The sequence below is a fragment of the Corallococcus sp. AB032C genome, assembly GCF_003668935.1.
Lineage (GTDB): Bacteria > Myxococcota > Myxococcia > Myxococcales > Myxococcaceae > Corallococcus > Corallococcus exiguus.
Genome location: NZ_RAWP01000011.1, coordinates 57672 through 114406, shown reverse-complemented (window position 1 = coordinate 114406; position 56735 = coordinate 57672). Strand labels below are relative to the sequence as shown.

Below are 56735 nucleotides of genomic sequence, written 5' to 3'. Positions count from 1 at the left end.
GGGTATACCCCCAGTCGTTCTCGATGATCACCCAGAGTCCGAGGACCCGGGCGTGCAGGAGGTGGAACGCGAGGTCCCGCCCCGCTGGGGGAACGGCCTTCAACAGATCCTGCTCCTTGGGCATAACCGGGCCGTAACCTTCCTGCCTCGCCCTCTCCGCTCGGGACACCTGGGTCCGGATCCGTTCCATGTAGGCGCAGCGGCTGGTGGGGTCCCGGGCCAATATCGCGTCGGTGGTCTCGACCGTTTCGTTGAACAGATGGCCCTGGAAGTGATCCTTGCGACGCGGATGCTCCGCCAGGGCATTGAGCATTCGTGCCCGCTCACAGGGCGGTGCGGGGGCGGCGGGGTCCAGCCGGGACGCGATGTCCAGGGCGCCGAGCGCACTGCCCGCGGGCCCCAGACCCGCTTCGTAGGTCAACGGCACGGTGCCGGGCGGGTCGGTCCGGATGACGGCGATGACGGCGGCCTCGAAGCGCGCCTGCGCCAGGTATGCCTGCATCTGGCTCTCCGCCGTGGTCCTGGCCGCGGCGAGGGCCTCGCGGCCGTGCTCCAGCCGCGCCCGGGCCGCGCCCTCCTGTCCTTCCGCCCACAGCTGGGCGGCGCGGAGCAGCAGCACATCCGCGCGCAGCAGTGGCGCCTCGACGAACCAGGGATGCGAGGCGGCCATGGGCTCCAGCAGGGCGGCCGCCGCGTCCAGCCTGCCCTCATGAAAGGCGATGAGCGCCGCGAGGAGATCCGCCGACGGGGCCTCCTTCTCGCGGGCCTGACGGAGCAGGGCGAGCACCGGCTCGCGGTGCTGACGTTCCGTGTCCTGCTCGCGCACCCTCCGCTCCTCCGGATCCAGCACCGTCAACGCCGTGATGCGCTGCTCGCGGTAGCGCTGGCTGAGCGCCAGGGCCCGGGCCCACACCACCGAGGGCTCACGAAAGCCCGCGCCCCATGCGGCCTCCAGGTGCTCGATGGCCGCGTTCAGGTCGCCCAGGGCCAGCGCCCCCCGCCCGAGCGCGGCATGTCCAGGCCCCTGGGCCTCGGCGCCTCCGAGCGCCATCTCCTTGGACAACGTCGCCATCCAGCCGCGCGGCTCCGCCTGCTCCGCGCGCACATCGTGCAGCCGGGACAGGCCCACCGCGCGGGCCCGGGCCTCGATGCGCTCGGCCGCTTCGGTGAAGTGCGACGCCCAGGAGGTGTTCCGCTGGGTGAGCTTGTTCGAAGCGCACGCCGAGGCCAGGACGAGCACCAGGAGGGGCAACGCCCGCACGGTGTTCCGGGGCCAGCCAGGGGGCGCGGCGTTCGAGGCGTCTTTCAAGCAGACAGCTCCAGGTGTGCGTTCCGGAAGGAACCGATTTCAGGATACGCAGCTTCGCGGCGACACGGGTTGTTCACTGGGCCAATTCCGACGGCGCTGCCTCGCGGTCTAGAGTGCGGACCCATGCGTTGGAGCTGGCTGTTCCTGTCCCTGCTGCTTGGATTCACCGGATGTGCCCATTCGGGCGTCCCGACCCTGCCCGCGAGTCATGGCCATCTGATGTTCGCGATGGAGGCCTTCCAGTCGAAGAAGGGTCTCCCGGCGTCGGGGATGTGGGACGTCGCGATTGGGGGCGAGGAAGCGCCGCGGCCGCCGCTCGAACTGGAGCCAGCGCAGGCACCTCTCGTCTTCGAGGAGGCGGTCAGGACGCTGCGTGGCACCCCCGGCGAGGATGCAGCCCTCAGCGCATTCCGGAACATCGTGGCCGCGTGTGACGCAGGTCTCGCCGAAGCTTGCGGGTTCGCGTCCAAGGCGTTCACCCGTCCGGAGCCGGTCTCGCCAGCGGCCCTCACATATCCCGAGGCGTTGCTCAGGGAAGGTGCGTTCGCCTTCATGGTCTTCCAATGCCGCATCGGCGCGGATGGCCAGGTGCGTGACTGCAAGGTCGTGGAAGGGGCGCGGCTTCCCGGCGTCGAGCAGAACCTCGCGGCGATTCAGGCGGCTCGCTACCGTCCCGTGACCCTCTCGGGGCACCCCGTGAGTGTCGACTACACCTTCAACGTGCGCTTCGTTCCGCAGGGGATCACGTTGAACAGGCATCAAGAACTGGAATGGGCCCGGCTGCGGGTCCGCCAGAATCCCGAGAGCCGTTCGGCATGGCTCAACCTCGCTCTGGAGCTCGCGAAGCATGCTCCAGAGGATCCGCTCTATCTCCAGGCCGTCGCCCGCACCCACTTTCTGTCGCCCAGGAGCGGGTGGGCCGCCAGCGAGGCCGCGTGGCAGCTCGTGCAGTCAGGCCAGTATGCGCCGGCCCTCGGCGCGGTGCGTCCCTTCGTGCGACGCAGCCACAATCCCTATGTGCTGGAGACCGCCGCCGCCGCGCGGTTCGGGCTGAAGCAGTGCACCGCCGCACTGGCCGAACAACAGAAGGCCGTGGAGCTGCTGCCCGCGGAGTGGCCCGCGCCGGAACGGGAGCGCTTTCAGCGCAAGCTCCAGGACTACCAGTCCGCCTGCGCCCCGCCCAAGTCCGTCAGCGCAGCGACGGATCCTCGCTGATCCGCGCCACCGCGCCGTGCAGGATGCCCAGCTGCCGGGGCACGCGCTCCAGCAGCGCGCCCAGCACGGGGTCGTCACTGGTGCGTGGCAGCGCGAGGGCCGGCAGGGGCGGGGGCTCGCGCCGCTCCTGCAACGCGCTGGCGAGCAGCTCCAGGCTGTCGCTGGCCCGCTGCGCCAACTGCTGCGGCAGCACCGTGGAGGTCCTCCCATCGAAGCGCCCCGTGCCCAGCGCCGTCACCGCCAGCGCGAACCTGCGCGCGTAGGTGAGCAGCGCCATGCCCGGCTCCAGGTGCCCGGGCGGGCCCCGGTACTCCGTCATCAGCCGCTGGAAGGATGACTCCGCCTCCAGCAGCGCCTGGTCCAGGAGGCGGCGCTCCTCGTTCACCGCGGGCTCCGTGCCGCTGCGGTGGGTGACCAGTTGTTGCAGGTACTTCCCGTCCGCGCGCAGGGCGGAGGCCGCCGCGTCCGGGAAGCGGCGGCGCTCCGGGCTGGGCCACAGCGTCCAGGAGCCCACCAGCGCCAGCGCCCCCGCGATGAGCACGCCCAGCGAGCGCTGCGACGCCACCGTCCAGTCCCCGGAGCTGAGCGTGGCCATCAAGAGATAGTCCGGCGTGAGCAGGACCTGGAACGCGCCGAAGTTCAGCGGCAGCAGCGCCACGGAGATGGCCGTCAGCACGCTGATGACGCCAATCATCATCGGCGGCGTGTGCACCGTGGTCGCGATGAGCGCCGCCAGGCTCGCGCCCACCAGCGTCCCCAGCGTGCGCTGGAGTACGCGCTCCTCCGTGCTGCCCGCGTAGGGCTGGAGGATGGAGATGACCACGAGGCTCACCCAGTGCGCGTCGCCCACCTGCAATGCCCGCGTCAGCCCCAGCGCCGCCGTGGCCACCATCCCCGTGCGCAGCGCGTGCCGCAGCACCACCGAGTCCGCGTGCAGGTGGTCGCGAATCGGCCGCCACAGGGAGAACCCCGGCGCCTGTCTGGGACCGCCCACCGTGCCCCTGCCTCGCGCCGACACCGGGTCTCCGAAGAGCAGGCCCGACGCCGTCTCGTGCGCCACGCCCGCGTGCTCGCGCAGCCGGTCCAGCAGCGTGGCGACGTGCGTGGACAGCGGCCCCTCCGCGCTCCGCCGCACCGGTGGCACGGCCATCCTCGTGGGCTGCCGGCGACGGGGTCTCAGCGCCAGCCGGGGCGGCTCGCGCATGCCCTCGTTGCGCTCCTGTCGCAGCGCTCGCGATACCCATTGGTCCATCGCGCCGAAGGCCTCGCACAGCTTGATGACCCGTTCGCGCGTGGCGTGCATGTGCGGGTCGCGCCCCACCACTTGCATGGCTTCAGCCAGCGCGCTGAGCAGCGCCACCATGGGCTCCACCAGCTCCACCAGCACCAGCAGGTGTTCGCCGCGCCGGGACTCGTCCGGCCTCCCGCGCCGCGTGGCCGCGAGCACGTCGCGTGCCCGTTCGAGGTCTGGGCGGATCCGCGCGTGGCGCTTCAGCCCCGCGGCCCACGACTCGGCCGTGGCGCCCTCCCGCGTGGCCCTCCCCAGGTCCTCCGCCGCGATCGCGAGCCCCGCGTACACCTGCGCCACCGCCCGGCGCGCGGGGCGATAGGGCCTGAGCGGCCACAGCAGCAGTGACAGCGCCATCGCCCACAGCCCGCCCAGCAGCAGCGCCGCGCCTCGCAGCAATGCCTCTCGCGGCGATGCGGTGGGCGCGCCCAGCGACACGACGAAGATGACGGCGAGCTGCCCTCCCACGGAGCCCGCTGTCTCGCCGTAGCAGCGCGCGAAGTTCGCCGCCGTGACGCCCAGGAGCAGCAGCGTGGCGTCCATCCAGTACGTGTGGCCCGCGGGCGCGGCGAGCAGGCCGACCAGCGCCCCCAGCACCGTCACCACTCCCATGACGCGCGCCCGCACGCGGTAGGAACCGCCCTTGTCCGCGAGCGTGACGAGCAGCCCCGTGAGGCCCGCCCAGCCGGCCTGGGGCACGGTGGTCAGGAAGGACAGACACAGGGGCAGGGCGGTGGCGACGGCGGCCCGGATGCCCGCCCACAGGGCCGGTCTTCCGGGGTCCACCCGGAGGAGCGACTGGAGGTGTCTCCGCAGTCGGTGGCGCATGGGTTTCAGGGGAGCGGCGGGCCGTCACCCCAGAGGGTGGCCACGGCCGTCCCCATCCACAGGCGGGGGAAGGTCCTCCCCCTCAAGGCCTGGGCGCCACCCGGGCAGTGCCTCGGGCCCCGTCCCATAAGCCCCTCCCTCCCCGAAGGCGGAGGCGGGTGGCCCGGCGTCAGCCCGTTCCCAGGGCCGGCGCATCCTCGTCGGGTGCGCCTTCCGCTTCGAGCGCGGTGCCGTCCCAGGGGATGTAGCGCACGCCCGGCATCTGCTCCGGGCCGTGGAACTCCAGCGCGCCCACGGTGGAGGTCAGCTTCCCGGTGGGCTTCCACGCCGCGAAGGGGTGGGGCCGGGAGAAGAGCTGCACCTCGCAGCGGGCCACATCGCTCTGGGCCACCATCACGTCCCAGCCCGTGGGGTCGCGGTACGCGTAGCCCACCAGCGTGCGCGGGTCGCACCACGCACGGCCCTCCACGGCCACGGTGGCGGACGCGGCGCGGAAGGACAGCTCGCCGGACGCGGGCGAAGTCACGCGCGACAAGAGCACGTGGGGCATTTCATGGAACGTGTGCTCGGCGTCTCGCGTGCGCAGGTAGATGGGCGACAGCCGCGGGTGGCCCCGCTTGCGCTTCGCGCGCACCGCCATGATCTCCAGCCGCGCGTCCGGGTCCTCGGAGAAGCGCGGGCAATACAGCCACGTCAGCTCCTCCAACCGCCGGTGGCCCCACAGGTGCTTCTGCAGGCCGGGCGCGCCCTTCACGTCGATGCGCTCGCCGTCCACCGTCACCGTGCCTTCGAAGAGGACGTCGTCGTGCACGTGGGCCACCTGCGTGGGCAGGGGCAACAGCGCGGTGCCTCGCGGCTCGCGGCGCACGGGCTCGGGGTGTCCGCCCTGGAAGCGCAGGTCCCACGCGATGGAGTGCCCGCCGCTGGCCACCTGGCCGTGGACGTGGCCGGGCGTCAGCTCCGAGTCCGCGATGCGCACGCCGCCGTTCGGCAGCGCCGTGAACGCGGAGGCCGGATGGATGGCCTTGAGCGCCACCGCGGGCCGGTCCTGGGACGCGCAGTCGAACGCCGCCGCCCACAGGGTGGCGCGAGGCTCGCCGCCGCTTCCCGGCGCGGGCGTGAACAGCGTGTAGCGCAACCACCAGGCGCGGTCTCCGCCCGGGTCGAGCACCACCAGGAACCAGATTTCGAAGAACCCCTGCTGATGACCGTTCCAGCGCGGCAGGTTGGCGCGCTTGCGCGACGGCATTTGGATGAATCCCCCTCTTCGCGCGGCGTTCACGGCCCCGACGCCGCGCGCAGACCCTCACGCTGGCAGATGGGGCCCGGTGCGAGCAAGGGGCCCCGGGGTCGCGGATCCGCGAGCAGGGGGACGCTGGTGACTCAGGCTCCCGGAGCGCCCCAGGACACGCGGTACGTGACGCTGTCGTCGTCGAACTGGACCACGTCCACCTGCGTGGCCGGGCCGCTGGCGGCGCGCACCGTGGCCAGCATCACGCCTTGCTTGAAGTAGCGCAGCAGGCCGGGCTCGTTGAGCCACAGGTCCGCCTCGCGCTCGCCGCGCTCGGTGATGCGCACCTCGGTGTAGTTGTTGCCGGTGCGGAAGCTGTGCTGCGTGCGCAGGAGCATCCGCTTGGGCCCGATGAGCCGCAGCACGCCCAGCAGCGCCCGGCCCACCATCGTGTCGCGGTAGCCGTCGATCATCCGCTCGCCGAGCATCCGCCACGCCACCGGATCCGGCTGCTCCGGGTGCAGCGTCTTCGCCGTCAGCGCCACGCAGCGCGTCCACGTGTCCAGCGAGTACGCGGGCTGCAGGGGCCGGTCCAGGTCCAGGCCCTCCTTGCGCAGCTGCTCCTTGAGGGCAAAGGGCACCTTCCCGGAAAGTCCCCGGACGAAGAGTCCTTCGACGATGGTCGGGAATACGAGTTTCTCGGCGGTGGCCATGGGGGCCATTCCGCCCAGCACCGCGCGTTCTGGTCAAGACCTACCGCCCGGGCGACGTCCAACGCCCGAAAGCGCGGTCATCCTCCAGGGCCATTCCACCCGTTCCCGCACCCGTGAAACATCACGTGTATCCGCGAAATTCACGCAAGGTGCGTAAACACTCCCAGCCCTCGCGGGGAGCGTCCATCTGGTAGCGTCCGGGCGCCCTGGCTCCCCCTGGCTGACCTCCCGATGACGTCCCGTGTCCTGACGTGCCTGCTGCTGTCCGTGCTGTGCGCGCTCCCGGCCCTGGGCGCCCGGCCGGTGCCCGCGCCGGCCGCGGACGGCATGGCGATGCTCCAGCGGGTGGATACGGCGCGGGTCCAGGGCAGCCCCAGCACGCTGCGCACGGAGCTGGACGCGCAGCAGGCGAAGGCTCCCAAGGACCCCATGCCCCGGGTGTACCGGGCCTTCCTCGCGCTGCCCTCGGACGAGAGCTTCGCCGAGTTCAAGGCGCTGGCGGTGGTGTACCCGGAGAACCCGTGGCCGCACGTGGGGATGGGGCTCGTCTACGTGCGCTGGGGCATGTTGAAGGACGCTGCCGCGCCGCTGGAGACCGCGCGCAAGGCGGTGCCCGGCTTCGCGCCCGCGCTCTGGGCGGACGGACTGCGGCTCCAGGCGGAGGGCAAGCCCGCGGAGGCGGAAGCCCGGCTGCGTGAGGCGCTGACGAAGCTGGACATCCCGCGCTTCCGCACGGACCTGGCGCTGCTCCTGGCGGGCCGGCCGGGAGCCGCGGCGGAGGCGCGCGCGTTGCTGGTCCGCTCGGTGAAGGACTGGCCCGAGCAGCCGGAGGCGCTCCAGGTGTTGTCGCGACTGGCGCGCGAGGCCGGAGACGCGAAGGCGGGCGCGGAGGCCGGCGCGCTGCTCGTCGCGCTCCAGCCGCATGACCGCGAGGCGCACCGGCGGCAGGCGGAGGCGTGGCTCGCCGCGGGTGACAAGGCGCAGGCGGTGAAGATGCTGGAGCGCTACTCGACGCTCGGGGGCGCGGAGCCCGCGGTGCTCTCCACGTGGGTGAAGCTCGCCGTGGAGCTCGACCGCCCGGAGGACGAGGCGAAGGCCCTGGTGCGCCTGGCCGCGGCGACGCCCAAGGATCCCGAACCGCTCCTACGGCTGGCGACGCTGGCGGAAGCGAAACAGGACGTGGCCGCCACGGAAGCGCGGTTGGATCAGGCGGCGGCGCTGGCCCCGGAGCGCGCGGACATCCAGGTGCGGAGGGCGCGGCTGTTGCTCAAGCTGGAGCGCTACTTCGAAGCCATGGCGGCGTACCGCGCGGCGCTTGCCGCTCCGGAGCGGCCGGTGCCCGAGGCGGCGGAGGAGGCCGCGCAGCTGACCAAGAAGCTGCACCTGCCCGCTTCGCCCGCGAAGGGCACGGTGGAGCAGATCTACGACCGGGTGTCGCTGGGGCTGGTGGCGCTGTACCTGGAGCACCTGATGGAGAAGCCGGACCTCAAGGGCAACCTGAAGGTGCGCGTGGACCTGGACCCCACGGGGAAGGCCACGAACGTGGTGGTTCTCTACGACAGCCTCCAGGACGTGCTCATCACCCACAGCGCACACGTGGCCTTCATGGACGCCCAGTACCCGCCCGGCAGCGAGCCGCAGGTGTACCAGTACGTCTTCCGTCCTCCTCCGCGCTGAGGCGGACATCCGGAGCGTTCTCCCACCGGAAGCCGGTTGACGCTTGGGTCAGCGGACGGCACAGACTGGAAGGTCTCGCGCCAGGAGCCCGCCCGTGAACGCCACACCGCTGACGCCCGCCGCCCTGTGGCCCCGCACGCTGGATGTCACCCGCCACGCGTTGGAGACCGGGGCGCTCCAGCCCATCGCCACGGAAGCGCGCACGGTGCCGGCCGCGAGCACGGAGTTCCAGGTGCGCGTGCTGGGGCGGGTGGCGCTCAAGGAGCGCAAGCGTCCGGCGCCGTCTGGCTCGGAGCCGTTCAACCCGTTCGCGAACCCGGAGCCGGACCTGGTGCTGGGGGACGTGGCGCCCGCGCACGTGTGTCTGCTCAACAAGTTCAACGTCGTGGAGCACCACCTGCTGCTGGTGACGCGGGCCTTCGAGTCGCAGGACGCGCTGCTGACGCCCGCGGACTTCGACGCGCTCTCCACGTGCCTGGAGGGGCTGGACGGGCTGGCCTTCTACAACGCGGGGGAGACGGCCGGCGCCAGCCAGCGCCACAAGCACCTGCAGCTGGTGCCGCCGCTGGGGCCAGACCGCCTGCGCGCGCCCGTGGAGGCGCTGTTCCCCGTGCTGCCGGGGCCGGGCCGCGTGGTGGCCGCGGAGTCACTGCCGTTCGCGCACCTGCTGGCGGGCCTGGGGCCGTGGGGCGCGCCGGGGCAGGGCGCGCGGATGCTGGCGGCGTACCGGCTCCTGCGGGACGGGCTGGGCCTGGCGGAGCACGCGCCGTACAACCTGCTCGTCACCCGGGACTGGATGCTGCTCGTGCCTCGGAGCCGCGCGGAGCACCTGGGCGTCAACGTCAACGCGCTGGGCTTCGCGGGGTCGCTGCTGGTGCGCACGCCCGAGCAGTTCGACGCGGTCGCCGCGCTGGGGCCGCTGGAATTGCTGCGCCAGGTCGCGGGCGTCGCTCCGTAGGAAGTGTGCAACCGCGCGAGCGGACCGGCACAATGCCCGGGCAGCAGGCTCACCCGTCGACGAGGGCAGTCGCACGACGCGGGCGGGGGGCCCGAACCGGATGGAGCGATGACCATGGATGTGAACGAGCTGGCCCGCGTGCCGGGCGTGAATCCCCAGGTTCCCGACGCGGCACGCATCTACGACTACACGCTGGGCGGCACGCACAACTTCGACGCGGACCGGCAGGCGGCGGAGTACATGTTCTCGCTGTTGCCCTCCACGCGGAAGTGGGTGCGGATGCTGCGCGCGTGCCTCCAGGTCGCGGCGAAGCGGCTGTCCACGGAGGGCTTCACGCACTGGGTGGACTTCGCGTCCGGCCTGCCCACCAACGACCACGTGCACGGCGTGCTGCCGCCGGGCGTGAAGGTGCTGTACTCGGACATCAACCCGCTGACGATGGCGCAGGCTCGCGTGCTGTTGGGGAACGACCCGCGCGTGCGCTACCTGGAGTGCGACATCCGCCAGGCGAGGTCCTTCCTGGAGCGCCCGGACGTGCGCGACTTCCTGGGCGGCGAGCGCAAGGTGGCCCTGGGCGCCAACGGCATCACCGTGTTCCTCAAGGCGGAGGAGAACCGGAAGTTCTTCCGCGACCTCTACGACTGGGCCGCGCCGGGCTCCCGGCTCTTCACCACGTTCGAGACGAAGGACCCCGCGAAGACGACGCCCCAGTGGGAGCAGTTCGTGGGCATGTTCCAGAAGATGGGGGAGAGCTTCGAGCTGTTCTCCCTGCCGGAGTACCTGGAGCTCTGCAAGCCGTGGACGCCGGGCCCCGGTGGCGTGCAGACCGTGAGCCGGTTCCTGGGGCTGCCGGACGACTCCATCACCGAGGAGGACCGGCAGGGCGTGGGCATCGAGTTCTACGCCGTCATCCTGGAGAAGAAGTAGCCGCCGCCTTCGCGCGGTAGCGCAGTCCGATGAGCGCCGCGACGAAGCCCGCCGCGGCGCCCACGCCCAACGCCTGGCGGGGACCGAACGTGTCCGCGACCCACCCGACGATGGGCGCACCCAGCGGCGTGCCGCCCAGCGCGATGGCCAGGAGGATGGCGAGCACGCGCCCGCGCATGGACGGGTCGGTGGACAGCTGCACCAGGCTGTTCGCGGTGGTGGTGAAGGTCTGCGCGGACACGCCGATGACGACGAGCGTGACGGCGAAGAGGGCATAGACGGGCATCAGCGCCGCGAGCGTGAGCCCCGCTCCGAAGACCGCGGCCCCCGTCACCAGCAGGCCGATGCGAGGCTGCGCGCGCCGGGCGGAGAGCAGCGCGCCCGTCACCGAGCCGATGGCCATGATGGACGTGAGGAGCCCGTAACCGCTGGCGCCCTGGCCGAAGACGCGCACGGCCATGGTGGAGATGAAGATGGGGAAGTTGAGGCCGAAGGTGCCGATGAGGAAGAACATGGTCAGCACCGCCACCAGGTCGGGCCGCTTCCCGACGTAGACGAAGCCCTCCATCAGGCCCCCACGCGTGTGGAGCGCCCGGTCCCTCACGTGCAGTTCATGCACGCGAAGCATGCTCAGCGAGCAGAGCACGGCGCCGAACGAGGCCGCGTTGAGGACGAACATCCACCCGGAGCCCACGGCGGAGATGAGCAGCCCCGCGATGGCAGGACCGAGCATGCGCGCGGCGTGGAACGAGGTGGAGTTGAGCGCCACGGCGTTGGCGAGGTCCTCCTCGCCCACCAGCTCCGATACGAACGTCTGGCGCGCGGGGGCATCGAACGCGGTGACGCACCCCAGGAGGAACGCGAACACGTCCACGTGCCACAGCCGGATGTGTCCGGAGAGCGTGAGCAGCCCCAGTCCCAGCGCCAGGGCGCCCAGGGCCGCCTGCGTGGCGAACAGGAGCTTGCGCCGGTCAAAGTGATCCGCCGCGAAGCCCGTCAGGGGAAGGAACAACAGCGGCGGCGCGAACTGGAGCGCCATGACCACGCCCACGGCCGTGGCGTTGTTGTGGGTGAGCTGGGTGAGGACGAGCCAGTCCTGGGCGGTGCGCTGCATCCACGTGCCCACGTTGGACACGAGCGCTCCGGCCGCCCACGTCCGGTAGTTGTAGCCGCGCAGCGAATGGAAGGTGCCCTTCATCCCGCGGGAGACCTTATCCGCATGACTCCCCGTTGAGTGCGCAGCGGCCGGACGCGCAGGGCGTGAAGGAAGCGCTGGAGCAGCCCGTGGCCTCGCAGCGGCAGGTGGTGACCCGGCGGGTGGACGGGTCGCAGCACGGCTCGTAGTTCACCACCGGTGGGGTGCCCGCGTCGGTGCCGGCGTCCACGCCCGCGTCGGTGCTGGTGCCCGCGTCGGTGCTGGTGCCCGCGTCGGTGCTGACGCCGCCGTCTTCGATGATGACGCCGCCGTCTTCGATAATGACGCCGCCGTCCTCGATGATGACGCCGCCGTCGGTGCTGGTGCCCGCGTCGACGCCGGCGCCTCCGTCAACGCTCGTGCCGCCGTCCTGGCTGCCATGGAGGGTCTCGCAGCTGTCCCGGAGCGACGGCGTGCAGGTGCCGGCCGAGCACGCCTGGAAGCGGATCTCACAGCCGTTGGAGTCCTCGCAGAGACAGGTGTCCACCTGGTTGCGGACGCAGCAGACGGCCCAGGACTCTTCGCCTGGTTCGTCCGGGTCCTCGTAGAGCGGGTCGAAGCAGGCGCCCAGGAGCGCGACGAGGATGGCGATGGCGAGTCGTTTCACGGCGGTTGGGACACCCGGTGCGGCCGGCCTGGGACATGCCGCCGGGGTACGACTATTATCCCACAGCCCATCGCGGATGCGATGCGATGTCCCAGGCCGCCGGGGCCGGGTGTCTCAAGGACGAAAAGGAAGGTCGGACCCATCGGATGGCGAGCGGGCTCGGTGCGGAGGAGCTCAGGGAGCTCTACGAGCGCTTCGCGCCCGTGGTGCACCGTCGCGCGCTCGCGCTGCTGGGACGCGATGCCGATGCCTGGGACATCGTCCAGGAGGTCTTCGAGCGCATGTTGACGGCTGGCGCGCGGTTCCGACGGGAGGCCCGTCCCATGACGTACGTGTACCGCGTCACCACCAACCTGTGTCTCAACGCGCTGCGCTCGCGCCAGCTGCGGGAGCCGGTGCTCCTGGAGGCGCCGGAGGCCGCGGCGCTCACGCCCAGCCAGTGGGAGGCCGCGGACTTCATCCGCCACCTCGTGGGGCGGATGGGCGAGCGCGAGCTGGAAGTGGCCACGCTGCACTTCTTCGACGGGCTGACCCAGGAGGAGATCGCCGGGATGCTGGACGTGTCGCGAAAGACCATCGTCCGCGACCTGGACTCCATCCGGAAGAAGGCGGCGGAGCTGGGGCGGCTGCCGGACGCGTTGGAGGCGGAGCGTGGCTGAGCATCTGACACGGCTGGAGCTGGACGAGTGGCTGTCGGGGCTGGATGCCTCGGGTCGCGCGGAGCGGCACGTGGCCGCCTGCCCGGCCTGCGGGATGAGCGCCGAGCGGATGCGGCAGGCACGCGCGTCGAGCCTGGCACAGCCGCGCGCGAAGGCGGTGCTGGCGAGGTTGGAGGAGCAGCGCGCCCGGTCCGCGAGGCCCTGGTGGAGCTGGGGCGTGCCGCTGGTGACCGCGCTGGCGGTGGGGCTCGCGCTGGTCGTCTACGTGCCGCGAGGCGCGGAGGACGGCGTGCGGCTGAAGGGGACCGTGGCGCTGCGGCTGCTGTCCGTGCAGGGCACGCCGGTGCAGGACGCGAGGCCCGGCGAGCAGGTGACGCTGGCGGTGGGCACGGGGCCGTACCGGAACGTGCTGGTGCTCGCGGTGGATGAAGCGGGCGCGGTGGATCCGCTCTGGCCGAGGGAAGGCCAGACGAGCGGCACGGTGGAGCCGGGGGCGGAGGTCCGGTTGTTCCCCGCGTTGGAAGTGACGCCGGGGTCGGTGGCGTTGCATGCGTTCTTCTCGGATGCGCCGCTGGACGTGGCTCAGGCGCGCGAGGCGCTCACGGCGCGCGTCGCGGAGGCACGCGGGAAGGGGCAGGGCCCGCTGGAGGTGGCGACGCCGGATGCCATCGGGAAGGCGCAGGCGCGCACGCTGCTGAGGGTCGTGCCGTGAGCCGCGCGTTGGGCCTGGGCGTTCGGGTGTTCGCGGTATCGCTCCCGCTCCGGAGTGAGGCGGAGGCGCTGCGCCGCTGGGCTCTGGGCGTGTGTGGGCGGCTGCTCGCGGTGCTGTTGATGGTGCTGGGACCGCTTCCGGGCGTCGCCGCGGAGGAAGCGCCGCGCCGCTGGGCGCTGGTCGTGGGAGAGAACCAGGGCCTGGCCAACGAGGAGCGGCTGCGCTTCGCGGAGACGGACGCGCAGCGGATGCGCGAGGTGCTCCAGGAAGTGGGCACCGTGTCGCCAGAGCGCACGATGACGCTGCTGGGCACGGATGCCGCGAAGCTGCGCGAAGCCCTGGCGCGCTTCCGGGCGCGGCTGGCCGTGGAAGCCTCGCCGAGGGATTGGCTCCTGCTCTACGTGTCGTCGCACGCGGGAGATGGCAGCCTGCACCTGCGCGGCACCGAGCTGCCGATGCGCGAGCTGGTGGACTTCCTCAAGGGCGCGCCGGTGGGCGTGGGGTTGCTCATCCTGGACTCGTGCCGCTCCGGTGTCGCCACGCGATTGAAGGGCTTGAAGCCTGTGGCGGCGCCCATCACGATGGAGGCCTCGGACCTGGAGGGCCGGGTCGTCATCAGCGCGTCTGGCGCGGATGAGTACGCGCAGGAGTCGGATGCGTTGCAGGGCTCCTTCTTCACGCACCACCTGGCGGTGGGGTTGCGCGGAGCGGCCGATGCTTCGCGAGATGGTCGCGTCACGCTGGAAGAGGCCTACCGCTACGCCTACGCGAGGACGCTGGAGTCCACGCTCGTCTCACCGGGAGGCATGCAACGCCCTACGTTTCGCATGGACCTGAGCGGCCGCGGAGAGTTGATCCTCTCCGAGCCCCAGCGCGCACGAGGCCGCCTGACGCTCGACGTGAAGGCCCCGGGGCGCTGGCTTGTCATGGCGTCGGAGAGTGGCGCGCTGGTGGCGGAGCTGGAGAAGGGCGAGGGCCCCACGACGCTGGCCGTGGCGCCCGGCGCGTACCGGCTGCTGCTGCGAGCAGAGGACGGATACCTGGAGCGGTCGGTGAGGGTGCCGCTCGACGGAACCGTGTCGGTGGGTGGCGAGCCCCTGGAGCAGGCCGCGAGGATGAGGCTCGCGCGAAAGGGTGGCGCGGGGTCGGCGCTGCTGGTCGCGGTAGGGCCATCGCTGACGTCGGGCATCGTGTCGGGCCTGTCGTCGCTCGCGGGCCTGGACGTGCGCCTGGTGCGCGAAGGGCGGCTGCTCCCGGGCGTGGACACATCAGGCCTGGGGCTCGCGGTGCGGAGGGGGACGGGCAGCAGGGTGTCCTTTCAGCAGACGGAGCTGGAGTTGAGGCTGGGCGCGGGGCCGCACTGGAAGCTCGGAGCCTGGACGTTCAGCGGCGCGCTGGAGGCCGGGGCACTGGCCGTCTTCCAGTCGCGCATCCCGGACGAAGATGCGCGCTTCGGGCTGGAGCCTCTGGGGCTCGTCACCGGGGGCGTGCGGCTGGACGTGCGAAGCCGCCTGTCGATGCTGCTGAGCGCCTCCGCCGGAGGCGTCATGGCGAAGCGAGACTCCGGCACGGCACTGGTGCCCAGGGCCTCCGCGTCACTGATGGTCGGCTACGCGCTCTGAGCAGACGGTATGGCCGGAGCCATGTGTCGCCATGGCTCGCCGCTTGCGGGTAGAACGCTCCGTCTGTCTTTCACCGGAGCCACCGATGACCCTGCGCCGCCACTTTCTGCTCACCGTCACGCTGGGCCTCACCCTGGGCTGCGCGGGCGCAAAGCCCACCGTGCCCGCACCCGCTGAACCGGGCGCGCTGGAACGGGTGGCGCTGGTGCATGGTGGCGCGGGGCCGTGGGCGGTCGCGGGCTACCGGATGGGCGATTACGCGCTCCGGCAGCTGGGCCTGCCCCGGGGCAGCTTCAAGCTGGAGGTCGTCCATCACAGCCCGGCGAAGGTCCAATACACCTGCGTCGCGGACGGCGCGGCGGCGGCCACCGGCGCCAGCCTGGGCAAGCTCAACCTGTCGCTGGAGACCACACCCTCGCCGGAGGACGTCGCGACCACGTTCCGCAACCGCGACACCGGCCAGGCTCTCACTCTGCGCCCGTCCGCCAGCTTCGTGCAGCGCTTCCGGGACGTCCCGCGCGAGAAGCTGGGCGAAGCGGGCCGGACCGTCCTCACCCTTCCAGACGCCGACGTCTTCGAGACCGTCACGCCCTGAGCGCAACGCCCCTCAGAAGACGACGAGCGAGATGGCCAGCGCCGGAAGCCCGCCCTGGACGATGCTGGCCACGAGGAATTTCCGGTTGCTGCTCACCAGCACCACCGCCGCCGCCAGCATGCACCCGCAGCCGAACACCACCGCCGCCACGCCCGACGCCACCGCGCCCGAGTGCACCAGCGCCACGCCCACCAGCACGCCCACGGCGAGGAACAGGTTGTAGAAGCCCTGGTTGAGCGCCATCGGCTTCACCACGTCCGCGTCCGCCTGCGACTTCAGCCCGAAGCGCTTCCACACCTTCGGCTGCGAGAAGACGATGCTCTCCATCACGAAGAACAACACGTGGATGAGCGCGGCGATGACCGCGAAGACCTGTGCCAGTGGCGACATGATGACTCCCCCTCCGGGGTTGGGATATTCTGAACCAGTCAGTTCCGAATTCATATTGAAACGGTCAGTTCAGAATTGTCAAGGAGGGTGACGTGGCGCGGACGCGGGCGTTCGACGAGACAGAGGCGGTGCGGGCGGCGTTGGGAGTGTTCTGGTCGCGCGGCTACGAGGCGACGTCGCTGTCGGACCTGGAGGCCGCGACGGGGCTGAACCGCTCCAGCCTGTACCAGACGTTCGACAGCAAGCGCGGGCTGTTCGCGCGGACCATCTCGCTGTACCTCCAGGAGGTCATCGGGCCCCGCCTGGGTGTCTTCGCGAAGGACGCGCCGGGCCTGGCGCAGGTGACGGAGTACTTCGAGTCGCTCGCGGCGACCATGGCCACCGCGCCGCCAGCGCTGACCCGGCGGGGTTGCCTGCTGGTGAACACGGCGACGGAGCTGGGTCCGCATGACGCGGAGGCAAAGCAGGCGGTGGAGGACTACCGGGCGCTGCTGCGAGGCCACCTGGCGCGGGCCCTGGAGGGCGCGGCCCGGGCGGGCGTGCTGCCTCGCAAGACGGTGGCGCGCCGGGTGGAGCTGCTGCTGGGCGCGGTCATCGGGGTGCTCGTCACGGCGCGCGTGGACCCGGCGGCCGCGGCGAAGCTGGCCCAGGCGACGGCGAGCGAGGCGGCGGGCTGGGCGGGGTAGGGGGGCGCCGGGCTTGTCCGGCGTGGGAAGGCTGGTACAAGGGCGCGATCTCCCGAGGCGCCCCGTGCCTCCGTCCCCCGAGGCTCCGATGGAATTCTCCGCGCTCTCGCTGTCGCCCCCGCTGCTCCAGGTGCTGGAGGAGCTGGAGTTCAAGACCGCCACCCCCATCCAGGCACAGAGCATCCCGGTGCTGTTGCAGGGAAAGGACCTGGTAGGCCAGGCACGCACGGGCAGCGGGAAGACGGCGGCGTTCGCGCTGCCCATCCTTCAGAAGGTGAAGCTCACGCAGGACCGCCGGCTCCAGGCGTTGGTGCTCTGCCCCACTCGCGAGCTGTGCGCTCAGGTGGCGGGAGAGATTCGCCGGCTGGCTCGGCGGATGCCGGGCGTGCAGGTGCTGGCGCTCGCGGGAGGGCAGCCCATCCGGCCGCAGGTGGAGGCGCTGGAGAAGGGCGTGCACATCGGCGTGGGGACGCCCGGGCGCATCATTGACCTGCTGGACCGCGAGGTGCTGGACACGCGGCACCTGGCCACGGTGGTTCTGGATGAAGCCGACCGGATGCTGGACATGGGCTTCCGGGAGGACATGGAGCGGGTGCTTGGGGCAACGCCCTCGAAGCGGCAGACGGTGCTCTTCTCCGCGACGTTCCCGGACGACATCGAGAAGCTGAGCCGCGCGTTCCAGAAGGACCCCGTCCGGGTGTCGCTGGCGCAGGAGGAGGCCGCGCCGGACATCCAGCAGGTGGGGTACGCGTGCACGCCGGAGGAGAAGCAGGTGTTGCTGTTGCGGCTCCTTCGCCAGCACCAGCCGGCCTCCGCCATCGTGTTCTGCAACTTCAAGGCGGTGGTGGTGGAGCTGACGCGCGCGCTGGTGCAGGCGGGCGTGAGCGCGGACGGGTTGCAGGGCGACCTGGAGCAGTTCGACCGGGACCGGGTGATGGCGAAGTTCCGCAATCACAGCACGCGCGTGCTGGTGGCCACGGACGTGGCGGGCCGGGGCATCGACGTGGAGGCGCTGGACGCGGTGGTGAACTACGAATTGCCGCAGCAGCCGGAAGCGTACGTGCATCGCATCGGCCGCACGGGGCGCGCGGGCCGTCGCGGGCTGGCGCTGTCGCTGGTGACGCGTTCGGACAGCCGCAAGGTGGAGGACATCGAAGGGACGACGGGCGTGAAGCTGGAGAAGGGGGACGTGGACGCGCTGGTGCCGGAGAACGTGCCGGGCGTGTCGCTCATCTCCGGCTGGGAGACGCTGTCCATCTCCGCGGGGCGCAAGGACAAGATGCGGCCCGGAGACATCCTGGGCGCGCTGACGGGCGAGGCGGGCGGGTTGAAGGCGGAGGACGTGGGCAAGATTGAAATCCACGACCATCACGCCTTCGTCGCCGTCTCCAAGCGCGTGGTGAAGGTCGCGTTCCAGCGGCTGAGCGAGGGCCGCATCAAGGGCCGCAAGCACCGCATCGAACGCGTGCGGTAGGGCGCTACTAATTCTCAGTGGAATTAGTAGTAGATTGGTAGTTCAAGCCCATGCGACTCCCTGCGACACCTCCTGACCTCCATGCATTCATCCAGACGGTTGCCAGGTCAGGGAAGGAGCGCCTTGTCGCTCTGCTGGATCACAAGGCCGTGGGGCCAGAGCTCGACGGGCGTTATCTCCATTGGGACGAGCTTCGCCGGCATCCCGCGCCCGAGGGCATGACGCATGAGGAGTGGTGGTACCGGGTCAAGACCGCGCGAACCACGTTGGGCGCCGACCTGCCGCTCCTGGATAAGACGGGGCAGCCGTTCTCATTCACCCGTCCTGATGGGCTCCTTTCAGGCCTGCACCGGATAGACCGGCAGCTCGGAAAGGGGCTGGAGCTGGCGGACCCTCAGCTGGCCAATGCGGGCGTCCGGGATCGATACATCGTCGAATCGTTGATGGAAGAAGCCATCACTTCCAGTCAGCTGGAGGGTGCCTCCACGACCCGAAAGGTCGCCAGGGAGATGCTGGAGCAGGGACGTCCGCCTCGGACCAAGGACGAGCGGATGATCTTCAACAACTTCCAGGCCATGGAGCTGATGCGCCGGAATGCGCATGTGCCTCTGACGACCTCACTGCTCCTGGAGCTTCACGAAACCATCACGCGTGACACGCTCGACCCAGGCGAAGAGGGCCGCTTGCGGCGCGGCGATGAGCCCATCACGGTCCAGGACCGGGCGAGTGGAGAGATCCTCCATGTCCCCCCTGATGCCAGTGAACTGCCTGCCCGATTGCGGAAGCTCTGTGCGTTCGCGAAAGGCTCCGATGGGAGCGTCTTCATCCATCCCGTCGTGCGCGCCATCGTGATCCACTTCATGCTCGCCTATGACCATCCCTTCGTGGATGGCAACGGCCGCACCGCACGGGCGCTGTTCTACTGGTGCATGATCCGGGAGGGATATTGGATCGCGGAGTTCCTCTCCATCTCCCGGATCATCCAGCGCGCCCAGATGCAATACAGCCGGGCGTTCCTGTTCACGGAGACGGACCGGGGAGACCTCACCTATTTCCTCCTGCACCAACTGGACGTCATCCAACGCGCGACCGATGACCTCTACGCGTATCTGGAGCGGAAGGGGCAAGAGGCCCGGCAGGTGGATCTCCTCCTCAAGGAGGATTCGGGCCTCAATCCCCGGCAGCGGGAATTGCTGGCGCATGCCCTCCACCATCCGACCGCGCGCTACGACATCCAGTCGCACCGGCGTCGGCACGGAGTGGTTTATCAAACCGCCCGACAGGACCTGCTCGACCTCGAAGCCGCGGGGTTCTTGGAGAGAGAGCAGGTCGCACGGGCCTACTTCTTCTCGCCTGTTGCCCACCTGGAGAGACGGCTCAAGAAGCACAAGCCCTGAGGCGGGTCACCCCGGCGCGCTCTTGCGCTCCGTCGCGACCGGCGCCTGCGTGTGCTTCGCCAGCGCCTCCATGATCTGCTCCGCCTTCCACCCCGGATCCAACACCGGGCAGAAGTAGCCCGGACCCGCGCGTTCGCGGACGGCCCAGGCGAAGAAGTCCCTCGCCACGGTGTGGACCTCTTCTGGCAGGAAGAGCGCCGCCACGTCGTACTCCGTGAAGCGCATGAGGCCTGGGACGCGCCACTCCCGCTCCCAGTCGAAGCGGTAGCTGTAGGGCGCGTTGTGCGCGTCACCCTGGATGTCCACGAAGGGCGTCACCGCCCACACGGGCTCCTTCTGGGGCTCCTTCGCCGCCAGGGCCTGGTCCAACTGGTGCTTCATCGCCAGGTGTGCCGGGGAGCCGTATTGCACGTACCAGACAGGGCCTCCGCCCTGCGACAGGATGAAGCTCTTCCGGAAGGCGATGCCGTACAGACTCCGGCGCTGCACCAGCCTCGCGAGTTGATCCAACGGAATCTCGCTGAAGCATACCGAGCGGTGCCGGTCCGCCACCGCCGCCTCCCGCCGCGCGATGCCAAACCCCTCCGCGCCCGGGATGAGCGTGCGCGCTCCCAGGATGCTCATCATGTTCTGGTAGGCATCGTGGTACGGGGGCCCGGGCTTCGTGAAGTGCACCACGAAGTCAGACATGTCCCGCCACTGCGCATTCGCCTGATACCCGAGCATCGCCTCGCGAGTGTCCCGGCCCGGTCCCTCCTTCGCAACACAACGTGCCGGGTTGTCCCAAGGCCTGCCCGCTCTCCTGACGTGCGAAGGCGTCAGGGCAGGCGGACGGGCGCTGGCTCCCTCGGCCGCGACAGCCGCATCAACGCCAGACCCGCGAGCACGGCCACCGACGCCACCGCCGCCTCCCGCGCGCTCGCGCCGAAGGCCACCAGCGTCAGCCCCAGCACCAGCGTGGGCACCGCCAGCAGCGCGTGCACCGGCCGCAGGTTCCGCTCCCGCCGCAGCGACAGCACCGCGAGCGCCGCCGCCGTGACACCGAATTGCATCAGCACCGCGATGGCGGAGAGCGCGAAGAGCTCCGACAAGTCCCCCAGGTTCACGAACCCCAACACCAGCGCCCACGTCACCGCCAGCGCCCGCATGGGCACGCCCGACGCGGACATGCGCTCCAGCCCGAACAGCGAACGCTCTCCGGAGGCCAGCGCGGACAGGTAGCGCGGCGTCGTCACCATCATCCCCACGCAGATGCCCAGCGCGGACACGCTCGTGCCCGCGCCGACCAACCGCTCCAGCCCCGCTCCGCCCCACACCCCCGCCGCCTGCGCCAGCGGGGCCCCCGCCCGCGCCAGGTCCGGTAGCGCCGCGACGCACGCCCACACGAGCCCCACGTACAGCAGCATCGCCAGGAGCAGCGAGCCCACCGTCGCCATGGGCACCGTGCGCTCGGAGGCGCGCACCTGTCCGGCGATGACCGGGACGATTTCGAAGCCCTGGTAGGCGAACATCACCGTCAGGCCCGCCTTCAGCCAGGACGCTCCCGTGGCGGGCAGCGGTGGCGGCACATCCCTGTCAGTCAGGAAGAAGAACGCACCCAACAGCACCGCCAGGGGCACGAGCTTCAGCACCGTGAGCGCTGTCCAGGTTCTCGCCGATACTCGGATGCCCGACGCCACCAGCGCCGCCAGGCCCGTCACCAGCGCGGAGGCCAGCAGCCGCTCGCCCATGGGCCCGCCCAGGCCCACCGATGGCGCCACTGCTCGCGCGAGGCCCGCCATCACCGCGGACGTGCTCAGGAAGGCGCTGACGTAGGCCACCCAGCCGACGAGGAACGACACGCGTTCGCCGAACGCCGCCCTCGCGAACACCACGGGCCCGCCATCCGAGTCGAACCGCCGGCCGAGCACCGCGAACGCGAACGCCACGGGCACCAGCGCCAGCCCCGTCAGCGCGAAGGCCCACACCGCGCCCAGACCGGGCGCCTGCGCAGCGACCTCCGCGGGTGCGAAGAAGATGCCGACGCCCACGATGCCGTTGACGCCCAGGGCCAGCAGTTGGAAGGGCCCGATGGTGCGCTCGGGCGCGACGCCGGAGGGAAGGGTGGACACGGCGTGGACTTCACTACACCCGCGCCCCGCGCACCATCGCCGTGCTCACGGATGGGCGAGCAGCACGCTCAGCGCCGCCATGCGCCCGGTCGCGGACTCCCGCTCCAGGGACTTCGGGATGGAGACGAACACGTCGTTCTCACGCAGGTCGCCGCAGGCGCGCGTGCCCCGGTAGTGCTTGCGGTCCCGCTCGATGACGAGGTTGTAGCCACACGGTCCCACCGACCCCATCAGTGCGTCCGGGCTGAGCGTCAGCGACGAGGGCTCGCCCGCGAAGGTGCCCATCATCTCCACCACGTCCGGACGCTCGGCCACGGTGAGGTCCACGGGTTTCTCTCCCACCGTGCCCTCGATGCGCCGCTCCGACAGCTTCAGGTCCACGGGGCGCTGGAAGGCCTGGCCCTTCAGCGCGTTGTCCGACAGCTGGAGCTTCAGGTCCGGACCCTGGAGGCCCTGCGCGTCGACGTTCGCACGCACGGTCGTCCGGGGCGTCCGCAGCTCCACGGTGTCGTTCTTCTTCGCCATGGCGGATCCGCCCGCGAGCAGGGCGGCAACGGTGAGGATGCGAGCGATTCTCATGCTCCAAAGCTGGGGCGTCGGGCCGCGCGTCACCAGGGCCATGCCCCGGCTGCTCGGCGGGCCGCACGTTCGTGATATCCGTGCGCGCGTGTCCCGCACGCGCCTGCTGGCCCTCCTCGTCGCACTCGTCGCCATCGTGGTCGCCGTCTGGCAGCGCTCCCGAGCAGTCGAACGGCTGGGCCAGGACTTCGACGAGGCGGTCTACCTGCCCATCGCCTTCACCTACGCCGGGATGCTGGATGAGGGCCGCTGGGGCGACATCGGCGCGCTCCGGGAGAACTTCGAACACCCGCCGCTGGTAAAGCTGCTCTTCGCCGAAGCCGTGCGCGTGACGGGCGCTCCAGAGCCGGACTGGCGGGACGTCCCCATGGGCCGGCCCATCCCGGACGCCGCGCGCCCCTCGTTCAACGTGACGCGAGGCCTGTCCGCGGTGGCCGGGGTGCTCCAGGTGGGGCTCGTCGCCCTCGTGGATCCGTTGGGCGCGCTCCTGCTCGCGTGGGACCCGTACCACACGAAGTACACGTCCCAGGCGTACCTGGAGGCGGTGCCGGGGCTGCTCGCGGTGCTCGCGCTGCTGACGTTCGAACGCGCCCGGCGAAGGGGCTTCGCGCCGGGATGGACGGCGATGTCCGGCGCGCTGCTGGGGCTCGCCGCGGCGGGGAAGTATCCCTATGGCCTGGTGGGCGGGCTCACGTTCCTGCCGTTCCTGATATCGGGCGCGCGCACGCGGTGGCGCCCGTGGGCCGCCATCGTCGTGTCCACGGCGGCGGTGTTCATCCTGGTGAACCCGGCCCTGTGGGCGTCTCCGTTCGCGTCGCTGTGGGAGTCCATCACCTTCCACTGGAACTACTCCCACAACGAGCACGTGCGCCGCGCTGGGCTGCCCTGGTACCAGCCGCTCGTGTTCCTCATGGACACGTGGCTGTCGGGCTCCGACCCGGGCATCTACCTCACGCACTTCAACGCACGGGCGCTGTTGCCGCTGGCGGTGCTGGGCCTGCCCCGGACGTGGCGCGAGCGGCCCGTGTGGGCATGGGCCGCCGTCGTGGGCCTGGTGTTCCTGCTGCTGTGGAACACCAAGTGGCCGCAGTACCTGCTGCTCGTCATCCCCGCGCTGTGCGTCTGCGCGGGCCGGGGCGTGCGGACCGTGGCCCGCCTTGCCGTGTGGCTGTTGCGCAAGGTGCAGGGCTCGCGCGTCAGCGCAGGTGCGTGAAGACGCACGGGTCCGCGGGCATGTCCAGGTCGCAGATGGGCATCAGGCACGTCACCTTCGCGCGGCGGGGCAGCGGCACCCAGCCCGAGCGCAACAACAGACAGGCCGCGGTGCCGGGCCCGCGCAACATGCCCGCGAACGCCACGCCCCGGCGCTCCATGTCCTGCATGGCCACCTGGAGCAGCCGCTGCCGGTCCTCGGTGGACACGGAGGCGTGGAAGGCCATCAGGTCCACCACCTCCGCGGTGAGCTCGCCCACGCCCGTCATCAACAGGCTGTGCGAGCTCACCAGCCCGCGCACCTCGCCTTCCTGTTCCAGCACGAAGGTCCGGGGCACGTCGCGGTACTGGAGCTGGGCCGCCAGCTGCTCGGTCGTGTACGTGTAGCCCAGCGTCACCGGGCGCAGCATGTCGTGGACCAACGCCGTGCAGCGGCCCAGGTCCGCCGGCTGGTAGGGGCGGATGCCCTGTCCGTCCGCCTCCCGGAAGCGGTGCCGCAGGAAGGGGTGCGCCAGCGTGAACAGCCTCCGCTCGTTGTCCGTGAACGACCAGCGGGCGAGCGCTCGCGCATCAAAGGCATACATCCACATCCCCAGGCCTCCAAAGAGGCGCGTGTTCCACGCATGCCTCCAGAAGCCCGGTGGGCGGGGCTCCGTGGTCGTGAAGCCCAGGGTGAGCCGCGCCGCCCGGTCCTGGTGCCGCCGGAGCAGCTCGTGCGCGAGCTTCGCGCCAATGCCCTGCCCTCGGTGGGAGTTCGTGACGGTGGCCCGCAGTCCATAGCTGCCGTCCACTTCCAGGCGTCCCAGGCGCAGCTTCGCCGGCTCCGCGAAGAGGGTGCCCACCAAGGTCTTTCCCTCGTACGCCGCCAGCAGGTAGTCGCGTGGCGCCTGGCCGCCGCGGAACAGCCGCCAGTCGCAGAAGCGCGAGTCCCAGACGGGGAGCGGGGCCGTCTTGCCGTAGGTGGATTGCCAGACGCGGTTGAGGAACCAGGACGCCTCGGAGGCGTCACCTTCGAAGGTGCGCACCTCAATCATGGCCTGCCCTCCAGGACGGGATGCCTGTGCACCCGAGGGTGGCGTGCCGCACGCATGCGCCATGAGCTTGCTTTCATGGCATGGAAGGTAGGGAGGGGGGCCGGGCTGGAAATCGGCCGCCGAGCCCGGCTCCTCCCTGGCTGTCATTGCCTCGTCAATGCGAGGCCTTCCGAGTGCGGTGGTCCACAGGCACCGCGCTGACAGGGCGGGGGAGTGTGCGGGGCTCGCCGTCCCGCGCGCTTCAGGGAGGGGTGAGCGCGAAGTCCGCGTACACCGCGCCGTGGTCGGAGCCGCCGTAGCCGCCGGTGGGCTCGCGGGCCACGCGGAAGGAGCCCGGCACATAGACGCCGCCCCCGTTGGGCGCGAGGTAGAGGTGGTCGATGGCCTGGCCCCTGCCGGAATAGAAATACGTCCAGGTCTCGTTGTCCGGCCGGTCCTTCGCGACGCGCAGCAGGGCCTGGTCCAGGGCGTTGATGGGCTCCGAGCCGGGGATGTCGTTGAGGTCTCCGCCGAGCACGATCATCGCGTCAGGGAACTCCCTCGCCGAATCGAGGATGATTTCCCGCGCGCCATTGGCCTCCGCCACGCGGCGGCCTGGATCGTCGTCCACCTTGGAGCGGAAGTGCGCCGCGAAGACGATGACCCGCGTGCCGTCCACGTCCACGTGGACCTCGAGCAGGTCGCGCGAGAAGCGGGTGGACGAACCATCTGGCCTGAAGAGGGATTGGTTGCGGTGGCTGCGCACTTCCGTGATGGCGTGGCGGGAGAGGACCGCCACGTCCACCGACGCCCGGGTGTAGGTCTCCCCGAGCATCGAGTGGGGGAACTGCGGGACCTTCTTCAGCAGCCCATCCAGCGAGCTCTGCGTTTCGACCTCTTCCAGGAGCACGATGTCCGCGTTGAGCGCGGTGATGGCCGGGCCGAGTTGGCCCACCTGCGCGTCGAACTGCTCCGGCGTGGGCAGCTCCTCGTAGTTGGTGCCGCCGCAGGAGCCCGTGTCGCAGACGGTGTCGAAGAGGCGATGCACGTTGAACGCCGCGATGCGCACGCGGGTGCCGGATGGATCCACCGGCGTTCCGCTGTCGGGCTGCGGGCAGTTGCCCTGGACGCAGGACCCGGCGTCCGGAATCGACTGGGTTTGAGGAGACCGGCCGTCACAGCCCGCGAACGCGAGCACCAGGCCCCACAGGGCGAGGGTCGAGCGGGGACGGAAGCGGAAGGGGAGCCGCGGCGGGGGTGACATCGGGGCGGCAACCTAACATCGGGCCTTCCCGGACGCCGCGCGGACCGGCCCGGAGTGTCCGTCGACGCGGCGCGGCTCGCATCTTCGTCCAGGGCGTGGACTCCCGGTACCTGTGATGCGGACCCCGGGTGGGAATGGCCCGTCGCTCCGGGCCCGGGCCGTGCCGACCGGCCACGGGAGGGGCGGCGCCGTTCAGCGTGGCTCCGCGACCGCTCGCCCCCGAGGCCCCCAGCCGTGCCGCCGGGCGTGAGCATCCTGGCGTTGTTCCGGGTGCTGTCGCGCCCGCGAGGTGCCGACGCCATGAACCCGTCCGTTCCCCTGTCTCCGCTTCCTCCTTCTCCCGCTCCCTCCGTCGCGGCCCCGGCCCGGCCCCTGCTGCCCTGGGTGCGCGCCCCTCGCCGGACGCTGGCGGCGTCGCTGACCGTGGGTGTGCTCGCGGAGGTCCTGCTCGAAAGGGCGCGCTGGGGCCTGGGCTTCCCGTTGCTGGTGGCGGTCCTGGTGGGCGCGCTCGCGTGGTTGGGCGGACGCGAAGGCTGGCAGCGCGCGCGGCCCAATGCGTGGCTGCTGGCGCCGCTGGGGCTGGTCAGCGTCTTCGTGGCGGTGCGGGACAGCTCCTGGCTCCTGCCGCTCAACGTGATGACCGCGGCCGTGCTCCTGATGATGCTGTCGCACTTCTGGGCCGCGGGTCGCGTGGAGCGGCTGGGGCTCACCGACTACATCGTCGTCTTCTTCGGTTCCGCCGCGCAGAGCCTGCTCTACCCGCCGGTGCTCGTCAGGGATAGCGTGGACATGCGGGGGCTCAAGACCCACTCGCGCCTCCTGGGTGCGCTGACGCGAGGCCTGCTGCTGGCGCTGCCGGTGCTGTTCGTGTTCGGGCTGCTGCTGGAATCCGCGGACGGCATCTTCTCCTCCACCATGCAGCGGCTCCTGTCGTTCGACATGGACCTGGGCACGCTGATGTCGCGCGGTATCGGCGTGGCGTTCGGCGCGAGCGTCGCGGCGGGCGTGCTGGGGCATGCGCTGCGCCGCCGCGCCACGAAGGAGCTGGGGGATGCGGAGGTGGCGTCCGCCACGCCGCGCCTGGGGCTCATCGAAGCGCTCACGCTCATCTTCGCCGTGAATGCGCTGTTCTTCGTCTTCGCGGCCTTCCAGGTGGCGTACCTGTTCGTCGGCGACGCGTCGTCGCCCGCTTCCGGCTACACCTTCGCGGAGTACGCGCGGCGCGGCTTCTTCGAGCTGGTGGTCGTCGCCTCGCTGACGCTGGCGCTGGTGATGGCCCTGACGCGCTGGACGCGGCGCGAGACGCGCGTGGCGCAGACGGTCTTCCGCGCGAGCACGTCGTTGATGGTGGTGCTGACGTTGATCATCCTCTCCTCGGCGATGCGGCGTCTTTCGCTGTACGAGGACGCGTTCGGCTACACGCTGCTGCGCGTGCACACGCACGTCTTCATGGTGGCGCTGGGCGCGGCGCTGGCCTGGCGCGCGGTGACGCTGTGGTGGAAGCCGGAGCGCTTCGCGGTGGGCGCGTTCGCCACGGCCCTGGGCTCGGTCCTCGTGCTCAACTTCCTCAACCCGGAGGCCTTCATCGTCCGCCACAACCTGGAGCGGTCCGCGCGCACCGGCGGTTCGCTGGACACCGAGATGTTCTTCGACCTGTCCGCGGACGCCGTGCCCGGGATGGTCCAGGCGGCCTCCACACTCAAGAATGGGGACCAGTGGCGTCTGGAGACCGTGCTGAGGGAGCACCAGGAGCGGTTGGCCCAGCGGGACACGGTGCCGGAGTGGAACGTCTCTCGCTTCCTCGCTCGCCGGGCGCTGCTGCGGACAGGAGCCTGGAGCGCGCCCGCCTCTGTCGGGTCAAATTGACAATAAATGCGTGCGTTGTCATAGTGTCCGCATGGTGACGACGATGACGGAGGACGAGACCGCCGCGCGCCGGGCGAAGATCCTGCTTGCCGCGCGGTGGTGCTTCCTCAACTTTGGCTTCGCGAAGACGTCGTTCGAGGACATCGCCAAACGAGCGCACCTCTCGCGCACGCTCCTCTACCGGGTCTTCAAGGACAAGGAAGACATCTTCAAGGCTGTCTTCGTGGACTGGCTGGTGTCTCGCCATCCCCTGGCGACGCAGGCGGCGAACGCACCGGACAGCAGTCCGTATGAGCGCTTGCTCAACGTGTGCCGCGTGATGGTGATCGAGCCCTGGGCGGAGATGGTCGGTACGTCCATGGGAGGTGAGTTCCTCGCGGCCTGCGAGCGGATCGATCCCGAGACCGATGAACTCCATCGCAAGGTCGCGCTGCGGTGCGTGGCCTCCATCCTGGGCGATGAGGCGAGCGCCGAGGTCTTCCTCCTCGCGCTCGACGGCCTCCTCGCGGACGAGCCCAAGGCGGCGGTGCTGGAGAAACGAACAGAGCTCCTCGCGGCGCGCTTCACCCCTCCCGCGAAGGAGAAGGGGAGGCGGAAGTGAAAGTCATCATTTTTGGCGCGAGCGGCATGGTGGGAGCGGGCGCCCTGCGCGAAGCGCTCAATGCTCCTGAGGTCGAAGCCGTGCTGAGCATCGGGCGACAGCCGTGTGGCGTCGAGCACCCGAAGCTGCGGGAGCTGCTGCTGCCCGACCTCTTCGAGTTCGCCGCCGTCGAGGACCAGCTCGTTGGCTACGACGCCTGCATCTGGGCGATTGGTGTGAGCTCGGTGGGGCTGGACGAGGCTGCCTACGCCCGATTGACCGAGGAGCTGACGCTCATCTGGGGGCGCGCGCTCCTCCGGCTCAACCCCGGACTCTCCTTCTGCTACTGCTCCGCGGGTGGCGCTGGCGGGAGCTCGATGTGGGCGCGCGTCCGGCAGCGCGTGGAGGGGGCGCTGAAGTCCATGCCGTTCCGGCACGCGGGCGCCGTCCGCCCCGCGTTCATCCGGGCGGGTCCCGGCATCCGGAGCCGCACGCGGGCCTATCAGGTTGGGGTGGTCCTGATGAAGCCACTCAACCCGCTCATCCCGTTCTTCATCCGGGTCTTCCCGTCCATGTTCACCACCTCCGAAAACCTCGGCCGCGCGATGCTCCGGGTCGTCGAGGGGAAGGCCGATCGCTTCATCCTCGAGTCGACCGACATCAACAGGGTTGGCGCATGAGCGCGCCGACTCGCTCGCTGCGAGTCGCGAGGCTGGGCGTCGTCGCGCTGGTGCTCCTGATACTCGCGGGCGCCTGGTACTTCGGCGTCTTCGCGCAGGTCTCCGACCCGAAGGCCCTGGCCCACACGCTCGTCGAGATGGGGATCTGGGGCTACCTCGCGTTCATCGTCGCGTACACGGTGCTCCAGCCGTTCGGGGTCCCCGGGACGATCTTCATCGTCGCGGCGCCGTTGATCTGGCCGTGGCAGACAGCGTTCGCGCTCTCGATGATTGGGACGATGTCCGCGAGCGTGGTGGGTTTCTCGTTCGCGCGCTTCGTGGCGAAGGACTGGGTTTCCGCGAGGATTCCCGCCCGGCTCCGCAAGTACGACGCTGCACTTGAGAGGAACGCCTTTCAGACGGTCGTGGTCCTGCGGTGGGTCCTCTGGATGCCGCAGGCGCTCCACGGGTTTCTTGGCGTCTCGAAGGTGGGGTTCTGGACCCACTTCTGGGGCTCGCTGGTGGGCTACGTGCCGCCGCTGCTCCTCGTGAGCTACCTCGGCAACGAGATGTTCGACGTGTCGGGGCGGATGCAACCCGGCGCGTGGCCCATCCTCGCCGGCCTGTTCATCGCCTCGCTTCTCATCGCCGCGCTCGCCCGGGCCTGCGAGCGAGGACACCGCCTACGGAAAGCCTGAAGCACTTCCCATCCTGGTGAACAACGCTGGCGCGACCTTGAAGGCGCCAGTGAAGGGCCGAGCGAGCAACCCTGCTCCGATGCCGTGGCCGGCCTGGGAACAGCCTCTCTCGGCGGGAACGGCAGGCCGCCCCTTCCGCATTCGGGTGCGCTCTCACCACATGGTGTTGAGCCGGTGAATCCGTGCGGCATCCTGGCTAGATTGCCGCGCCATGAGCGAAGTCGCCGGACGCCGTGTTTCAGCCCTGCCTCCCATTCCCGCGGTCCTCGTCGCCGTGGTGAGTGTGCAGGGGGGCGCCGCGCTCGCGAAGGGGCTCTTCCCCGTCCTGGGCGCGGTGGGCGCCGCGGGCCTGCGCCTGGTGCTGGCGTCGGTGATGCTGCTGGTGTTCTTCCGTCCGCCGCTGTTGCGCTACACGCGGGCGCAGTGGGCGGCCGTCGTTCCGTATGGCGTGGCGCTGGGCGTGATGAACCTCACGTACTACCTGGCCATCGCGCGCATCCCGCTGGGGCTCGCGGTGACGCTGGAGTTCGTGGGGCCCTTCGTGCTCGCGGTGGTGGGTTCGCGCAAGGCGTTGGACTTCGTGTGGGTGCTCTTCGCTGCGACGGGCATCGTATTGATTACGCCGTGGACGGCGACCCCCGGCGGGTTGGATCCGCTGGGCGTGGTGCTGGCGCTGACGGCGGGCGCGTGCTGGGCGCTCTACATCCTGGCGGGAGGAAGGCTGTCGCGCCGCGTGCCGGAAGGGCAGGGCGTGGCGGCGGGCATGGTGGTGGCCATGCTGACGGTGCTGCCCTTCATGTTGAGCGAGGGTCACCTGGAGCGGATGACGCCAGGGCTCTTCGCCGCGGGCGTGGGCGTGGCGCTGTTGTCCAGCGCGTTGCCGTACACGCTGGAGATGATGGCGCTGGGCCAGCTCTCCAGCCGCACCTTTGGCATCCTGATGAGCCTGGAGCCCGGCGTGGCCACGGTGGTGGGGTGGCTGTTCCTGCGCGAGCAGCTCACGCCCCTGCAATGGATGGCGGTCGGGCTGGTGAGCGTCGCGTCCGCGGGAGCGACGCTGACGGCGAAGCGGCCTCCTCCGCCCGTGGAGGCGTGAGGGGGTAGGGTTTCGTGGTGCGGTGGTTCGGCGGGCGCGGTGGTGGGCGAGCCGCTAACGCTGTTGCGCGACGATGAGTCCGCGTCGCACATCGACGGCGTAGAGCCCTCCGGCATCCGTGCCTGTGTCGTTCGGGTCGCAGATTTCAGTGCGCGCGTAGATGCCGACCAGGACGATGCCGTCCGGCAGTTGCTCCACCGACACCTGGTAGATGTCGCGACGGAAGAGGCACAGTTCGACCGGCGTGGCGTCCTTGGGTGGCTTGCGGTCCAGGGGGAGGTAGTCATCCATCGCGAGTTGGACGGCGGTCGCGATGTCCCCACTCAGCAGTGTTGTCCGGCCCTCCTGAAAGGGCAGGGCAGGGAAGACGAATTTCTGGGCCTCTTCGGGAGGCGCATGGGGTGGGCGCATCGAGCGCTGGAACAGGGAGCACCCGCTCAACGCAACGAGCGACAGAACGAGGATTGGCGCACGTTTCATCGGGAGTCCTCCGGCACGGGTTGAATGATGCCATTCACCTTGTCCATGACGCGCCCGATGAGCACCCAGCGGCGTCCGTCTCTCACGTAGACCTCCCCAGGGCGTTCCTGCTCAAGGTACGGAATGTACATCTGCACGGAGCATGTGGCGTCCATCTGCACGCGGAACGAGTAGCGCTGGCGAGACTTCCAGCGGTCTTGGATGGAAAGCGACGAGTAACGCCACGGGTGGGTGTGGTAGTCCGCGAGGATTGCCGTTCGCCCCCGCTCATCCACCACTCTTTTCGGCACGCGGCAATCCTTGAAGTCGCTGTTCTCCGCGCTGGGGCGCCGCGTCTCCAGCGCAGCTGGCCAGGATGCATAGTAGCGACCCTCATGGGCGTAGATGACCCCGCAGTACTCCTGGCCATATTCGCCTCGCGCTGGCGCAGCGGCTGGCCCGCTTCCTCACGAACGAGGACAAGAAGCTGGCGCCTCCCCCATCTGCCCCGGAGGAGTAGCCGCCCTGAGGCATCCCCTCGTTTGCGATTTCCCCTCGGAACTTGCTCGCTCCCCTACCCCATGCGCTCTCCGAGGGAAGTCTTCAAATGAGGGGATGCCTCAGGGGGCCATCTGCGCGTGATGAAGTAGGCGACGCAGAGATTCGGAACCCAGCAAAGCCAGGCGACGATTCGATACGCCGAGATGAAGTCGCCCAGCGAGTGAACCAGTACAGGCATCCACAATCTCAGCGTGACCGCCGCGAAGCAAGCAGCGAAGCTGTAAGTCATCATGCGCCGGTGCTTCTCGACCCGCCGGTTCTTGATGAGCCAATAGGCAGAAGCTGTCGTCGAGAGCCAGACGACACCCAGACTGACGAAGCCGGATGCGGCGACGATTCCTCCCGTGGCGAAGAAGCCGATGTACACCGCCGAGAGTCCGCTCAGGAAGGCGGCACCGACGTAGACCTTTCCAATCAGCCGGTGGGCCCCCGAGTACCTGAGTCGCAGCCTCTCGACAAACTGAGTCCAGCCGACGGCTAGCGCGAGCCCACCCATCGAGATGTGCGTGTAGAAGGCCGCATTCCAGACGAGGCCTGCCAACAATCCTTCATCCTTTGAAGCACGAATCCCGAAGGTCGAGCCCATGAGGAAGTAGCTGATGGGATAGAGCCCCACGGCCACGCAGAGGGTGGCGAAGAAGAACAAGCGTGCCTTGCGTGTCATAGTGCAAATCCAGCGTTCGGCGTAGAGATGCGCCGTGTGGGAATCAATCGCCTTCGTTACGGAACGTGCGCCTCGCGATTGCCCTCGTGCGCCTAACGTGTCGGCCTGCATACTCCCCGTCGAGTTCCTCATCCGCAGGGAGCAAGTGTACTCCGCCCCATCCTGAGGCATCCCCTCATTTGAAGACTTCCCTCGGAGAGCGCATGGGGTAGGGGAGCGAGCAAGTTCCGAGGGAAAATCGCAAACGAGGGGATGCCTCAGGGCAGGGAGCGCTCGCGTCGTGTAAGAGGTAGCGGGAGTCTGGCATGGGATTACATGCCATCTAGCACGAACGCCGCTGCCCCCTCCCTACGCCTACGCCCTGTTCCTCCAGGCGGTCGGGCTGGTGAGCGTCGCGTCCGCGGGAGCGACGCTGACGGCGAAGCGGCCTCCTCCGCCCGTGGAGGCGTGAGGTGGTAGGGTTTCGCGGATGCGATATCTCTCCGCGATGAAGGTCCGCCGCTCTTGGATGCTCGGCATGGCCAGCCTCCTGTTCGCGTCCCCGGCCTGGGCCCGGGGGAATGGTGACGGCCCGGGGCCGGTCTTCTTCCTGGGGGCCGTCGTCGTGGTGCTGGGGTTCATCGTGGGATTCGTGCTGCTCTTCCTCAACGTCACCGGCCGTCAGCGCAGGTATTCCCCCATCCTGGGGCTCCTCGCGGGCCTGGGGACGGTGGTGCTGGGGATGGGGTTGAGCGAGCCGCTCCTCAGCGGCGAAAACGATGGTGTCATGGAGGTTGCTCTCTGGTGCCTCGTCCTCAGCGGTGTCTGCGAAATCATCGCGGCTGGATGGGCGCTGCTGCGCCGTGACCGGGGCTCAGCGCCGAAGAACCCTTGATATGGACGCGAATACATCCAAGGAGACTGGCGGCCTGGCCGCCCTGAAGGGTTACGACTATCAGGAAGTGGCGACGGTCTGGCTCGCGCTGCATCTCATCTTTGAGCGCCAGGTACCGTATGTCGTCATCGAACCCGCGCCACATGCCGACCTTGAAGCCGTCCCTGTCGAGGACGCTTCGTCCAATATTCGCTTCGATTCAGCGCGCATCCTGTTTCAGATCAAGTATCGAGGGAGCGCCTGGACGGGAAAGGCCGCCTTCCGGAAGATCGTCGAGGCGCCCCCTCCCTCAGATACAGCTCCCGCGCGCAAGAGGTCCCCTGTTCCGGTGGAACAGCTCGCCGCGGATCCCTCCCTGCGTTACGTGCTGATCACCAACGGCCAGTTCGCTTCAGACTCAAGGGACTTTGTAGTTCCCAGTCTGGAGAGCCTTCCAAGGAAGGTGCCGAAGGCAATACTCGAGGTCTCCGAAGGCGCCTCCTCCGAGGAAATTGCTTCCCGCATTGGCATCATGGAGTTACTGACGCACGCAGAACTCACGACGCGCATTCGTCGATTGTTCGAGAGCCCAGACGTCGCGCTGTTTGTCCCGGCGACACGTTTCGATGAAGCCTTGATGCTGTTGAAGCAAGACGTGCATGCAAAGCTCATCGGAAATGGTTCATTACAATGGACGCGAGACGATATCCTTGAGCAACTGCGCCGTCTGGGAGGATCACCCACGCGAACCGCGGACATGGATGACTTCGTGCAGCCTCAAGGCTACGACCAGTTCGAGGAGCGGCTGGCGAAGGGAAACGGGTTGCTTCTGAAAGGGCCTCCAGGCGCAGGGAAGACCCTGGTCGGGGACATGCTCACATTCAAGCTGCGGACGGCCTCGCCTCCTTTCGAGGTGGTTCACGCGGATTCGCCAGGAGACATCCTGCAACGCCTTGGCCAGGGTGGCCCATTCCTGTTCCGCGTGGATGATCCCTGGGGACAGGATGCGCGAACTCCGGAGAAGGGCTGGGCCACGCAGTTGCCAACCCTGTTCCGACGAGTCTCCGGGACTGCCCATAAACTTCTTGTCACCACCCGCATGGGCCTGCTGGGAGACGTCTATGGTGGTCGCGTCCCGCCCGAAGTTGAGCGGGTGAGCGCGACACTCGACTACGAGAGCTACGACACGTCGGCCCGGCAGCGAATACTGGACCGAAAGTCGCGAGCCCTTCCGTCAGTGGGTCGGCGACAGTTTGTCCGGAAGCATCGTGAAGAGATCATCGAGACATTGAAGGTCCCCCTTTCCATTGATCGCTTTGTCTCCGCCGTGATCGCAGCGCCGCGACACCCCGAGTTGGACCTCGAGAAGCTCCTGCATGACGCCGAAGTGGGCGAGTTGTCCGGAACGCTCGAGCGCGAGGTTCGAGGGTTGGGCTGGGCCCAGGGCCCGGCCATGTTCCTATGGACACAGCTCTGCGTGAGCGCGGCCTGTGACTTCGGGAGCGTGCGAATGCGCGCGCAACGTCTGCAGTGCCAACCCCAGAAGCCGTTTCCCATCCAGAGGCTCGTGGATTGGCTGGTTGAGGCTGGATGGTTGCGGCGGAATGACATGCGCCTGAGTGCCCACCCCACGACGGTGACGGGGCTGGGACGGTTCCTGGACAGCCTTCCGGATGAGGCCGACCACCTCATGGGGGAGTTGCTGGAACAACTGTGTGGCAAGGAAGAGGCCCACGCGGCTTATGAGATCGCAGACCGTCTTCCCGATGCGAGACGTGCCTCCCTTCCCCACGAGGTCTCCACCCGCATCCAGCAACATCTTCTCGATGAAGTGCTGCGAACCCCGTTCGGAAACTTCGTAGAGGTGTTGCACGCGACGCGCCGATGGGCGCCAGAAGGCGGGCCGATCGCGCTCTTGCTCGATGCCCTCCTGCACCCTCCCAGGCCAGCGGATGCGGGCTGGTGGGAACTCAGATGGGTCCCTCCAGACTGGCAACCCTCGACCTATGAACTCATCCAGGCGTCTTCCGACGCGCGGCGGATCCTAGAGCGTTACATCCACTTCTGGCCCTGGACGGTAGGCCTCGCGCTGCACGAGAGCGGGTTCGAGGAGTGGACTTCGCGTTTCGGATGGGACCTGAGTCCGGTGTATTCGCAGAGCCTCAATGATTCCCTTGAGGCTGGCGGCCATGCCGTCGGTGAACTGGCCCAGGGCGCGCTGAGTGGACCGGCGCCTGACCATGAGGCGCTTCTAGACAGGATCCTGATGGCATTGGAAAAGCCACCGGAGGAAGACGCGCCTGGCGAATTGTATCGAAAGGCCAATCAGGGTGTACTGGATGCTGCGTACGCCGACTATCTCTTGATTGGAGATGGCACTCCCCATGAGGCTGCCTACACCGCGCTGGATGGCTGGGTGGTGGCTCGGCGACGGCGAGAAGGCCATGCGTGGATTCTCACCCATCCCCGGAGAAGTCGCCTGTACGGGCGATGGGCGGATGCCATGCGCGAGGGAAATCCTCCGCCAGGGGTGGCGGAAGTCGAAGCATTCCTCGATGTTGGAGAGGAGGTGTCCTCCGACGACGCCTGGCGCATCATCGCGGAGCATCAGTTCGCAATCTTTGCCCCTCGCATGGTGGATGCTCTCGGCACCCTCCCGCAGAATGGGATCGGGAGTTGTCTCGGCGCATTGTCGGGTCTCATTCCGGCGCCGGAGCTTGGGGCGGCTCTTCGCGAACGGAGCCTGGGGTGGTCCGAGGAGCGCAGGGCGTTCGTCGTCATGGCTGCCGAGGAGCTTGCGTCCTGGTCCAACGATAAAATGAAGCCCTATCGTGAGGAGCTGAGCGCGGCCATGGGTGTCCCGCTGGCCACACTCGTGAAGCAGTGCGTGCGCACGGCCTCGGACAAAAAGGGGCTTCACGCGGTGCCGCGGCTTTCGCCTGAAGACTGCGCGCGACTGCGTCAATGGGCACAGCGCCCTGAAGGAAAGCTCGGACAGGCCAGTCTGCTGACCCTGGCTGTGTCAGGAGAGTCCGTGGTCACGGAAGCAGCGCAGGCCTTGGCCATCGGTGACCCCAGGGTTCGCATAAAAGCCGTCCGGGCGCTTGCAAAGGATTCTTCGTCCGATGCACGCGGCCTCCTTCTCCGGACCTTGTCCGACGTCGAGGCCGGGGTTCGGGAGGCTGTCGTTCGTGCCTTCCCCTCAAGTGCCTCGCCGGAAGAGCAGCAAGCCCTTCTACGTCATGCGCACGATGAGAGTTCCTTCGTCCGGAAGGCCTTCGTCGGGGTGATGGCCCGAGAGCATTGGGACTTGGGGCGCAACGCCCTTGTCGAATTGCTTCGGGATTCTCACGACAACGGCCCCGGGGTGGAGGAGCACGTCGAACATGGGATTGCTCGGGCCGCCGCCAAAGCCCTTGCGGAATGGAAGCCCCATCCTCCAGCAGTCATCGACGAACTCTTGCGCTTCGTGGCGGATGGGTTGGATGCCAACACGGATCCAGAGGTTCACAAGACCGTATTGGCGACGCTCATGAAGCTCGACGACCCGCGGGTCGCCGCCACGATTTCATCCGCCATTCACGGCGTCACCGGGCTGACGCGCTCATCCGCCACGCGCCTCTGCTTGTTGCTCGTGCAAGCGCTCAGCATTCACTTGCATCGATACCCGCAAAACCGCGAGGTCGTCGCGATTGTCCCCCTCGCGCGGGAGGCCATGGGCGCCGAGTCCTATTCCACGGGATGCGCCATGCTGGTGCTCGGGATGGTGGGCGCGCACGCCGAAACGGCTCGGATCCTGGAATCCTGCGAGCCGCGTTGGGAGCGGGCTGTGCTCGCATTGCTGGGGGCCGCATTGACGGCTGCTGCTCCATCCGACGCGGCCGAGCAGGTGCTACGCCAGCACGAAGGGATCGAACACTTCTTCGCCTGGTCTCGAAGCGGAGAGCAGGCTGCGGCCGAGGTCTGGGCCCGTCGATGGAGCGCTCATGCCAGTCTCCATGCCTGGTTCGCCGAACTCTGGGAAGTAGGGGGCGGATGGGCCAATGCCATCCTTTGGGGTGGGCAACTCCGTCATGGACAGGCGTTCGTGGCCAGTATCGAGGCCCACCCTCGTTTGAGGGCCGAGCCCGAATCCTGATGGATGGGCGCGGCTCAGGACTCATGGACGACGGATCGGGTCTCCCGGCATCAGGGCAGCGAATCCAGAGCCGCGAGCAACCGGCCCACGTCCTCCGCCGTGTTGTAGTGGAGCAACGACGCGCGCACTGCGCCGTCGGGCATGAGCCCCAGTGCCTCCGCCGCCATCGTCGCGTAGTAGTGCCCCGCCGCGACGCCCACGCCCTGTTCCGCCAGGTGCTCGGCCACGGCGCGCGGCGACAGGCCGGTCACGTTGAAGCAGAAGGTGGCCACGCGCCCGGCGGACGTCTTCGGCCCGTAGAGCTGCACGCGCGGGTGCCGGCACAACTGCTCCAGCGCGGCCTCCAGCAGCGGCTGTTCCAGTTGCGTGATGCGCTGGAAGGCTCGCGTCAATCCCTCACGCCCCGGCTGGCCCCCGCCCAGCACGTCGCGCAGATAGCGCAGCGAGCCCAACCATCCGGCCCAGCCTTCGTGGTTCGCCGTGCCCGGCTCGAACTTTTGCGGACCGTCATCCGGCATGAACCACAGCTTGTCCGCCGGCAGCCCCGCGAGGAGCTCACGCCGCACGAACAGACAACCCAGGTGCGGACCGAAGACCTTGTACGGCGAGAACACCGCGAAGTCCGCGCCCCACGCGCGCACGTCCGGCAGGTGATGCGGACTGGAGTGCACCGCGTCCACGAACAGCCACGCGCCCAATCCGTGTGCCACCTCCGCCGCCGCGGCCACGTCCGGCGTCGCGCCCACGGAGTTCGCCGCCGCTGACAGCGCCACCAGCCGCGTGCGCGGCGTGACGAGCTTGCGCAGCTCGGAGGCCTCCAGCCGTCCCTCCGGCCAGCTCGCGCACCAGGTCTTCACCTTTACGCCCTGCGCCTCCAGCGCGCGCCATGGGGCCGCGTTGGATTCGTGCTCCAGTTCGGAGATGACCACCTCGTCTCCCGCCTGGAAGAGGCGGGAGACGGCACGGCCCACCTGGAAGGTGAGCGCGGTGGCGCTGGGCCCGAGCATCACCTCGTCGGGCCGGCAGTTCAGGAACTCCGCCGTCTCCTCGCGCGCCCGGGCCTTGAGCGCGGTGGCCACTCGGGAGGCGGGGTAGGGCTGGCCCACGTTGCAGCTGCCACCCGAGAGGAATTGATGGATGGCGTCGATGCAGTGCGTGGGCACCTGCGCCCCCGCCGCGTTGTCCAGGTAGCTGAAGCCGGACCGCAGGGCGGGGAAGTGCTCGGCGAAGGGGGAGGGCATGGGACGCGAAGCATAGCCCTCCGACCTTCAGGCGGAACTACGGCGTGCCGAAGTCCTGCGTCCAGTACGCGCGGTACGTGCTGGACGGCGCGTTGTAGTAGCCGATGCCCGACTGCTGCAGCGCCCCATTCATGATGTTGTTGCAGTGCCCGGTGCTGGCCATCCAGCCGTCCACCACCGCCTGCGCGGTGCCGTAGCCCGCGGCGATGTTCTCCGCCGCCGTCCGGTAGCTGTAGCCCGCGGACCCCATGCGCTGCCACGGCGTGGAGCCGTTGGAGCCCGTGTGGCTGAAGAAGTTGTTCGTGCCCATGTCCTTGGAGTGCTTGCGCGCCGCACAGCGAAGCTTGTCATTGGTCGTGAGCGCGCCCACCGCCGGCTTCACCACGCCGCCACAGGTGGCGCCCGCGGCTCGGCGCTGGTTGATGAGCGTGAGCACGTCCGCCTCGAACTTCACCCAGGCCGGGTCCCAGGTCGTCACGTCGTCGCAATACGCGGCGCTCGCACTCAGCCCGTTGCCGGCGACCTCCGTCTGGACCGGCGGCACCATGACGCCTTCACCCTGCGGCGTGGGCGCCTCCTCGCCTCCACAGCCGCCCAGCAGGGCAGCGGCGCTCAGCAACGTCAGACACAGCGAACGGGACGAGGGCTTCATGGACTGACCTTTCACCGGCGGTGGCCGGCAAGGGGGAAGGGGTTTAGCGAAATACATTCTTGTCGGTTATTCCTGGTTTCTGCCATGGACTCTCCGTGCATTGTGATTGCCGTGTGAAAGGGCAGGGTTGTGTCCGCGGTGTTGGTGACGGAAAGTTCCTGCATCGTGAAGACGCCTTCCGCTGCGCCTGCCATTCGTTTCGTGGTGCTGGACACCAACGTGGTGCTGGACATGTTCGTCTTTGATGACGTCTTCACGCGGCCGTTGGCCCAGGCGCTGCGTTCGGGCGCGCTGACGGCGTGGGCGGACCGGCACACGATGAAGGAGCTGGCGCTGGTGCTCGCCTATCCCTCGTTCAAGCTGACGGCGGACGCGCAGCGGACGGTGCGCCACGCGTACGGCGCGCTCGTGCGCGTGGCGGACGGTGAAGGCTCACCGATGGAACTGCCGCCGTGCCGGGACCGGGATGATCAGAAGTTCCTGGAACTGACGGCACGCGCGGGGGCCTCGTGGCTGGTGAGCAAGGACCAGCGCGTGCTGTCCATGGGCGGTGGACGGCGGCTGCCCTTCGACGTGCTCTCGCCTCGCCGTGCCTCGCAGGTGCTCGAGGCGGAAGGCTTCGTACGGAGCGCTTGAAGCAGGCAGGCAGGAGTGCGCACGCGCAGTCAAAATCGCGCTCCGCGCTTGGTGACCCGGGCATCTCGGGTCATCCTTCGGCCCGGTGCGTTCCTCACTCCTGATCCTCCTGTTCTGCGCCGGCTGCGCCGCGCGTGTCGTCACCCCCGTCCCGGCGCCCGCTCCGGCCCCGGTCCAGGCCTCGCCCGCGACGCCGCCCGTGGAGCCGCCGGCTGCGACACCTGCCGCGCAGGCCCCGGCTCCGGCCGCGTCCGAGCCCCAGTCCACGCTCGCCGTGAGCGCGTCCGGTGCCCCCGTTGCGATGCCTTCTCCGGCGGAGGTCGCCGCCGTCGTCACTGACGCCGCCGTGCGGGAGAACCCCTGCCCCGTGGATGCGGAGGACGAGGACGACGAGGCCACCGCGGCCACGGATGACGAAGGCGTGAGCGAGGAAGGCGAGATGCAGGCGCCGCTCGCGCCCGCCGCGCCCGCTGGGCCGCTGTACACCGCTGACCTGTCCGAGGAAGCGCTCACCGAGGCGTGGAAGAAGGACCCGGCCACGCTGGGCTCCATGTCCATCGGCTTCGTGGAGAGCGGCCGGCAGATCAACAGCGTGCGCGTGCCGGATGACAAGGATTGGCTCGTGGTGTCTCCGGACATTGCCTACGGCACGCAGGAGACGGTGGACTACGTGGCCGCCGCCATCCGCGCCGTGCGCGCGCAGTACCCGAACGTGCCCACGCTGCGCGTCAACCGCCTGTCCACCAAGGACGGCGGCTACCTGCGCCCGCACAAGAGCCACCAGAACGGTCGCGACGTCGACCTGGGCTTCTACTACCCGACCGCGGAGCCGGTGCGCGAGCGCGAGCGGGAGCGCTACATCGACGTGGCCATGAACTGGGCGCTGGTGCGCTCGCTGGTGGTCAACACCGACGTGCAGATGATCCTCGTGGACAAGCGCGTGATGAAGGTCCTGTACGACTACGCGCTGTCCATTGGCGAGGACAAGGTGTGGCTGGATTCGCTGTTCAACGCGGGCTTCAACTCGCTGATCAAACACGCGCGCCGGCACCGCGACCACTTCCACGTGCGCTTCTTCAACGGCCGCGCGCAGGAGCTGGGCCGCCGGGTGGCGCCGCTGCTGGCGCTCCAGCCGGACCAGAACCTCATGATGTACAAGGTGCGCAACGGGGACACGCTGGGCGGCATTGCGATGCGTCACAACTCCAGCGTGGTGGCCATCAAGAAGGCCAACCGGATGCGCAACACGTTCCTGAGCATTGGCCGGCGGCTGGTGATTCCGCTGAAGGGCCCGTGCACGCACTGCCCCATCCCCCCGCCGGTGCAGCTGCCTCCGCGCCGGATGCCTCCCCAGGCGGAGGCCCCCGCTTTGGTGAACACGGCGCCCGCGGCTTCGGGCAAGCTGCCCAACCCGTGCACTCCCGCCGCGCCGGCACCGACGCCGGTGGCCGTTCCCACGGGTGTTCCCTCCGGTCTGTCGACCGGACGCTGAAAGGCTTCTGCTTCCATGGCAACTCCGCACATCTCCGCGTCTCCCGGTGACTTCGCTGAAGTGATCCTCATGCCGGGCGACCCCCTCCGGGCGCGCTACATCTCCGAGCGCTTCCTGGAGAACGCGCGCTCCGTCACGTCGGTGCGCAACATGCTGGGCTTCACCGGCACCTTCCGGGGCAAGCGACTGTCGGTGATGGGGCACGGCATGGGCGTGCCCTCCATCTCCATCTACGCGACGGAGCTGGTGAAGAACTACGGCGCGAAGGTGCTCATCCGCGTGGGCAGCTGCGGCGCGCTGCGCACGGACGTGAAGCTGCGCGACGTCATCGTGGCGATGGGCGCGGGCACGGACTCCAACGTGAACCGCATGCGCGTGATGGGGCACGACTTCCCGGCGGTGGCGGACTTCACGCTGGCCCGGCGCGCGGTGGAGGCGGCGGAGAAGCGCAACAAGCCGGTGCGCGTGGGCAACGTCTTCACCTCGGACCTCTTCTACCACCCGCAGGAAGCGCTCAACGCGACGCTGGAGAAGATGGGCATCCTGGCGGTGGAGATGGAGATCGCCGGCCTGTACGGCGTGGCCGCGGAGTTCGGCGCACGGGCGCTGTCCCTGCTCACCGTGTCGGACCACATCCGCACCGGCGAGCACCTGTCGCCGGAGGACCGTCAGACGACGTTCGACGAGATGATCGAACTGGCGTTGGACGTGGCCGCCTCCGAGGCGTGAGGACCTGAGCGCATGGCCTTGCCTCCCCACAGGGGCCCGGGTTCCCCGCTGGCGCGCAAGGCCGCGCAGCGCACGCCGGGCCACCACTACAACGCGAGCTTCCTGAACTCGGCGGACCGCACGGAGATATTGGCGTGGCTGGGCACGCTGCACCCGCTGTGGGAGGAGCGCTTTTCGAAGCACTTCCCACCGCCGGAAGGCCAGCAGCAGCGGCGGTTGCTCAGGCCGGTGTACTGGCTGGGCAACTGGCAGTTCGCGTGTCTGGACTACTACCGGCCGCCGAAGGGCGTGAAGGACCGCTGCGTGAAGGCGGAGCCGTTCCCGGCGGTGCTGGAGCGGCAGATTGCGAAGGTGGAGGCGCTGGCGCGGCGGATGTTCCGGGGCCCGGACATGCCGCAGGGCTGGCACCTCAACACGTGCCTGGTGAACTTCTACGGCAACCGGTTGGAGGACGGGCGCTGGGTGGACACCGCGCGCGTGGGCGAGCACAAGGACTTCGAGCCCGGCCCGGTGGCGTCACTGTCGCTGGGCGAGCGCGCGCTCATCCAGTTCGTCACGTCCACGCGGCCCGGCGAGCGGGATGCGGTGGTGCTGGAGCAGTGGCTGGATGACGGGGCGCTGCAGCTCTTTGGTGGGGCGCAGTGGAAGGAGCAGACGTTCCACCGGGTGCAGCGGGTGGACACTCGCGCGGGGCACGTGATGCCGCCGGAGCTGCCGGACTTCCGCACGCGGCGCATCAACCTGACGTTCCGCTACGTGCCGGACGCGCACGTGACGCCGTTCGCGGCGCTGAGCCCGGAGGCCCGCGAGGACGTGCGCCCGTACATGGAGACGCTCGCGAAGGGCAGCCGGTTCTTCCGCGAGGAGCTGGCGCGGGAACCGCCGCCGGTGAAGGCGGAGTAGGGCGCGGCAGCCTCCGGCTGGCGTGGTTCAAAACCTGTCCGACCGTCGGACAGGTTTCCACGGTCCGGCTGGCGCCGGGGCCGACCTCGCGTCCTCGAAACTTGTCCGACGGTCGGACAGGTTTTCGCGGTGCGCCGGCGGCGGGGAGGCCTGGTAGGGCGCTCCCCCTGACCGAAGGCTAGGAGGATCCTGTCTCGGGGTTCGAGGACGAAGCCGCGGGCGGACGGGCCACGTAGCTCACCTGGGGCGCGGAACCCCGGGACGAACGTCCCGCGCCGCGCTCCGGGCCCTGACGGGGCATCCGGGGACCGTTGTTGGGCAGGTTGCTACGCGCCTCGCGAGGACCCGAGCCCGGACCCCGGCCATTCTGGCGCGGCTCGCCGTTCTGCTGCGGGTCGCCGTCCTGGAATGAGCCGTTGTTGCGCGGAGGCCGGCCGTTCATGCGCGACTGCGCTCCCGGACCCTCCTGGCGCGGCTCGCCGTTCTGCTGCGGACGACCATTCGCGCGCCACTCGTTGCGCGGCGGACGGCCGTTGCCGTTCGGCTGTTGCGCCTGACCGTTCACAGCAGCCTCGCCGCCGTGCGGCTGGCCGTTCACAGCAGCCTCGCCGCTATCCGGCTGACCGTTCTGGCGCGACGGACCCTTCAGGCCCGACTCACCGCCACGAGACCTGCCATTCATGCGCGGAGGCCGGCCGTTCTGCTGCGACGCCTGACCGTTCTCGCCAGAAGGCTGACCGTTCATGCGCGGCGGCCGGCTGTTCTGCTGCGATGCTTGGCCGTTCTCGGCAGCCGGCTGGCCATTCATGCGCGGCGGCCGGCTGTTCTGCTGCGACGCCTGACCGTTCTCACCAGCTGGCTGACCGTTCATGCGCGGAGGCCGGCTGTTCTGCTGTGGCGCCTGGCTAATCTCGCCAGATGGCTGCCTGTTCATGCGCGGAGGCCGGCTGTTCTGCTGTGGCGCCTGACCGTTCTCGGCAGACGGCTGCCTGCTCATGCGCGGGGGCCGGCTGTTCTGCTGTGGCGCCTGACCGTTCTCGCCAGAAGGCTGACCGGTCGTGCGCGGCGGCCGGCTGTTCTGCTGCGGTGCCTGACCGTTCTCGGCAGACGGCTGGCCGTTCATGCGCGGCGGCCGGCTGTTCTGTTGCGGTGCCTGACCGTTCTCGGCAGACGGCTGGCCGTTCATGCGCGGCGGCCGGCTGTTCTGCTGCGGTGCCTGACCGTTCTCGGCAGACGGCTGGCCGTTCATGCGCGCCTCGCCGTTGGGCGAGCGCGGCGGACGTCCATCGCGGCGCGGCTCGTTGCGCGGCCCTCCCTGCTGGGGCCGGCCGTTCATGCGTGCATCGCCCTGCGCCGCCGGAGCATTCGCGCTCTGCGCCACCGGGGCATTCGCACCCTGCGCCGGAGCGCCGTTGCGCGGTCCGCCCTGCTGCGGACGCCCGTTGTTGCCGTTGGGCCGGTTGTTGCCACCGCCCTGCGCCGGACGCGCTCCCGCGTTCTGCTGGGGCCCACCGCTCCCGGGCCGCGGCGCATTGCCGGTGCGCGGCGGCGGCTTGCCACCCGACCCACCGCGCCGACGCCCATCGCGCGGGCTCGCCGTGACGACGGGCCGCCCACGCTCGCCGCCACCCTGGCGCAGCACCAGCGCCTCCAGCGCGCGCAGCTCCGCCTCTTCCTCGCTGAGCCCTTCCTCCACCGCCACGGGCGCCGGAGCCGGACGGACCTCGTTGCGCCGGGCCTCCTCCTGCTGGAGGAACCGCTCCTGCCGGGACGTCTGACGGCCGGCGCCCTGCCGACGCGGCGCCTCGCGGAACGCTCCCGACGGCACGAAGTCCGGCGTCAGCTCGCGCCGCACGTACGCGTTCCAGATTTCGCCCGTGTCACCCGCGCGACCCGCCAGCCGGGACGAAAAGCCCGCCAGGAAATCCCGCACGTTGTCCAGGTCGCGGCGGAAGTAGAACTCCGCCTGGCTGTTGCGCGCCGCCGCCACCGTCTGCGGAAAGTCGATGATGGTCGGCCCGGACCCGCTCATCAGGATATTGTAGGGCGACAGGTCCCCATGAATGAGGTCCGCGCACATGGTGCGAACCACCTGGGCGCGCAGGTCCAGGTAGAGGGCCTCGGCCTCCTCGGGCGTCTGGGGCGGAGCCTCCACCAGCCGGGGCGCGGGCTGTCCTTCCGCGTCCCGCACCAGTTCCATGAGGAGGATGCCCTCGTAGAACAGCACCGGCGTGGGCACGCGCACGCCTTGTGCGTGCAGCTTGTAGAGCGAGTCCGCTTCCGCGTTCTTCCACGCCTCTTCCGCGGCGGCCTGCCCGAAGCGGCTGCCCTTCTCCATGGCGCGGCGCGTGCGCGAGTTGCGCACCTCGCGGCCTTCCTTGTAGCCGGAGTTGTTGCGGAAGTTGCGCTCGTGGCGCTCCTTGTACAGCTTCGCTGCGACAACCTGGCCGGCGTGCTGGACGAGCCACACCTCCGCCTCCTTCCCCGTCTTCAGCTGGCCGATGACGGCGTCGATGATGCCGTCGGCGAGGAGGGTCTCGAGGGAGTCATTCATTCTTAAGCAAAAGGCCGGAACGGCACGGGGCGGGGAGCAACAGTCGATGCGCACACCGGCGGCCCCTGCTCGCCATGATGCACGTTGGAGATGAGAACACCGGGCAGGCCCTGGTTTCCATCGCCGTTACGCTGAACGTCATCCAGAAAGCCCACGTACCGCTTGCTAGCAGCTTGGGAAGCAGGGGGCCAGGGGTGCCCCCGTGCCTGTAGCCTGTTCTCCGCCCACCCCTGCCCAGGGACCGGATTGACGGCCGCCCGGCGTCAAACCGTTTTCACGAAAGGAGCATTCCGCCCATGAAGGTCCTGCTCGCGTGGGGTGTCCTGTTGGCCTCGCTGTGCGCCCACGCGGAAGACCGGGTCGCGGCGGCCCGCAAGCGCCAGACGGCCGGTCTCGTCCAGACGTTCAAGGAGGCGGGGCTGTCCTGGCCGCCGGAGGAGCTCTACCTGCGGGCCTTCAAGGTCGAGCGCGAGCTGGAGGTCTGGGCGGGCAAGCCGGGCCAGCCGCTGGTGAAGGTGCGCACCTTCCCCGTCTGCGCGGCCTCCGGCGACGTGGGTCCCAAGCGGGCCCAGGGCGACCTGCAGGTCCCGGAGGGCTTCTATACGGTGGACCTCTTCAACCCGAAGAGCGCGTACCACCTGTCCATGCGGGTGAGCTACCCGAACGCGCTGGACCGCAAGCTGGGCGCCGCGAAGCCCGGGGGCGACATCTACATCCACGGCGACTGCGTGAGCATCGGCTGCCTGGCCATCGAGGACGGCCCCATCGAGGAGCTGTACGTCATGGTGTCCGAGGCCCGCGCGAGCATGCGCCGCGACGTGCCGGTGCACGTGTTCCCACGGCGGCTGGACGCGGCGGGGCTCGCGGCGCTGGAGGCCCTGTCCGGTGTCACCGACGCACGGAAGGCCTTCTGGCGCGACCTGGAGCCGGGCTACCGCCTCTTCGAGGAGTCCCGGCGTCCACCGAAAGTGAAGGTGGATGACTCCGCGTCCGCCTACGTGGTGTCGCCGGCTCCGCGCGCCCGGGCGCGCTGAGGAGTTGGTAGAACCCTGGGCATGGGAGGGCCGCGCCGCCGGGGCCGGCCTCAGGGGGAGTGCACGCACATGAAGTCATCTGTCCCGCTTCAGGGGGCTGGAACCGCCGGGGGCGCACGCGCGCTCGTCTCCCTCACGACGACGGAGCTGGCGGCCGCCCTGCGCGAGCGTCACGTCACCGCGGTGGAGGTGCTGGACGCCTTCCTCGCCCGCGCGCGAGCACACAACCCCGCGCTCAATGCCGTCGTGACGTGGGACGAGGCGCAGGCCCGGAAGCGGGCGGAAGAGGCGGACGCGGCGCTCGCCCGGGGCGAGCTGTGGGGCCCGCTGCACGGCGTGCCCTTCACGGTGAAGGACGCGTTCAGCACCGGGGGCCTGCGCACGACGTCCGCCCACCCGGCCCTCGCGGAGTACGTGCCCGCGCATGACGCGACCGTGGTGGCCCGGCTCAAGGCGGCGGGGGCCATCCTCTTCGGCAAGACGAACCTGCCGCCGTTCGCGGGGGACTTCCAGACGGACGGGCCGCTCTGGGGCCGGACGAACAACCCGCATGACCTGGGGCACACGCCGGGCGGCTCCAGTGGTGGCGCGGCGGCGGCGGTGGCGGCGGGGCTCACGCCGTTCGAGGTGGGCAGCGACATTGGCGGCTCCATCCGGCAGCCGGCGGCCTACTGCGGCGTCGTGGGCATCAAGCCCACGGAGCACCGCGTCTCCACCTTCGGCCACATCCCGGACCCGCCGGACGGGCCGCGCCACGTGCGCCACATGGCGTGCGCGGGGCCGCTGGCTCGCTCGGTGGCGGACGTGCGGCTCATCCTGTCCCTCATCGAGGGCGCGGATCCGCGCGCTCCGGAGGTGCCGCCCGTCGCGCCGGTGGGGGCCGCGAAGCCCCGGGCGCTGAAGGGCCTGCGGCTGGCGTGGGCGGACACGCTGGGGCCGTTCCAGGCCGACCGCGAGACGCGTGAGCTGTTCCAGCGCTTCACCGCCGCCGCCCGCGCGGAGGGCGTCGTCGTGGAGCAGGCCGTGCCTCCGGGACAGGACTTCACGGACCTGGTGGAGGTGTGGGGGCTGATGGAGGGCTCCGAGGTGGGCGCGCCCCTGCCTCCGCCCGTGCGCGAGGGCTACCAGCAGCAGTTCCTGCCCTTCGAGCGGGACCTGCTGGCGAAGGCCATCGTGCAGGGCACGCGCGTGGACATGACGGGCTACGGCACGGCGCTCAGCCGGCGGGACGTGCACATCGGCCTGTTGGAGGACTTCCTGTCCGGCTGGGACGCGTGGCTCGTGCCGGTGGCGATGACGGCCGCGCCGCCGCACATGCCGTTCGGGGCGCCGTTGGACGTGGACGGCGTGCCTCGGGACTACCTGGAGGCCTTTGGCGGGTTCACCTGCCTGTTCAACGCGACGGGGAGCCCTGTCGTGGTGTTCCCGCTGGGGCTCACGTCGGCGGGCCTGCCGGTGGGGGCGCAGTTGGTGGGGCGGCGGTGGACGGACGGAGCGCTGCTCGACGTGGCGGAGGCGCTCCTGCCCCTGGGCGGAGGCGTGCGGTGGCCCGCGGCGTTCACGCCCTGAGTCAGTAGACGCGCAGCAGCCGCGAGCGGCATTCGAAGTGCGGGTTGCGCACGTCGATGACGTAGACCTCGCCGGTGGTCTCATCGAAGTTGCCGGCGAGCAGTCCCGCGGCGGTCAGGGCGGCGAGGTAGATGTTGTCCGCGCCCTTCTTCATCTCGCTGACCTTGCGCACGTAGACGACGCGGCCCTCCACGGCCCAGACGCTGCGGATGCCGTCCGTGTGCACGCCCATCGCGTCCGGGGGCGGCGCGGCGGACTTCCCCAGCGCGGGCGGGACGGCCTGGAGCACGTAGTCGTCGTAGGCGCGGTTGCCGCTGCGGCTGATGAGCTTCACCTCGCGCAGGAGTCCGTCCGGGCCCTGGAGCAGCTCCAGCGTGACGGTGAGCTTCATGGTGCTGACGCCGTGGGCGAAGTCCTGGAGCTCCTCGCCCGCCTGGGAGAGGCCGCGCAGACGGTTGTAGCCGGGCTCGTCGCGGGCGCGCTTCGCGAGGAGCTCGCCCGGCTTGGGGGGCTTGCGAGGCCCGGGCATGCTCCCGGGGGAGCCGGTGGCGCCGAACTGCCGGGCCTTCTCCGCGTAGGAGTACATCAGCTGCTTGGGGAAGCTGGGCATGTCGAAGAGGGGCGGGGCGTCCATCTGCTTCTCCAACTGCGCGCGCAGTTGGCCGAAGTAGGGATGGATGCGGCCGGTGTCCACACGGTCTCGCGCGCGGCGTTCGTCGACGATGCCCTGCACGCGCTCCGACACGCGTGCGTGCTCCTCGGCGGCGATGGATTCGGCGGACAGGCTCGGGTCGCCGGGGCGCAGCGTGCGGCCTCCGCCCCGGGAGTTCTCCGGCGTCGTGATGATGACCCCCTTGCTCGAGCCGGGGGAGGGAATCAGGCTCGGGGGAAGGGCACCTGGGGGCCGGTCCCCGTCTGGAGCGGGCGCGCGGGTCGCGATGTCCAGGCGTGGAATGTCGTCCGCCGACGCGCGCGGAGCGTCTTCGGAAGGAGCCGGCTCTCGCGTCGCGACGGGCGGCGGCGGTGGCTCCGAGGGTTCGCGCGTCGCGGTCGCGGGTGGTGGCCCGGCCGGCGCGTCCTTCGCTGGCGCACGCGGCTTCGCGGGGGACGGTGCCGGAGGAGGGGCGCTCTTCGGCGGCTCACGTGTCGCGATGCCGGACGGTGGTGGGGTGGCGGGCTCCCGGGCCGGGGGCGTCGGAGTGACGGAAGGGGAGGTGATGATCTCCACCTCGACCGCCTTCTCGCGCAGCCGGGCGGTGCGTCCGGCGGACGACTGCGCGGGGTCCACTGCCCACAGCAGCCCGAAGATGAGGGCGTGCAGCGCCAGGGATATCAGTCCGGCCCATCCGAGACGTCGCAACACCCTCATGCCTGGACACTTCCCAGAAAGCGCGCCCTGTCTCAACACATAGGGATGGGTGCGTTCGCGAACCGACGTCCCACCCGCCGAGCAGGCAACCCTTCAACGCATGAAACGTCCCGGGGGTGACTCGACGCCCGCCGTGAGTCCTGCTGTGCTGCCTCCCTCCACGTGCCTCCCATGCCCCTCGCCTGTCTGGACGAACCCACGTTCATGGACCTCCTGCTCGGGACGCTGCCCTCCGACAGGGCCGCGCTCGTCGACGAGCACCTGGACACGTGCCCCTCCTGCCGTCGCATGGTGTCCGAGGCGCTGAAGGTGCAACCGCCCACGGACTCCGGGCTGGCTGTTCCGGAGGAGGAGGTCCTCGACAGCCAGCTGGCGACGCTGGCCGTGGACCCGTGGCGCGGGAAGAAGCCGCGCCTGAGGCTGCCCACGCCGCCGCTCGCGCGTGGCACGGCGGTGGGGCGCTACCTCATCCTGGAGATGCTGGGCGTGGGCGGGATGAGCGTCGTGTACGCCGCCTATGACCCGGAGCTGGACCGCCGCGTCGCGCTCAAGCTCCTCCAGGTGGAGGCGCTGGGGCTGGGCGCGGAGGCCGGACGCACGCAGGTGCTGCGCGAGGCGCAGGCCATGGCCCGCGTCTCCCACCCGCACGTCGTCTCCGTCTTCGACGTGGGCACCTTCGGCCGGCAGGTCTTCCTGGCCATGGAGCTGGTGGACGCGCACACGCTGCGCAAGTGGGAGCACGACGGTCCGCACCCGTGGCGCCAGGTGGTGGAGGTCTTCCTCGCCGTGGCCCGGGGGCTCGCCGCCGCGCACGCGGTGGGCGTCGTGCACGGCGACGTGAAGCCGGAGAACATCCTCGTGGCCCAGGACGGACGCGTGCGCGTCACCGACTTCGGCCTGTCGCGCATCATGTTCGGCGCCGTGGTCCCGCCGGTGCTGCCGGGCAGCCCCACGCACCCGCGCGCCATGGAGGGCGGCACGCCCGCGTACATGGCCCCGGAGCAGTTCCCGCCGGAGGAGCGCACCGACGCGCGCAGCGACCAGTTCGGCTTCTGCGCCGCGCTCTATGAAGGCCTCTACGGCGAGCGCCCCTTCGCGGGCGCCACGGTGGAGGAGCTGTCCCAGGCGGTGCACGCGGGGCGCGTGAAGAGCGTGCCCCGGCACTCCGGCGTGCCGCAGTGGCTGCGCAAGGTGGTGGTGAAGGGCCTGTCGGTGAAGCCCGAGGACCGCCACGCGTCCATGGAGGCGCTCATCGCCGCGCTGGATGCGGACCCCGCGGCGCGCCGGACGTGGCGGCTGCGCGTGGCCGGCGCGTCGCTGCTGCTCCTGTCCGCGGTGGGCCTCGCGCACGTCCTCAACCGCCGCGACGTCACGGGCTGCGAAGGTGCCGCCCGCGCCATGGACGGGGTGTGGGACGCGTCCCGGCAACAGGCGGTGGAGGCGGCCTTCGTCGGCACTGAGCGTCGCTTCGCGAACGACGCCTTCCGGCACGTGCGCCGGGGGCTGGACTCGTACACCGCCGCGTGGGTGACGACACGCACGGCGGCCTGCGAGGCCACCCGCGTGCGCCACGAGCAGAGCGAAGCGGTGATGGCGCTGCGCATGCGCTGCCTGGACGCGCGGCTCGCGGACGTGGCCGCGCTCACGCAGTTGTTCACGCAGGCGGACCCGGACCTGGTGGAGCGGGCGCCCCGCGCGGTGGAGGGGCTGACGCCGCTGGCGGGCTGCTCGGACGTGGAGGCGCTGACGTCGCGCGGCCACTCCTCATCCGATGACCCCGCAGCCAGGGACCGCACGGTGGCGCTGCTCCAGGCGCTCGTGGACGCGAGGGCGCTGCGCGCCGCCGGCCGCTATTCGCAGGGCGTGGCGCGCGTGGAGCCGGTGGCCCAATCCGCACGCGCCGCGGGGGACTGGTCCGGCGCCGCGGACGCGCTGCTGCTGCTCGCGGAGTTGAAGGACGGGGCTGGTGACTACCGGGGCGCGGAGGCCACGGTGCTCCAGGCCGCGTGGACCGCGGAGGCCGGCCGCAACGACGACGCCGCTGCCCGGGCGTGGACGCTGGCGGTGCGCGTGACGGGCGAACGGTTGGACCATTACGCCCAGGGACAGCAGGCCGCGGAGCGCGCCAGCGCCGCGGTGGAGCGGCTGGGCGCCAGCAGGGAGCTGGCCGGCGCGCTCGCGGTGAACCTGGGCCGGCTGTTGTCGCGCCAGGGCCGTTACCCGGAGGCCCACGAGCAGCTCACGCGCGCGCTGTCCTTCCTGGAGAAGCGCTTCGGCCCGGAGGCCCTGGAGGTCGCGGACGTGCGCGTGGAACTGGGCACCGTGCGCCGCTCACAGGGCCGCGCGGAGGAGGCACTGGGCCTGTACGAGCGCGCCCTGGGCACCGTGCGCGGAGCGCTGGGGCCCGAGCATCCGGACGTGGCGCGCATCCGCCTGGAGCAGGCCAGTGTGCGCTGGCAGCAGGGCGACTTCGTGCAGTCGGAGCGGCTGGCCCGGGGCGCGCTGGCGCTGCTGGAGCGCTCGCTGGGCCAGGACCACCCGCAGGTGGCGGACGCGCTCAACAGCCTGGCGCTGGCGCTCCAGTACCAGGGCAAGCGCGAGGAGGCGCTGCCCCTCTACGAACGCGCGCTGAGCATCGCGGAGAAGACGGAGGGACGCGACAGCTCCACGGTGGCCATCATCGTCAACAACATCGGCACGCTGCTGGTGCACATGGGCCGGCTGGAGGAGGCCACCCAGCGCTTCGCCACGGCGCTCGAACAGGTGGAGAAGAGCCTGGGCCCGGACCACCCCACGCTGGCGCTGGTGCTCCGGGGCATGGGGCAGACGCTCAGCTACCGCAACCAGCCGGACCAGGCCCTGCCGTACTTCCAGCGCGCCGCCGCGCTCCAGACGTCCCTGCCGGACGACGTGAACGGCGGCTGGACGGGGGCCCTGGTGGACCTGGGGCGCACGTACATGGTGCTCGGCCGTCCGCGCGAGGCGCTGGCCCCGCTGGAGCAGGCCGTCGCCGGTTGGGAGCGCGCCCGGCCCCGTCCCGCGGAGCGCCCCGCCGCGCGCTACATGCTGGCCCGCGCGCTGTGGGACGCGAAGCAGGACCCGGCCCGCGCCGTCCGGCTCGCCGCCGAGGCCCGCCAGGAAGCCGCCGCGCTCCCCGACGAGGAGTCCTCCGTGCCGGAGCTGCGCCAGGCGATGGACCGCTGGATCGCCAAGCTGCCCCTCGCCGCGCGCAAGGATATCAAGGCCGCCATGGCCACGCCGAAGCCCGCGGACCCCGCCAGGGACGCGCTCGTCCGGTAAGCGCCTCGTCAGAAGCGCCAAGGCCCTGGAGCGAGCGCGAACGGGCCACGTTATACGGAGGGTGGAATGACGCTCCTCACGGACTCCCCTGTCGCCGCTCTCCCGCCGGAAGCGGGCGTGGACGCCCTGGCCCAGCTGCTGCGTGGACGCCGCGTCGTGGTGCTCACCGGAGCCGGAATCAGCACCGAGTCCGGCATCCCCGACTATCGCGGCCCGGAGACGCGCCACAAGGTGCGCAACCCCATCCAGCACCGCGAGTTCCTGCACCAGCCGGAGGTGCGTCAGCGCTACTGGGCGCGCAGCCTGCTGGGCTGGCCGCGCTTCACCACCGCCCGGCCCAACGACGCGCACCTCGCGCTCGTCGCGCTGGAGAAGGCGGACGTGGTGCCCGGGCTCATCACCCAGAACGTGGACGGCCTGCACCACGCCGCGGGCAGTGAGCGCGTGCTGGAGCTGCACGGCGCGCTGTCGCGGGTGCGCTGCCTGGCGTGTGGCGCGCAGGAGCCTCGCGCGTCGCTCCAGGCGCGGATGCTGGGCCTCAACCCGGACTTCGCCCACACCGTCGTGGAGCTGCGTCCGGACGGCGACGCCGAGTTGTCTCAGGAGACGGTGGAGGGCTTCCGCGTCCCCGCGTGCACGCGCTGTGGCGGGACGCTGAAGCCGGACGTGGTGTTCTTCGGGGACAACGTCGCGGCGCCGCTGGTGCAGGACGCGTTCGCGCTCGTGGAGGAGGGGGACGCGCTGCTGGTGGTGGGCTCGTCGCTGACGGTCTACTCCGGCTACCGCTTCGTCACGCGCGCGGCGGAGCGGCACATGCCCATTGGCATCCTCAACATCGGGGAGAGCCGGGGCGACGGCCTCGCGGATGTGCGCGTGGAGGCGAAAGCGGGGGAGGTCCTGCCCCGGCTCGCCCAGGCGCTGACCCGCACCTGACGTTCCTCCTCCCACACCGGGCGTGCAGCCGGGCCCCGGGGCTCCGGGCTCGGCACCGAATGGGCACGCCAGGGGAGGGGTCAAGTGTGCCATCATTCCCGGCTTCGCGAGGCACGCGCGCCAGGCCGTGCCCGCCGGGACGGAGACACAGGGCCGATGGACACCGGGCGCCCACTGGGCGGCAGGTACGCGCTGGAGCGCAGGATTGGCGGCGGTGGCATGGGTGCCATCTGGCGCGCGGTCGACCTGCAGCTCCAGCGGCACGTGGCCCTCAAGCTCATCGCTTCGGACGTCGTGGCGCGCACGCCGGAGGCCCACCGCCACTTCGAGCAGGAAGCCCAGGCCGTGGCCCGGCTGCGCCACCCTCACGTGGTGCAGGTGCACGACTCCGGTGTGGACGGCGGCGTGCCCTACATCGTCATGGAGCTGCTGGAGGGCGAGGACCTGGAGACGCGCCTCACCCAGCAGGGGCGCCTGTCCCCGGCCCGCGTGGCCGCGCTCGTCACGCCGGTGGCCCGCGCCCTGGCGGCGGCGCACGCGGCGGGGCTCGTCCACCGCGACCTGAAGCCCGCCAACCTCTTCCTCGCCCACGTGGACGGGGAGGAGGTGGTGAAGGTGCTCGACTTCGGGCTCGCGCGCTCGCTCATCCCCACCAGTACGCCCGCGCAGGCGGAGGGCCTCACCGGCACGCTGCGCTACATGAGCCCGGAGCAGCTGCGCGCGGACCCGGACCTGGACGCGAGAGCGGACCTCTGGTCGCTCGCGGTGGTGCTCTACCGCGCCCTCACCGGCCAGTTCCCCTATGGGCCTGAGTCCGTGGGCGCGCTCCTGCGCGGCGCCTTCCACCCGCCCGCGGTGCCCGTCTCGCAGCTGGTGCCGGAGCTGGGCGCGAGCGGGGACGCCTTCTTCCAGCGCGCCCTGCACCCGACGCTCGCGCAGCGCTTCGCCTCCGCGCGCGAGCTGGCCTCGGCCTTCGTCGCGCTGGTGGAGGCGGGCCGCGCCGGGCAGGCCGCCACGGTGCTGGTGGTGGACGACGAGCCGGACGTGGAGTTGCTCATGCGCCAGCGCTTCCGCCGGCACGTGCGCGACGGCGTCTATCGCTTCGTCTTCGCGCGCGACGGCGAGGAGGCGCTGGAGGCCCTGCGCCAGCACCCGGACACGCACGCGGTGCTGTGCGACCTGAACATGCCGCGCATGGACGGGCTCACCTTCCTGTCGCGCGTGGGAGAGGTGGATCCGCTGGTGAAGGTGGTCATGGTCTCCGCGTACGGTGACCTGCCCAACCTGCGCACGGCGATGAACCGGGGCGCGTTCGACTTCCTGGTGAAGCCGGTGGACCTGGACGACCTGGAGTCCACGCTGGCCAAGACGGTGCGCCACGTGGCGGAGCTGCGCCGCGCGGTGCGCTCCACGGAGGAGAACGCGCTGCTGCGCATGTTCGTGCACGGCGGCATCGTGGACCGGGTGCTGCCGCTGGTGCGTGGCCCCGGCGCGCTCGCGGGCGAGCAGGTGGACGCCACGGTGGCCTTCCTGGACGTCGCGGACTTCACCGCCGTCACCCGCGAGCACCCGCCGGAGTCCGCGCTGCGCCGGCTCAACGCCAACTTCGAGGTCATCCTCCCGGAGCTGGAGTCGCGCGGCGGCGTGGTGGACAAGTTCCTGGGCGACGCCGTGATGGCCGTCTTCCAGGGCGAAGGCCACGTGTCGCGCGCGCTGGACGCCTGCCTCGCGGTGAAGCAGCGGCTGCAGGGCCTGGCGTGGAGCGGCGGTGACGCGTCTCCGTACGCCCACGGCGTCTGCATGGGCGTGGACACCGGGCCGGTGCTGTCCGGCAACGTGGGCGCGGCCGGGCGCGGGCGCCTGGACCACACGGTGCTGGGCGACGTGGTGAACACCGCGGCCCGGCTCGCCACCGTGGCCGCGCGCGACCAGGTGCTAGTGAGCGAGACGCTGGCCGCACGGCTCCAGGACGCCTTCGACTGCCGGCTCGCAGGGGACCGCCGCCTGCCAGGGCCCGGAGGCCAGTCGCTCGCGGTGCGCGAGGTGGTGGCCCGCCACGGCAGCCAGTCCGAGTCCTCCGCGGACCGCACCTCTGAACAGGTGGCCCCCGCTGTCCTGGAAGTGCCCGCATCCCCGCCCCGGCCCGGTGCCTTCACGGCCAAGGGGCCCACCTGAAGCCCGTCCCCTCCACGCGGTCTTGAGCCCATGCGCGTCATCCTCAATCCAGGCCAGGTGGATGAACGGGTGGTGATGCTGCCGGAGGGCACTACCACCATCGGCCGCACCGAGGAGAACGGCATCCGCGTGCCGCACCCCAGCCTGTCGCGGCGTCACGCTCGGCTGGAGCGCACGGGCGGGCGCGTGGTGCTGGTGGACCTGGACAGCAAGAACGGCAGCTTCGTGGGGCCGCACCGCGTGTCGCGCCAGGAGCTGGGCCACGGCCAGTCCTTCCGCTGCGGCGAGGTGTTCTTCCGGCTGGTGTCCCCGGACACGCCGCTGCCGGACGGCTGGGGCCCGCTGCGCACGCAGCCGTTGGAGACGCGCTTCTCCGGCGGGTCCACCATGGAGGCGCTGCTCGACACGCGCTCTCCGGACCGCACCCGCGACAAGCTCCAGGTGCTGCTCAAGGTGGGCCAGATTCTCTCGTCCCCGGGCCCGGTGGACGGGCTGCTGGAGCGCGTGCTCCAGCTCGTCTTTCAAATCTGGGCGGTGGACCGGGCGGCGGTGCTGCTGGTGGACCGCGACACGGGGACGCTGGAGCCGCGGGTGTCCCGTGGCGCGCGGGGTGGGGCGCTGCCGGAGCGCTTCTACAGCCAGCACATCGTGGACTACGTGCACTCGCGCGGCGTGGCGGCCCTCTTCACCGACGCGCAGGACGACGCGCGGCTCGTGGGTGCGGACTCCGTCTTCCGCCAGTCCATCCGCGCTTCGTTGTGCGTGCCCCTGCGCACGCGGGACGCGGTGCTGGGCGTGCTGTACCTGGACAGCCTCAAGCAGGGCGGCCTCTTCACCGACGAGGACCTGGAGTTCCTCACCGCCTTCGCCAATCAGGCCGCCATCTCGCTGGACCACGCGCACCTGGCGCGG

General features: G+C 70.3%; 49 protein-coding genes (2 of these 49 cut by a window edge). 29 read left to right on the top strand and 20 right to left on the bottom strand.

The window, feature by feature from the left end; all coding sequences use genetic code 11:
* Positions 1–1309, bottom strand: partial view of a hypothetical protein gene (locus D7X99_RS42705; RefSeq protein WP_158626944.1) — the 5' portion only. 1202 nt of this gene lie to the left of the window's left edge; only the first 1309 of its 2511 coding nucleotides appear in the window; its start codon is at positions 1307–1309; its stop codon lies off the left edge, out of view.
* A gap of 123 nt (positions 1310–1432) precedes the next feature.
* On the opposite strand from D7X99_RS42705, the gene D7X99_RS07230 reads away from it, so the two are divergent.
* Positions 1433–2524 carry an energy transducer TonB gene (locus tag D7X99_RS07230; RefSeq protein WP_158626943.1) on the top strand — a complete coding sequence of 364 codons (1092 nt, stop codon included), beginning with the start codon at positions 1433–1435 and terminating at the stop codon, positions 2522–2524.
* Here the strand turns inward: D7X99_RS07230 and D7X99_RS07225 are convergent.
* From D7X99_RS07225 to D7X99_RS07215, 3 genes are all read right to left on the bottom strand, one after another.
* Positions 2499–4640: an FUSC family protein gene (locus D7X99_RS07225; protein ID WP_121777102.1), complete on the bottom strand. Its 2142-nt coding sequence runs from the start codon at positions 4638–4640 to the stop codon at positions 2499–2501. The two genes, D7X99_RS07230 and D7X99_RS07225, sit on opposite strands and share 26 nt — an antisense overlap.
* Before the next feature lie 169 nt (positions 4641–4809).
* Positions 4810–5889, bottom strand: a complete 1080-nt coding sequence (locus D7X99_RS07220) for a hypothetical protein (protein ID WP_121777101.1) — start codon at positions 5887–5889, stop codon at positions 4810–4812.
* Between the two features lie 134 nt (positions 5890–6023).
* Positions 6024–6584, bottom strand: coding sequence for a DUF2378 family protein (locus D7X99_RS07215; protein ID WP_120563545.1), 561 nt, complete (start codon positions 6582–6584; stop codon positions 6024–6026).
* Positions 6585–6815: 231 nt separating this feature from the next.
* Between D7X99_RS07215 and D7X99_RS07210 the strand changes: the two genes are divergently transcribed.
* From D7X99_RS07210 to D7X99_RS07200, 3 genes are all read left to right on the top strand, one after another.
* Entirely contained in the window at positions 6816–8261 is a 1446-nt protein-coding gene (locus D7X99_RS07210) for a hypothetical protein (protein WP_121753445.1), read from the top strand.
* A gap of 94 nt (positions 8262–8355) precedes the next feature.
* Complete coding sequence (locus D7X99_RS07205) at positions 8356–9219, top strand: ATP adenylyltransferase (RefSeq protein WP_121777100.1); 864 nt, start codon at positions 8356–8358, stop codon at positions 9217–9219.
* Positions 9220–9333: 114 nt separating this feature from the next.
* Positions 9334–10146, top strand: a complete 813-nt coding sequence (locus tag D7X99_RS07200) for an SAM-dependent methyltransferase (protein ID WP_121777134.1) — start codon at positions 9334–9336, stop codon at positions 10144–10146.
* Here D7X99_RS07200 and D7X99_RS07195 read toward each other — a convergent pair.
* Positions 10127–11344 carry an MFS transporter gene (locus D7X99_RS07195; RefSeq protein WP_121777099.1) on the bottom strand — a complete coding sequence of 406 codons (1218 nt, stop codon included), beginning with the start codon at positions 11342–11344 and terminating at the stop codon, positions 10127–10129. The two genes, D7X99_RS07200 and D7X99_RS07195, sit on opposite strands and share 20 nt — an antisense overlap.
* 13 nt (positions 11345–11357) lie before the next feature.
* A complete protein-coding gene (locus D7X99_RS07190) occupies positions 11358–11948 on the bottom strand; it encodes a hypothetical protein (protein WP_121777098.1) in 591 nt (196 codons plus the stop codon).
* Positions 11949–12094: 146 nt separating this feature from the next.
* Here D7X99_RS07190 and D7X99_RS07185 point away from each other — a divergent pair, with 146 nt between their 5' ends.
* The 4 genes from D7X99_RS07185 to D7X99_RS07170 all read left to right on the top strand — a co-directional run bounded on the left by D7X99_RS07185 (position 12095) and on the right by D7X99_RS07170 (position 15536).
* Positions 12095–12607, top strand: a complete 513-nt coding sequence (locus tag D7X99_RS07185) for a sigma-70 family RNA polymerase sigma factor (protein WP_121777097.1) — start codon at positions 12095–12097, stop codon at positions 12605–12607.
* The gene (locus D7X99_RS07180; RefSeq protein ID WP_121777096.1) at positions 12600–13319 is read left to right on the top strand and encodes a hypothetical protein; all 720 of its coding nucleotides are present in this window, start codon (positions 12600–12602) and stop codon (positions 13317–13319) included. Before D7X99_RS07185 ends, D7X99_RS07180 begins: the two co-directional genes overlap by 8 nt.
* Positions 13316–14941 (top strand): caspase family protein, encoded by a 1626-nt coding sequence (locus D7X99_RS07175; RefSeq protein WP_121777095.1) that lies wholly within the window; start codon positions 13316–13318, stop codon positions 14939–14941. Before D7X99_RS07180 ends, D7X99_RS07175 begins: the two co-directional genes overlap by 4 nt.
* An 85-nt stretch (positions 14942–15026) precedes the next feature.
* Complete coding sequence (locus D7X99_RS07170; protein ID WP_121777094.1) at positions 15027–15536, top strand: formylmethanofuran dehydrogenase subunit E family protein; 510 nt, start codon at positions 15027–15029, stop codon at positions 15534–15536.
* A 12-nt stretch (positions 15537–15548) separates the two neighbouring features.
* Here the strand turns inward: D7X99_RS07170 and D7X99_RS07165 are convergent, their stop codons facing one another.
* Complete coding sequence (locus D7X99_RS07165; RefSeq protein WP_121777093.1) at positions 15549–15926, bottom strand: DUF1304 domain-containing protein; 378 nt, start codon at positions 15924–15926, stop codon at positions 15549–15551.
* 92 nt (positions 15927–16018) lie between these two features.
* Between D7X99_RS07165 and D7X99_RS07160 the strand changes: the two genes are divergently transcribed.
* The 3 genes from D7X99_RS07160 to D7X99_RS07150 all read left to right on the top strand — a co-directional run bounded on the left by D7X99_RS07160 (position 16019) and on the right by D7X99_RS07150 (position 19483).
* Entirely contained in the window at positions 16019–16612 is a 594-nt protein-coding gene (locus D7X99_RS07160; protein ID WP_121777092.1) for a TetR/AcrR family transcriptional regulator, read from the top strand.
* A gap of 88 nt (positions 16613–16700) precedes the next feature.
* A complete protein-coding gene (gene dbpA / locus D7X99_RS07155) occupies positions 16701–18086 on the top strand; it encodes an ATP-dependent RNA helicase DbpA (RefSeq protein ID WP_121777091.1) in 1386 nt (461 codons plus the stop codon).
* A 50-nt stretch (positions 18087–18136) separates the two neighbouring features.
* Complete coding sequence (locus D7X99_RS07150) at positions 18137–19483, top strand: Fic family protein (RefSeq protein WP_121777090.1); 1347 nt, start codon at positions 18137–18139, stop codon at positions 19481–19483.
* 6 nt (positions 19484–19489) lie between these two features.
* Here the strand turns inward: D7X99_RS07150 and D7X99_RS07145 are convergent, their stop codons facing one another.
* From D7X99_RS07145 to D7X99_RS07135, 3 genes are all read right to left on the bottom strand, one after another.
* Entirely contained in the window at positions 19490–20173 is a 684-nt protein-coding gene (locus D7X99_RS07145) for an abortive infection system antitoxin AbiGi family protein (RefSeq protein ID WP_233597515.1), read from the bottom strand.
* Positions 20174–20301: 128 nt separating this feature from the next.
* A complete protein-coding gene (locus D7X99_RS07140; protein ID WP_121777133.1) occupies positions 20302–21555 on the bottom strand; it encodes an APC family permease in 1254 nt (417 codons plus the stop codon).
* Between the two features lie 84 nt (positions 21556–21639).
* Positions 21640–22173: a hypothetical protein gene (locus D7X99_RS07135; RefSeq protein WP_147476050.1), complete on the bottom strand. Its 534-nt coding sequence runs from the start codon at positions 22171–22173 to the stop codon at positions 21640–21642.
* Between D7X99_RS07135 and D7X99_RS07130 the strand changes: the two genes are divergently transcribed.
* Positions 22172–23386 (top strand): hypothetical protein, encoded by a 1215-nt coding sequence (locus D7X99_RS07130; RefSeq protein WP_147476049.1) that lies wholly within the window; start codon positions 22172–22174, stop codon positions 23384–23386. The two genes, D7X99_RS07135 and D7X99_RS07130, sit on opposite strands and share 2 nt — an antisense overlap.
* On the opposite strand, the gene D7X99_RS07125 is transcribed toward D7X99_RS07130, so the two are convergent.
* Both D7X99_RS07125 and D7X99_RS07120 read right to left on the bottom strand, forming a co-directional pair.
* Positions 23370–24419 (bottom strand): GNAT family N-acetyltransferase, encoded by a 1050-nt coding sequence (locus D7X99_RS07125; RefSeq protein ID WP_121777087.1) that lies wholly within the window; start codon positions 24417–24419, stop codon positions 23370–23372. The genes D7X99_RS07130 and D7X99_RS07125 overlap by 17 nt on opposite strands.
* 241 nt (positions 24420–24660) lie before the next feature.
* A complete protein-coding gene (locus D7X99_RS07120; RefSeq protein WP_121777086.1) occupies positions 24661–25662 on the bottom strand; it encodes an endonuclease/exonuclease/phosphatase family protein in 1002 nt (333 codons plus the stop codon).
* Positions 25663–25962: 300 nt separating this feature from the next.
* On the opposite strand from D7X99_RS07120, the gene D7X99_RS07115 reads away from it, so the two are divergent.
* From D7X99_RS07115 to D7X99_RS07095, 5 genes are all read left to right on the top strand, one after another.
* Positions 25963–27528: a DUF4153 domain-containing protein gene (locus D7X99_RS07115; RefSeq protein WP_147476048.1), complete on the top strand. Its 1566-nt coding sequence runs from the start codon at positions 25963–25965 to the stop codon at positions 27526–27528.
* Between the two features lie 31 nt (positions 27529–27559).
* Entirely contained in the window at positions 27560–28129 is a 570-nt protein-coding gene (locus tag D7X99_RS07110; protein WP_169849093.1) for a TetR/AcrR family transcriptional regulator, read from the top strand.
* Complete coding sequence (locus D7X99_RS07105; RefSeq protein ID WP_121777084.1) at positions 28126–28788, top strand: hypothetical protein; 663 nt, start codon at positions 28126–28128, stop codon at positions 28786–28788. Before D7X99_RS07110 ends, D7X99_RS07105 begins: the two co-directional genes overlap by 4 nt.
* Entirely contained in the window at positions 28785–29465 is a 681-nt protein-coding gene (locus D7X99_RS07100) for a TVP38/TMEM64 family protein (RefSeq protein ID WP_121777083.1), read from the top strand. Before D7X99_RS07105 ends, D7X99_RS07100 begins: the two co-directional genes overlap by 4 nt.
* A gap of 211 nt (positions 29466–29676) precedes the next feature.
* Positions 29677–30561 carry a DMT family transporter gene (locus D7X99_RS07095; protein WP_121777082.1) on the top strand — a complete coding sequence of 295 codons (885 nt, stop codon included), beginning with the start codon at positions 29677–29679 and terminating at the stop codon, positions 30559–30561.
* A gap of 54 nt (positions 30562–30615) precedes the next feature.
* Here the strand turns inward: D7X99_RS07095 and D7X99_RS07090 are convergent, their stop codons facing one another.
* The 4 genes from D7X99_RS07090 to D7X99_RS42700 form a co-directional block, all read right to left on the bottom strand.
* Positions 30616–31041, bottom strand: coding sequence for a hypothetical protein (locus D7X99_RS07090; RefSeq protein ID WP_121777081.1), 426 nt, complete (start codon positions 31039–31041; stop codon positions 30616–30618).
* Positions 31038–31331 carry a hypothetical protein gene (locus D7X99_RS07085; RefSeq protein WP_147476047.1) on the bottom strand — a complete coding sequence of 98 codons (294 nt, stop codon included), beginning with the start codon at positions 31329–31331 and terminating at the stop codon, positions 31038–31040. The genes D7X99_RS07090 and D7X99_RS07085 overlap by 4 nt, the downstream gene beginning before the upstream one ends.
* Before the next feature lie 263 nt (positions 31332–31594).
* Positions 31595–32245 carry a DUF2306 domain-containing protein gene (locus tag D7X99_RS07080; protein ID WP_121777079.1) on the bottom strand — a complete coding sequence of 217 codons (651 nt, stop codon included), beginning with the start codon at positions 32243–32245 and terminating at the stop codon, positions 31595–31597.
* A gap of 354 nt (positions 32246–32599) precedes the next feature.
* Positions 32600–32764 (bottom strand): hypothetical protein, encoded by a 165-nt coding sequence (locus D7X99_RS42700; RefSeq protein ID WP_158626942.1) that lies wholly within the window; start codon positions 32762–32764, stop codon positions 32600–32602.
* On the opposite strand from D7X99_RS42700, the gene D7X99_RS07075 reads away from it, so the two are divergent.
* Both D7X99_RS07075 and D7X99_RS07070 read left to right on the top strand, forming a co-directional pair.
* On the top strand, positions 32763–33119 hold the full coding sequence (locus tag D7X99_RS07075; RefSeq protein ID WP_147476046.1) for a hypothetical protein: 357 nt from the start codon (positions 32763–32765) through the stop codon (positions 33117–33119). The two genes, D7X99_RS42700 and D7X99_RS07075, sit on opposite strands and share 2 nt — an antisense overlap.
* Position 33120: 1 nt before the next feature.
* The gene (locus D7X99_RS07070; protein WP_158626941.1) at positions 33121–37236 is read left to right on the top strand and encodes a HEAT repeat domain-containing protein; all 4116 of its coding nucleotides are present in this window, start codon (positions 33121–33123) and stop codon (positions 37234–37236) included.
* A gap of 50 nt (positions 37237–37286) precedes the next feature.
* On the opposite strand, the gene D7X99_RS07065 is transcribed toward D7X99_RS07070, so the two are convergent.
* Together D7X99_RS07065 and D7X99_RS07060 are read right to left on the bottom strand one after the other, a co-directional pair.
* Positions 37287–38477, bottom strand: coding sequence for a cysteine desulfurase-like protein (locus D7X99_RS07065; RefSeq protein ID WP_121777076.1), 1191 nt, complete (start codon positions 38475–38477; stop codon positions 37287–37289).
* Between the two features lie 37 nt (positions 38478–38514).
* Positions 38515–39129: a CAP domain-containing protein gene (locus D7X99_RS07060; RefSeq protein WP_121777075.1), complete on the bottom strand. Its 615-nt coding sequence runs from the start codon at positions 39127–39129 to the stop codon at positions 38515–38517.
* 165 nt (positions 39130–39294) lie between these two features.
* On the opposite strand from D7X99_RS07060, the gene D7X99_RS07055 reads away from it, so the two are divergent.
* The 4 genes from D7X99_RS07055 to D7X99_RS07040 all read left to right on the top strand — a co-directional run bounded on the left by D7X99_RS07055 (position 39295) and on the right by D7X99_RS07040 (position 42889).
* On the top strand, positions 39295–39765 hold the full coding sequence (locus tag D7X99_RS07055) for a putative toxin-antitoxin system toxin component, PIN family (RefSeq protein ID WP_121777131.1): 471 nt from the start codon (positions 39295–39297) through the stop codon (positions 39763–39765).
* Positions 39766–39850: 85 nt separating this feature from the next.
* Positions 39851–41257: a LysM peptidoglycan-binding domain-containing protein gene (locus D7X99_RS07050; RefSeq protein ID WP_121777074.1), complete on the top strand. Its 1407-nt coding sequence runs from the start codon at positions 39851–39853 to the stop codon at positions 41255–41257.
* A gap of 15 nt (positions 41258–41272) precedes the next feature.
* Positions 41273–41986, top strand: a complete 714-nt coding sequence (gene deoD, locus D7X99_RS07045) for a purine-nucleoside phosphorylase (protein ID WP_121754782.1) — start codon at positions 41273–41275, stop codon at positions 41984–41986.
* Between the two features lie 12 nt (positions 41987–41998).
* On the top strand, positions 41999–42889 hold the full coding sequence (locus D7X99_RS07040) for an alpha-ketoglutarate-dependent dioxygenase AlkB (protein ID WP_121777073.1): 891 nt from the start codon (positions 41999–42001) through the stop codon (positions 42887–42889).
* Between the two features lie 178 nt (positions 42890–43067).
* On the opposite strand, the gene D7X99_RS07035 is transcribed toward D7X99_RS07040, so the two are convergent.
* Complete coding sequence (locus D7X99_RS07035) at positions 43068–45443, bottom strand: RIO1 family regulatory kinase/ATPase (protein ID WP_121777072.1); 2376 nt, start codon at positions 45441–45443, stop codon at positions 43068–43070.
* A gap of 296 nt (positions 45444–45739) precedes the next feature.
* On the opposite strand from D7X99_RS07035, the gene D7X99_RS07030 reads away from it, so the two are divergent.
* A complete protein-coding gene (locus D7X99_RS07030; RefSeq protein ID WP_121777071.1) occupies positions 45740–46477 on the top strand; it encodes a murein L,D-transpeptidase family protein in 738 nt (245 codons plus the stop codon).
* Between the two features lie 69 nt (positions 46478–46546).
* A complete protein-coding gene (locus tag D7X99_RS07025; RefSeq protein WP_158626940.1) occupies positions 46547–48046 on the top strand; it encodes an amidase in 1500 nt (499 codons plus the stop codon).
* Between the two features lies 1 nt (position 48047).
* On the opposite strand, the gene D7X99_RS43510 is transcribed toward D7X99_RS07025, so the two are convergent.
* Positions 48048–49415 carry a TonB C-terminal domain-containing protein gene (locus D7X99_RS43510; protein WP_233613175.1) on the bottom strand — a complete coding sequence of 456 codons (1368 nt, stop codon included), beginning with the start codon at positions 49413–49415 and terminating at the stop codon, positions 48048–48050.
* A 171-nt stretch (positions 49416–49586) separates the two neighbouring features.
* On the opposite strand from D7X99_RS43510, the gene D7X99_RS07015 reads away from it, so the two are divergent.
* The 4 genes from D7X99_RS07015 to D7X99_RS07000 all read left to right on the top strand — a co-directional run.
* On the top strand, positions 49587–52715 hold the full coding sequence (locus D7X99_RS07015; RefSeq protein WP_121777069.1) for a tetratricopeptide repeat protein: 3129 nt from the start codon (positions 49587–49589) through the stop codon (positions 52713–52715).
* A gap of 66 nt (positions 52716–52781) precedes the next feature.
* Entirely contained in the window at positions 52782–53648 is an 867-nt protein-coding gene (locus tag D7X99_RS07010) for an NAD-dependent protein deacetylase (RefSeq protein WP_121777068.1), read from the top strand.
* Between the two features lie 156 nt (positions 53649–53804).
* On the top strand, positions 53805–55823 hold the full coding sequence (locus D7X99_RS07005) for a protein kinase (protein ID WP_121777067.1): 2019 nt from the start codon (positions 53805–53807) through the stop codon (positions 55821–55823).
* A 30-nt stretch (positions 55824–55853) separates the two neighbouring features.
* Positions 55854–56735 carry the 5' portion of an adenylate/guanylate cyclase domain-containing protein gene (locus tag D7X99_RS07000; RefSeq protein ID WP_121777066.1) on the top strand. Its footprint extends 660 nt past the window's final position, so only the first 882 of its 1542 coding nucleotides appear in the window; the start codon lies at positions 55854–55856; its stop codon lies beyond the right edge, outside the window.

Excerpts from the sequence above, each read along its gene's own strand:
- D7X99_RS07075 (WP_147476046.1), top strand. The coding sequence starts at position 32,763 with ATGGCCAGCCTCCTGTTCGCGTCCCCGGCCTGGGCCCGGGGGAATGGT.
- D7X99_RS07110 (WP_169849093.1), top strand. The coding sequence starts at position 27,560 with ATGGTGACGACGATGACGGAGGACGAGACCGCCGCGCGCCGGGCGAAG.
- dbpA (WP_121777091.1), top strand. The coding sequence starts at position 16,701 with ATGGAATTCTCCGCGCTCTCGCTGTCGCCCCCGCTGCTCCAGGTGCTG.
- D7X99_RS07080 (WP_121777079.1), bottom strand. The coding sequence starts at position 32,245 with ATGACACGCAAGGCACGCTTGTTCTTCTTCGCCACCCTCTGCGTGGCC.
- D7X99_RS07220 (WP_121777101.1), bottom strand. The coding sequence starts at position 5,889 with ATGCCGTCGCGCAAGCGCGCCAACCTGCCGCGCTGGAACGGTCATCAG.
- D7X99_RS07090 (WP_121777081.1), bottom strand. The coding sequence starts at position 31,041 with ATGAAACGTGCGCCAATCCTCGTTCTGTCGCTCGTTGCGTTGAGCGGG.
- D7X99_RS07100 (WP_121777083.1), top strand. The coding sequence starts at position 28,785 with ATGAGCGCGCCGACTCGCTCGCTGCGAGTCGCGAGGCTGGGCGTCGTC.
- D7X99_RS07010 (WP_121777068.1), top strand. The coding sequence starts at position 52,782 with ATGACGCTCCTCACGGACTCCCCTGTCGCCGCTCTCCCGCCGGAAGCG.
- D7X99_RS07150 (WP_121777090.1), top strand. The coding sequence starts at position 18,137 with ATGCGACTCCCTGCGACACCTCCTGACCTCCATGCATTCATCCAGACG.
- D7X99_RS07170 (WP_121777094.1), top strand. The coding sequence starts at position 15,027 with ATGACCCTGCGCCGCCACTTTCTGCTCACCGTCACGCTGGGCCTCACC.
- D7X99_RS07215 (WP_120563545.1), bottom strand. The coding sequence starts at position 6,584 with ATGGCCACCGCCGAGAAACTCGTATTCCCGACCATCGTCGAAGGACTC.
- D7X99_RS07065 (WP_121777076.1), bottom strand. The coding sequence starts at position 38,477 with ATGCCCTCCCCCTTCGCCGAGCACTTCCCCGCCCTGCGGTCCGGCTTC.
- D7X99_RS07070 (WP_158626941.1), top strand. The coding sequence starts at position 33,121 with ATGGACGCGAATACATCCAAGGAGACTGGCGGCCTGGCCGCCCTGAAG.
- D7X99_RS07005 (WP_121777067.1), top strand. The coding sequence starts at position 53,805 with ATGGACACCGGGCGCCCACTGGGCGGCAGGTACGCGCTGGAGCGCAGG.
- deoD (WP_121754782.1), top strand. The coding sequence starts at position 41,273 with ATGGCAACTCCGCACATCTCCGCGTCTCCCGGTGACTTCGCTGAAGTG.
- D7X99_RS07185 (WP_121777097.1), top strand. The coding sequence starts at position 12,095 with ATGGCGAGCGGGCTCGGTGCGGAGGAGCTCAGGGAGCTCTACGAGCGC.
- D7X99_RS43510 (WP_233613175.1), bottom strand. The coding sequence starts at position 49,415 with ATGAGGGTGTTGCGACGTCTCGGATGGGCCGGACTGATATCCCTGGCG.
- D7X99_RS07025 (WP_158626940.1), top strand. The coding sequence starts at position 46,547 with ATGAAGTCATCTGTCCCGCTTCAGGGGGCTGGAACCGCCGGGGGCGCA.
- D7X99_RS07120 (WP_121777086.1), bottom strand. The coding sequence starts at position 25,662 with ATGTCACCCCCGCCGCGGCTCCCCTTCCGCTTCCGTCCCCGCTCGACC.
- D7X99_RS07135 (WP_147476050.1), bottom strand. The coding sequence starts at position 22,173 with ATGAGAATCGCTCGCATCCTCACCGTTGCCGCCCTGCTCGCGGGCGGA.
- D7X99_RS07230 (WP_158626943.1), top strand. The coding sequence starts at position 1,433 with ATGCGTTGGAGCTGGCTGTTCCTGTCCCTGCTGCTTGGATTCACCGGA.
- D7X99_RS07030 (WP_121777071.1), top strand. The coding sequence starts at position 45,740 with ATGAAGGTCCTGCTCGCGTGGGGTGTCCTGTTGGCCTCGCTGTGCGCC.
- D7X99_RS42700 (WP_158626942.1), bottom strand. The coding sequence starts at position 32,764 with ATGCCGAGCATCCAAGAGCGGCGGACCTTCATCGCGGAGAGATATCGC.
- D7X99_RS07060 (WP_121777075.1), bottom strand. The coding sequence starts at position 39,129 with ATGAAGCCCTCGTCCCGTTCGCTGTGTCTGACGTTGCTGAGCGCCGCT.
- D7X99_RS07035 (WP_121777072.1), bottom strand. The coding sequence starts at position 45,443 with ATGAATGACTCCCTCGAGACCCTCCTCGCCGACGGCATCATCGACGCC.
- D7X99_RS07095 (WP_121777082.1), top strand. The coding sequence starts at position 29,677 with ATGAGCGAAGTCGCCGGACGCCGTGTTTCAGCCCTGCCTCCCATTCCC.
- D7X99_RS07200 (WP_121777134.1), top strand. The coding sequence starts at position 9,334 with ATGGATGTGAACGAGCTGGCCCGCGTGCCGGGCGTGAATCCCCAGGTT.
- D7X99_RS07115 (WP_147476048.1), top strand. The coding sequence starts at position 25,963 with ATGAACCCGTCCGTTCCCCTGTCTCCGCTTCCTCCTTCTCCCGCTCCC.
- D7X99_RS07165 (WP_121777093.1), bottom strand. The coding sequence starts at position 15,926 with ATGTCGCCACTGGCACAGGTCTTCGCGGTCATCGCCGCGCTCATCCAC.
- D7X99_RS07125 (WP_121777087.1), bottom strand. The coding sequence starts at position 24,419 with ATGATTGAGGTGCGCACCTTCGAAGGTGACGCCTCCGAGGCGTCCTGG.
- D7X99_RS07040 (WP_121777073.1), top strand. The coding sequence starts at position 41,999 with ATGGCCTTGCCTCCCCACAGGGGCCCGGGTTCCCCGCTGGCGCGCAAG.
- D7X99_RS07145 (WP_233597515.1), bottom strand. The coding sequence starts at position 20,173 with ATGTCTGACTTCGTGGTGCACTTCACGAAGCCCGGGCCCCCGTACCAC.
- D7X99_RS07225 (WP_121777102.1), bottom strand. The coding sequence starts at position 4,640 with ATGCGCCACCGACTGCGGAGACACCTCCAGTCGCTCCTCCGGGTGGAC.
- D7X99_RS07130 (WP_147476049.1), top strand. The coding sequence starts at position 22,172 with ATGCTCCAAAGCTGGGGCGTCGGGCCGCGCGTCACCAGGGCCATGCCC.
- D7X99_RS07015 (WP_121777069.1), top strand. The coding sequence starts at position 49,587 with ATGCCCCTCGCCTGTCTGGACGAACCCACGTTCATGGACCTCCTGCTC.
- D7X99_RS07210 (WP_121753445.1), top strand. The coding sequence starts at position 6,816 with ATGACGTCCCGTGTCCTGACGTGCCTGCTGCTGTCCGTGCTGTGCGCG.
- D7X99_RS07195 (WP_121777099.1), bottom strand. The coding sequence starts at position 11,344 with ATGAAGGGCACCTTCCATTCGCTGCGCGGCTACAACTACCGGACGTGG.